Raw genomic sequence first — 55,395 nt, 5'->3', positions numbered from 1 at the left:
GTATAAACCAGCGAGTGGCTGGATGCGTTCATGTTGTTTTGGAATGATGGCGTCGTATGATTCGTCTATCTCATGCAACATTTTTTGAACAAAGTCAGCTGTCATGTAAGGCATATCTGCTGCGATTAAAAAGAACCAATCGACTTCTTTGAATGTTTGAAGCAGTTCATGTAGTACGAAAAGAGGTCCTTGATGTTTTGTTTTTTCAATGAGAAATGTCAGTTGTTCATCTGGTTGAAAGAAGGGGAATAAATCATCATTTGTTGCGATGATATAACATGATAATTGATTTTCTTTCAAGGATTGAAGACTATATTGATAAAGTGGTACATCATGTAAGGGTTCAAACATTTTAGGACGACCAAAGCGAGAGGACTGTCCGCCAGCTAATACGACACCTGCAATATTCATATGCGGTGCAACTCCCCTACGAAGTGTTGTACAGTAGGCAAAATGAGTTTTTGCATGGCTAGATTGACTGCATTTTTTGAACCAGGTATGACATAGATGGCTGTCTGTTTAAAGCAACCAGCAGTAGCTCGGCTGAACATCGCTTTTGGACCAATTTCGTCATAGCTTAATGAACGGAATAACTCACCAAAGCCGATCATCTCTTTTTCAAAAAGAGGTGTAATCGCATCATATGTTTGATCGCGTTGTGAAAATCCAGTGCCACCTGTAATAATAATGGTATTGATGTGTTCTTGAGCAGACCATTGGCGTACATGTTCGAGTATTTGAATGGGTTCGTCGCGTTCGATTACATAGTCGGCAACTTCAAATTTTGCATCTTGTAACAGTGTATGAATTAATTGTCCGCCGGTATCGGTATCCTTCGTTCGCGTATCACTAACCGTTAAGATGGCTGCGTGAATCGCTACTTCTTGATGTGTAGGGTGCAAAGACAGCGACCTCCTTGTGCGTATTTTGAGTCTTATTATAAAGCTATAAATAAAAACGTCAAACAAAAATTGTAAGAGAAAGGTGGCGAGTCGTCATGAATGACCGTTACTCAAGACAAGAATTATTTCGCCCAATTGGTGAAAAAGGACAACAATTATTAAGTGAAAAACATGTGTTAATTGTAGGTGTTGGCGCATTAGGAAGTGCGAGTGCAGAGGCATTGACGCGTGCTGGTGTAGGGAAATTAACGTTAATTGACCGCGACTATGTCGAGTGGAGTAATTTACAAAGACAACAACTTTATACAGAAGCAGATGCAGCTGAAAAACTTCCGAAAGTGATTGCAGCTAAATCACGTTTACAAGCGATTAATTCGGATGTAGAAATCGAAGCGCATATTGCAGATGCCTCGAGCGAATTACTGCCAACACTCGTTGAAACAGTAGATGTCTTAATTGATGCGACTGACAATTTTGATATTCGTTTTATCTTAAATGATATTAGTGCTAAATATAAAATTCCGTGGGTGTATGGTTCATGTGTGAGTAGCTACGGTGCAACTTATACGGTTATTCCAGACGAAACTCCTTGTTTTTACTGTTTAGTTGACGTCATTCCTAAAACGACGATGACCTGTGATACGGCAGGAATTATTAGTCCAGCAGTGCAAATTGTAGCAGCATACCAAGTAGCTGAAACACTGAAAATATTAACGGGGAATATAGAAGCAGTGAACCGTAAATATAAAACATTTGATGTCTGGCAAAATCAACATTTTGAAATTAATGTGGAGAAGATGCAAAATACTGCGTGTCCATGCTGTGGCGAACAAGCGACACATCCTTATTTAGCGTACGAAAATCAAACGAAATTAGATGTTTTATGTGGGCGCGATGCAGTTCAAATTCGTCCGCCAAAAGCGATTCAATATGATTTTCAAGCACTACAGTCTAAACTTGAAAAACAAGGGAATGTGCAGTGTAATCCGTATTTATTATCGTATCAAACGGATACATATCGCTTTGTTTTATTCCAAGATGGTCGCGTCGTCATTCATGGTGTACAAGACCCGCAACAAGCAAAAAAAATCTATTATCAATTACTAGGATGAGGAGTGTTCAATATGGTAGAGAAAAGAAATCCGATTGCTGTTTCAGAAGCAGTTAAACGTGTGATGGACTACGCTTATACAGAAAAAGTAGAATGGGTTCCACTCATAGAGGCGAATGAACGCTTCTTGGCAGAAAATCTTGCTGCAGATCAAGATGTCCCTTCTTTTGACCGTTCTCCTTATGATGGTTTTGCGATTCGTGCAGTGGATAGTCAAAAAGCGACAAAAGAGACACCAGTATCATTCAAAGTCGTTGGTGAGATTGGTGCGGGCTTTGTGTATGAACAGGAAGTACAAGCTTTTGAAGCAGTACGTATTATGACTGGCGCTCCGATTCCAAAAGGCTGTGATGCTGTTGTGATGTTGGAACTAACAAAAGATGAAGTACGAGATGGACAAACGTATATGTCGATTAACCGTTCGTATGAAGCAGGCACGAATATTTCATATCAAGGTGAAGATGTTCGAAAAGGCGAAGTGCTCATTCAAAAAGGACAATTTATTAACCCAGGTGTAATCGCATTACTCGCGACATTTGGTTATGCGGAAGTACCTGTTTTTAAAAAGCCTGTGGTCGGTGTAATTGCAACAGGTAGCGAATTACTTGAACCGAATGAACCGCTTCAAGCAGGTAAAATTCGTAATAGTAATGCGTACATGATCATGGCGCAAATTGAGCGAGCAGGTGCAACTGCGAAATACTTGGGGCAGTTTAGTGATGATTTAGATGTATGCATTGAAGAAGTGAAAAAAGCTTTAACACAAGTGGATATCTTAATTACAACAGGTGGCGTATCAGTGGGAGATTACGATTATTTACCAGCGATTTATGAAGCGATTGGTGCAACTGTTCTATTCAATAAAGTGGCGATGCGACCAGGGAGTGTAACAACTGTTGCCGCTTTAGATGGTCAGCTGCTCTATGGTTTATCAGGTAATCCATCGGCTTGTTATGTTGGATTTGAATTATTCACTCGTCCGATTATTCGAAAAAGCTTTGGCAGTCCAACACCACATTTACGCAGAGAAAAAGCGATATTGGGTGAAGATTTTACGAAAGCGAATCCATTTACGCGCTTTATTCGAGCGACGCTGCATTATAATGATGGTCAATTAGTAGCGACACCATCTGGCTTTAATAAATCAAGTGCGGTATCTTCTTTAGCAACTGCGAATGCGTTCATCGTATTGCCGGGTGGTTCGAGAGGTTATGAAAAAGATATGCCAGTAGATGTTTTACTGTTAGAAGATGTACAGGGAAGTGAATGGCCATGGGACAATATCAAAAAATACTCCAAGTTGTAGGATATCAAAATAGCGGTAAGACAACATTGATGGAACAATTCATTCGAGAAGCCACCGCGACTGGATTACGTGTAGCAACAATCAAACATCATGGGCATGGCGGTATTCCTGATGTAGAAAGTTCAAAAGATAGCATGCGCCATGAACGAGCAGGTGCAGCAGTGGCAGCAGTAGAAGGTGGTGGAGTTCTGCGGTTAAGTGCCAAACGAGACCACTGGAATTTAGAAGAGATCCTTGCTTTATATCAGCATTTTCCGATTGATTTAATTTTAATTGAAGGGTATAAACATGCTTCTTACCCGAAAATCGTCATCTTACAAATGGAAGAAGACTATGAGTTATTGACGGAGTTACATGAGATTATGTGTGTTCTGTATTGGCCGACTTATACAGGTGAGTTACCAACGAATTATCCTACTTTTTCAATTGATGCAAAAGAGGATTATCTAGCATTTTTATGTAAGGAAAAGAGGTTTGAACATGCAGGAGAATAAGTTTGAGATTGTAGACCAACCAATTGATGTAGAAGCGATGCGCGCGAAGGTGATGGATCGTAACGCAGGAGCAGTTACATTATTTATCGGGACGGTTCGAGAGATGACAAAAGGGAAAAAAACATTGTCACTGCAATACGAAGCCTATGCACCAATGGCGATTAAAATGTTCGAACAAATCGAACATGAAATTTTAGAACAGTGGCCAGATGTACGATTAGCGATTACGCATCGTGTCGGGTTATTAGCGATTTCAGATATTGCAGTAGTGATCGCAGTATCTTCGCCACATCGTAAAGTTGCCTATGAAGCGAATGAATTTGCGATTGAACGTATTAAACAAATTGTTCCGATTTGGAAAAAAGAACATTGGGAAGACGGGACTGCTTGGATTGGCGACCAACTAGAAAATGTACCGTATCCAAACGGACGACCAGAGGAGGCGGAATAAGATGATTTCGATTTTATTCTTTGCACAATTACAAGAAAGTATGGGGCAAGCACAGATGGAAGTGCCATTAGCAGGGAAAACAGTGGCAGAAGTGAAAGCTTGGTTAGAGAAAGAGTATCCATTACTCTCGTTAGGACAGGTAATGACAGCTGTGAATGAAGAATTTGCGCGCGACCAAACAATTGTCAATGAAGGAGACCAAGTAGCATTTATTCCACCGATTAGTGGCGGCTAAATAAAATAGTCTGGACATGCATGCATATAAACATAAGAAAAACTGGAATCGCGCTTTGGCGCGGTTCCAGTTTTTTGTTTCAAACGCTAAAAAAGTGACATGTTTTGTCTATGCATCAACTCGAATGAGATGAACACAGAGTAACATGATGAATGAGATGACTACCATACAAATGACGAGTGTCCATGCAACACTCATATTCCCTGAGTCAATTGCAGTATAGATGGCAAGTGGTGCAGTCTGTGTTTTACCAGGAATATTCCCTGCAAACATTAATGTAGCACCAAATTCACCTAATGCACGCGCAAAGCTTAAAATACCACCCGATATAATGGCTTTGGCAGCAAGTGGAATGGAGATGAATAGCAAGACTTTCCATTCACTTGCACCGTCTACACGCGCAGCATTTTCAATATCACGACTGACACCTTCAAAACCTGTTTTTGTCGATTGATACATTAATGGAAATGCGACGACAATCGAGGACAGAACAGCTGCCCAAAACGTGAAAATAATGGGTGCGTGAAAGAGCCATTCAATTGCGTCACCGACAAAACTATTTTTTCCGAAGATGACAATGAGTAAAAAGCCGACAACAGTAGGCGGTAACACAAGTGGGAGTAGAAGGAGTGTCTCAAAGAGTACCTTCCCGCGAAACTGCCGATGTGCCATCCATTTGCCCAGCAAAATACCGACAATAAGGACGACAATACTCGCGATGCATGCAACTTGTAGCGACAGCTTGAGTGGCGTCCAAATGTCCGTATTCATACACTATTTCGCTCCTTTGAACCCGTATTTTTCGAATGTTTTCATCGCTTCATCACTTTGTAAGAAATCATAAAAAGCTTGTGCTTCTTTTGGATGTTTACTGTCTTTAATGATTCCAACAGGATAGATAATGGGCTGGTGTGTATCACTTTTAGCAGTCGCAACTAATTGAGCTTTGTCGGAAGTACGCGCATCTGTTTCATAAACAAGACCAGCATCTACATTACCCGATTCTACATAGGTTAAGACTTGGCGTACATCTTTTGTGTAGACGATTTTGTCTTTTACGCTTGTCCAAAGCTTTAAAGCTTCAAGCGTTTCGCGACCGTATTGCCCAGCAGGTACAGATTCAGGTGTACCAAGTGCAATTTTTTTTGCTGTTGTTAAGTCTTTAAAAGACTGAATATTGTTGTTTGTATCTTTTGGTGTAATTAAAACTAATTCATTGGCTAATAAGTTCACTTGCTTGGATTTTTCAATATCACCACTCTGTACTAATGCATCGAATGGTTCTGAAGCTGCTGAAAAGAATACATCAACAGGTGCTCCTTGCGCAATTTGTTGTTTTAAAGCACCAGACCCACCAAAGTTGAACTGTACGTTGACATCTGTGTGTTCCTTCTCATATGTTTTTTGAAGTTCCACTAAAGCATCCTGCAAACTAGCGGCAGCTGACACAGTAAGGTCGACTGGCTGCTTAGATGAAGATTCTTTCGAAGTCTCTGTATTCGAACAAGCGGTCAGTAGTGCGAGTAACAATAAGGTTGTAACTAAACTATAAATCTTTTTCATTATGAATGAACTCCTTTTATAGCTCGTTATAACAAGACACCCTCATTATAATCATTTATAACTAAAATTGGAAGGTGGTTTATTCTTCTTGTTTTGGTTCTTTAAAATGAAACAGATTGGCATTTTGAACGATTTCTGTAATGTAATTCATCGTAATATCAACAGCTGTTTGAGCATCATAGCTTTTACGATTGTTTAAAATATTTGTAAACATACCTTGCCATACTAGAATCGTCAATTCATTAATTGCATCAACATTTTCTTCTTTGATATACCCTTCTTTTAAAGCAATCTCAAGGAATGAACGTCCACGTTTTGAAACATTACGTTCGAATAAAATGCTTTGTAATTCTTCAGGAATATTAATTAAATCAGCAGGATAAATTTTATAATAATCTTCTAATAGCTTTTCAGGTGGATCTGTTAAGTCCATGATAAATACTGCATGGAAGATTTGTGGTTGTTTGAAAGAATGACGACAGAAGCATTCCCAAGCAAGTAGGTATTGTTCAATAGGATCTTTTCCCTTTTGAATATATTGTGCAACTTCCTCTGTATAGTCTTTTAAAAATTTCATTGATGCAAAGAAGATCAGGTGAGACATTTCAGAGAAGTAATTATAAATCGTTGCGCTATTGTAGCCAGCGCGATCAGCTACTTTTCGAATCGTTACGTGCTCTAAACCTTCTTCTTGAATAATGTCAGCCGTTGCATCTACAAAGTATTTCCACATACGACTCATTTGAATCTCTTTTTTATTCATTACGTGTCACCTTTCCGTATATGTATTAGGTAAATTATAACAAACTATTGGAATGAAGGTGTGAATGGAAAAAGAAATCCGTCTTTACATAGAAAAGAACAAGTGACGCATACAATGTACGTTCACTTGTTCAAGAGATTTAATTTGTTACGATAGTTGCTTTTTTCACAGCTGCGATTTCTTTACGTTTTACACGCGTCATACGTTGCCATACAATAGCTGTTAATAAACCTAAAATCGTTAAGCCAAGTAGAATACCAAAGAGTACTTTATATCCTTCGATTCCACCGAAGTGGTCTAAACACGCACCTGCAACGATTGGCATGAAGACTTCACCACTATAACCAACAATCATTAGTGGCATAGCGACAGCACCGGTTGTTTCTACAGGATAGTCACCCTCTACAAGAATTGCAAAGTGTGTTGCTTGTAGTGCGTACATCGAGATGTAAATGACTGCGATAAAAATGAGTAATAATAAAATTAACGACGGTTTACCTGGTAATAAAATAAGTGCAACTAAGCCAGCTGCCAATACACAGTAACCGATAATGACCATGTTCGAAATACCGATGCGGTCACCGATAATCCCTGAACTAAAGCTACCGATTGGTCGGCAATATTGTGAGAAATAGCCAAGCGCAGCAGCGATAACAGTTGATGCACCGAATGCCGCTGTTGCATATGGTGTAATGTAATAGAAACTATTAATCATTGAGTAAGACGTTAAGATTAAAATTGCTGCTAACCATGTTGTTGGCATTTTTAAGATTTTGAATAGAACAGGCCATTTGAATTTAGTTTGGTCAGCTGCTTCACCAGCTTCAACTGCCGCATTACTGACAGGTTCGCGGTAGATAAATAGAATGATTAATCCTAAACTGATACACATAACAGAGTAGAAGATGATAACAGAAGTTAGTGCCATACTATCTGTTAATTTTTTTGCGACAAAAGCGAACATCGCAAGGACTAACGCAGATTCGATTACTTTGGCAAGACCACGACCACCTTCGAAGAATCCGAAAGCTTTACCTTGTTCATTTGAAGCAGCTAATGAACGAACCGCTTTGATTAAAGCTACCCAGAAAGTCATAATTGACGTAATACCCCAAGCGCCGTAAATCACAAGAAGAACAGGATATGGTGGATATAATAAGAGCGTAAAACCAAGTGCACCTGTCATAATGAGTGACAATGATAATAGATGTTTCGTCTTAAATCGGTCAGCTACATAACCACCAAAAATATACGAGATGATACAACAAATACCGTAGGCACTCCCCAGTGACCCCATTTGTGTATTTGTTAGATTAAATGCCTCTAAAAAGACATCATAGTAATAGTTTCTGAAGTAGGGAAGTGTATAAATCATTTCCCCTGCAATAATTAAAATCAGTAAAGTCGGTAAGTTTCTTTTTAATTTTCCTTCCATCCCAACACCCCATTGTTTCTATTGGTTATAAACCAATACGTTTCGTTTTTGTATCCCATATTTTTGTAAATGCATGTGCATCATTTTCATGGACAATCATTTCCCCTGTAATATAGAAATATTCTGCATCTGCTGTTTGTGTCACACGAATATCCCCGTTAATCCACCAGCCTTCACGACCAAGTTTCATTTTTTGTGTGATGGTATAAGCAGCAGACAGTGGATCTTGATTTGATAATGTTAGTTCACGTTTTAAATTGTGTTCTACTGTCACATCAATATCGTCAAAGCGATAAATTCCTTCTCCAAATACACCGCCTACACCGTCAGTAATACAAGTCCATGTATCCGTTAAGATGTTGTAAGCTATCGAACGATCAACACGTCCTTCTTGTAAAATCGTTGTCGGTGTTAATGATGCGCTTTGCGGCTGCATATTTGGTCCATTTGTTGTTTTTCCTTTGAATAAAGGAAGTGTAAGTTGTGCTGTGTGTAAATCGACTGTCAATGTTGCATCTTTCGGCATTGGCCAGAACATCGGCCAGAATGATGTCGCAATCGATAGACGCACTTTATGACCTGCTTTAAATGTATGTGCACAACAATCGAGTGTTACCTGTGCTTCGAATTTTTCCCCTGGTGTTAACAGTTGAACTTCTTCATGATTTTTAGTGTGCGTTAAGTTCATGACACCATACGATACTCTTGTGACAGAACCATCTGGTGCAACATCCGATAGCTGAGCGAATAGCATCGCATGTGTTTGGTCACTTGAGAGTGTTACTTTAAATGTCGGATCGCCTAGAATTTCAAAAGCTTCTTCTAGTGAGTCACCTTCAAATACCATTGCCATTCCATCATCAAGACGTTGGTCAGAATGTGTCTCTCCTAATACACCAGCACCCATCCATTCACCAGATAATAAACCATGATTTAGTGGGGTTTTTAGCTGAACTGTTTCGTGATTAGTTGAAGCAGTTGTTGTTAATTGCTTTTGTGTCAGATGATAAATTTGTTCTTCAACATCTTGAGAAGGCCATGCTTCTAGCCCAACCCAGCGACCTTTACTGATTGGTTTTAAAGCAGAAGGTGGCATGCTTTCTTCCATCCAAACTTCAACCATTGGACCGTCTAATGTATCGGTCTCTTTACCTTTTAACCAATGATCCCACCATTTTACAGCCTCTTGTAAGAAGCCCATTGCTGGTCCTGGAACACCATCATGTGGATAGACGTGCGCCCAAGGTCCGATGACACCTTTACGCGGAACTGAAAGCCCTTTCATAAGACGCAATACGGTATTCGTGTAAGAGTCTTCAAAGCCATCAAGTGCAAATACAGGAACTTGAATCGCATCATAATTTTCACTAACAGAGCCATGTTTCCAATAGTCATCTTTTGTTTGATGTTGCAGCCATTGATCCATCCATAAAGGCATATTTTCTAAACGTTCTAACCATTTTTCACGCCATTCATCACCGACGATATTCGGGTCAAGTGGACGCATTTGATAAGCAAGCATGATTGCTCCCCACCAGAAGTTATCGTTTAGTAAGCAGCCACCTTTATAGTGAATATCATCGTTATAGCGATCATCTGTAAATCCTAATGTAATAATTGCTTTTAAATGTTTTGGTTGTCGTGCTGCTACTTGTAATGAGTTGAAGCCACCCCAAGACTTACCCATCATGCCGATATTGCCGTCACACCAAGGCTGATTTGCAATCCATTCGATGACTTCAAGCGCATCATCTTGTTCAAGTTTTAAGTACTCATCTTTTAGTAAGCCATCCGATTCACCAGAACCACGAATATCTACACGAACAACTGCGTAACCGTTACCAGCAAAATAGCCATGCATTGGCTCATCACGTGCGCGTGTTCCATCTGTTTTACGGTAAGGAATGTATTCTAAAATGGCAGGTACTTTTTCACCTACAGGTACATTCGGTAACCAGATGCGGCTTGATAAGTTTGTTCCATCTTGTAGTGGAATCCACGTATTTTCGATTGTTTCAAACGTATAAGGAAAGTTAGTAATGATTTCTTTTGTCATGTTCAGCCTCCTAGATTATGTAATTTATAACCACAGTTATTTTATAATCATGATTATATTTGTTGGTTCAGTATAGCACCGCTCAAAATAATGAACAATACTATATTTGAAATTTTCTATCAAAAAAGAATTTTTTGTTATTTTATAAAAGTTGTTTTAAATAGTAGATGCGTAACATAACCTAGCTTTTTATAAAAAGTTTATGGTATGGATTTTCAAAAAATATGGAAAATTGAGTCGATTAAAAATGGTTAAAGTTGTGAAATAGGGGGAACGAATTGTGGTAGAGTGGTTAGATTTTGAATGATAAAATTTAGCCCGATTGTTCGTCACCCGAAGAGGCAGTTGGTAGACTGTTTTTTTAACAAAAGACTACACATGTAATTTGGGAGGAATCAACTATGTATAGAAGTAATGGTAACTATGAAGCATTTGCACGACCGAGAAAACCAGAAAGAGCCGATCGCGTATCCGCTTATTTAGTTGGTTCAGGGTTAGCATCTTTAGCAGCCGCAGCATTTTTGGTGCGCGACGGTCAAGTACCAGGAGAGCGTATTCATATTTTAGAGGAACTCTCGATACCAGGAGGTTCATTGGATGGCATTGATCGTCCTGACGCTGGATTTGTTATTCGTGGTGGTCGTGAAATGGAATCGCATTTTGAATGTTTATGGGATTTATTTCGCTCTGTCCCTTCACTTGAAGTAGAGAATGCTTCTGTACTTGATGAATTCTACTGGTTGAATAAAGATGATCCAAACTCATCTCATTGCCGTATTATTCATAAAAAAGGTGAACGCTATCCAACAGACGGTCAACTCACGCTAAGCGAAAAATCCGTTAAAGAGATTTTACATTTATGCCTTCAAAAAGAAGAAAACTTACAAAATAAAAAAATTACAGATGTTTTTTCTAAAGAGTTTTTTGAATCAAACTTCTGGACGTATTGGTGCACAATGTTTGCCTTTGAAGAATGGCACTCTGCAATGGAAATGCGTCGCTACCTCATGCGCTTTATTCACCATATTGATGCCCTCGCAGATTTCTCCTCATTAAAATTCACTAAATATAATCAATATGAATCGCTAGTTTTACCGCTAATGAATTATTTAAAAGAACAAGGTGTTCATTTCCAATATGACACAGTAGTAAAAAATGTGATGATGAGTAAAGGTGGTCTAGAGAAGGTTGCAAAAGAACTTCATCTTACAGTAAAAGGTGAAGAGCAAGTCGTTCAATTAAGTGAAGACGACCTTGTATTTGTAACGAATGGTTCAATCACAGATAGTTCAACATATGGAACACAAGACGAACCCGCACCGCCAACATATAAAACAAGCGGTGGATGGGACTTGTGGAAAAATTTAGCTGCACAGGATGCGGACTTTGGATATCCTGAAAAATTCTACAAAAATATCCCTAAGGCAAGTTGGTTTGTATCAGCAACCGTTACAACATTAGATGATAAAGTAGCACCATATATTGAGAGAATTAGTAAACGCGATCCCTATGCAGGTAAAGTTGTAACAGGCGGTATTGTTCATGCTAGAGACTCTAATTGGAAAATGAGTTATACATTAAATCGACAGCCACATTTTAAAGCACAGCCAAAAGACGAATTAGTTGTTTGGGTATATGCACTAATTTCAGACCAACCTGGTAATTATATTAAAAAACCAATTACAGAATGTACAGGAATGGAAATTGCATGTGAATGGTTATACCACATGGGTGTACCGGTGAATGAAATTGAAGATTTAGCACGTAACTCATGTAATACAGTCCCATGTTACATGCCGTATATTACGGCTTACTTCATGCCACGTGCATTAGGTGATCGTCCACTCGTTGTTCCCAAAGGATCTAAAAACTTAGCGTTCATCGGTAACTTTGCAGAAACAGAACGCGATACGGTATTTACAACAGAATATTCTGTTCGTACAGCGATGGAAGCAGTTTACACATTCCTAGATATTGAACGTGGCGTACCAGAAGTATTCGCTTCTTCATATGACATTCGTATGTTGCTGCGCGCCTCTTATTATTTAAATGATAAAAAAGGTATTCGCGATATGAAAGTTCCAATTTTAGAAGGCATGTTGGCAAAGCATGAATTAAAGAAAATTAAAGATACGTTCATTGAAGAACTTTTAGAAGATTCGGGACTTCTATAGATTTTCTTATATTTAAACAGACGGGAGTAATGGAATGACACAAAAACGCAGTATATCAAAGTTTGGGTTCTTTGCGATGACCGCATCGTTATTTATAACGGTGTACGAATATCCAACATTCGCTGAGTCAGGTGTCATGCTTGTCTTTTATTTACTCCTTTGCGGTATTTTTTGGTTTTTACCAGTAGCGCTCTGCTCAGCAGAGCTAGCTACGGTAAAAGGAAATCAGGACGGTGGTTTATTCAGTTGGGTTAGTCGTATGATGGGCGAACGTTTTGGATTTGCGGCTATTTTCTTTCAGTGGTTTCAAATTACGGTTGGATTTGTAACGATGATTTACTTCATTATTGGTGCATTAGCATATGCATTAGATTTTAATGCTATAAATCAAAATCCGGTTTATAAATTTATCGCAGTTTTACTTATTTTCTGGGCTTGTACATTTTTACAATTTAGAGGAACGCAACTAACAGCACGTCTTGCAAAAGTAGGTTTTTTCGTAGGGATTATTATTCCAGTAGTTCTTTTACTCGTTTTATCGATTCAATATTTTAATAATGGACACGAAATTGCGAGTTCCTTTACAAAGAATGGATTCTTCCCAAAAAACCAAACAGACTTTGCGGCACTTGTATCTTTCATGTTGGCATATATGGGTGTAGAGGCATCTGCACCGCATATCAAACAACTTGATGATCCGAAGAAGAATTACCCGAAAATTATGATTTATCTCGTTATTGCAGGAGTTGTTCTAAGCACCATTGGTGGTAGTGTTGTATCAATGGTTGTACCAAGTGACAAGTTATCTTTGAATTCAGGAGTTGTACAGGCTTTTGAAACGCTTGTTTTAACAGGACATCCTGAGCTAGGCATCTTCGTAAAAGTAGCAGCCATTCTTTTAACAATTGGTGTACTCGCACAAGTAAGTTCATGGATTGTTAGTCCTACTGAAGGACTTCATTTTGTAGCACAAAAGGGTTTGTTGCCAGCTTATTTTAAGAAGACGAATAAAAATGAAGTTCCTGTACCCCTTATTTATTTGCAAGGTTTCTTAGTAAGTGTATGGGCAGCTGTTTTGACCTTTGGTGGTGGTGGCAATAATGTATCATTTTTAACCGCAATCTCTTTAACGGTTATTATCTATTTAGTTGCCTATGTCATGTTGTTTATTAGTTACTTCTTATTAGTTTTAAAAGCAAAAAACAAAGGATTAGAACGTTCTTATAATGTTCCTGGAGGTCATATCTCAAAAATAATTGTCGCTTCAAGTGGTTTGATTTTGTCGATTTTAGCTATTGTCTCAGCCTTCATCATACCCAGTGAATTGAAGGGTACTCAAGGGTCCACTTATATTTTGACATTGACTGCAGGCTTTATCATAACTGTTGCAATTCCATTTGTTTTTTACCATTTCTATATGAAACATAAACAAGTAAAGGATGTGTAAATATGTGTACAAGTATTTTTACTGTAACAAAAGATGGTAAGTATCTATTATCACGCACGATGGACTTTTCGTTTGAACTCGATACACAACCTGTTTATTTACCAAGAGAACATTCATTTGAGTCAGTAGTGGATGGAACAGAGTATGTTGGTAAGTATGGCGTACTAGGTGCAGGAACAGAGATTGAAGGTCTCTATACTGTTGCCGATGGTGTAAATGAAAAAGGCTTATCAATGGCTGAACTTTATTTACCAGGTGAAGCTTATTATGCAGAAGATAGTAAGGAAGGAGCAATTAATTTAGCACCACATGAATTTATTACATGGGCAATTGAACGTTTTGCAACGATTGATGAGTTAGAAAAAGAATTACATCAAGTACATCTTGTAGCAAAATCGGCACCGCTTATTAACATTATTACACCACTGCATTGGATTGTGACAGATCGTACAGGAAGATGCGTTGTTATTGAACCGCTAACAGAAAATCTAACAATTACAGAGAATCCTGTAGGTGTTATGACAAATACGCCGAATATTCAATGGCATTTTTCGAATTTGCATAACTATTTACATGTGCGTCCGAAACAATATCCTCCTGTGAAATTTGGTGAATATGAAGCAAGAGCTTTCTCACAGGGAACGGGAACGATGGGGTTACCAGGTGGTTATACACCTCCTGAGCGATTCGTTCGAGCGGCATTCTTTAAAGAACATATTAAACAAGCTGAGAACGAAACAGAGGGCGTATCGAATGCCTATCATATCCTTTCAACAGTTCGTATTCCAAAAGGAATTGTTGTTACAGCAGATGACCGAGAAGATTTTTCTCAATATGTCGGAACGATGTGTAACACGTCACTTACGTATTACTACACATCGTATGAGAATTATCAGATTGCTAAAGTACAAATGACCGATGAGCTTTTACAATCAACAGAACCTAGAATGTTTAAAGTTCAAAAAGAAGAAGCATTTAAAGAGTTGAATTAGAAAGGAGGTTCTTTTATGAAGAAAAAACACTTACCAGATGATGCAAGCCCTTTGTATGGTTCGTTAGCATCAGGTAAAGACGTTGTTTTGAAAAAGTTACGTAAAAAACCAATTAGTGCCCATATTGCCTATCAATTAATTAAGGATCAGTTAATTGATGAAGGAAATGCAAGACAAAACTTAGCGACTTTTTGTCAAACATATATGGAACCAGAAGTCACAAAATTAATGTCTGAAACAATGGAGAAAAATGCAATTGATAAATCAGAATATCCAGAAGTAGCACGCTTAGAAACGAGTTGTGTGAATGTACTAGCTGATTTATGGAATGCACCGGATACCGAGGAAGTGATGGGAACGTCTACTGTTGGTTCAAGTGAAGCTTGTATGCTTGGCGGTATGGCAATGAAGTTTCGTTGGCGAAATCTTGCACGTGAACGCGGACTCGATTTAAATGCACAAAAACCAAATCTTGTGATTTCTTCAGGTTATCAAGTATGTTGGGAAAAATTCTGTGTCTATTGGGATATTGAGATGCGTGAAGTACCAATGGATGAAGAACATTTAAGTATTAATTTAGATAAGGTAATGGATTATGTAGATGAGTACACAATTGGAATTGTGGGTATCTTAGGTATTACGTATACAGGTAAGTTTGATGATATTGAGGCGCTCGATCAACTTGTTGAAAAGTACAACGAAACACATGAACATCAGCTTGTTATCCATGTAGACGGTGCGAGTGGTGCAATGTTTGTACCATTCGTTGATCCTGATCTTGCATGGGATTTCAGATTGAAAAATGTTGTATCAATTAATACATCGGGGCATAAATATGGGCTTGTATATCCAGGTGTTGGCTGGATTTTATGGCGAAATCAAGAATATCTACCAAAAGAATTAATTTTTGATGTGAGCTATCTAGGAGGGAATATGCCAACAATGGCGATTAACTTCTCTCGTAGTGCGAGTCAAGTTGTGGGCCAATTCTATAATTTCTACCGTTTAGGATATGAAGGGTATCGTGAGATTCATAAACATTCACAGAAAGCAGCCATGAATATCTCAAAAGCAATTGAAGAGACAGGACTCTTTAAATTGTATAATGATGGCGAAAATCTGCCCATTGTTTGTTATACGTTGAAAGAAGATGCCGATGTATCTTGGAATTTATATGAATTAGCTGACCGTCTTCAAATGAAGGGGTGGCAAGTTCCAGCATATCCATTACCAGCCGATTTAGATGATATTGTCATTCAACGTTTTGTATGTCGAGCCGATTTAGGTCAAAACCTAGCGGACTCTTTAATAGAAGATTTCTTACAGTGTATCGAAGATTTAAATCATGCACGTGTCTTATTCCACGATGATGATGAACCACATGTACATGGGTTTACACACTAAATTAGAAGGAGTGTTTTATATATGACAAACTATGAAGAGAAAAAGGACAAAATGATTGATAAAATGGCGGAAACGTTAATGAAATTGGATGAAGTACTTGAAAAGTTAAAAGCGAATAAAGAAGATGATAAGTCACATCGCATGAAGGAATGGTATGAAGAGAAGAAAGTCATTCATGAATTTAAGCGTTTATTACATGAAATTCAAAAATATGATCATTATGATGAAAAAGAAGAAGCTAAAATTGACAAGCAATTTGAAGAATACAAATAGTTAAGTGAAGCAGGTGCATATTCTTTTGCACCTGCTTTTTGTTATACTATCTCTAAAAAAGGAAGATTTTATGCGAAAAAAAGAAGGACGAATTCGACATTTTTTTCGAGATGTAAAAAATCTAATTCGTGAAGTGATTTGGGAAGGTATTATTCAAGGTTTTTTGAGTTTTCTCTTGAATCTAATTCTAGCGATTTTTCGATTCATTTTACACCTATTTAAATAAAAGGGGAGGTAAGTTTAGCAAAAGTAGAAGCAATCTATTCATTACTCAAATTTCAATATGCACTATCTCATCTCAAAAATAAGCAAGAAAAGATATTTTTAAAAAGTAATTTAAAATAAGGCTTTTTATATAAAAAAACAATCAGTTTAAGTCTTTTAGCATCGATTCTAGAATGCTTTCTATTACATATTTTCTTTTAGGAATAAAAATGAAATAAAAGTATTTTTATATAGCGTGAATTTATTGAAGTGGGGTTAATTTATACCATGTTACAAACTTTGTTAAAATGGTAGTGTTATATACATGTTTATTTTTTTATAAGTAATAATAAAGTGATAGTTAAAATACATTATAGAAAACGTATTCGTTTAAATTAAGGAGAAAGAGATGCTGAACATCAGTGGTAGATTCTACTTTTATATTGCATTAGAAATTGTTTTAGTTAGCATTGTACTTGGGTGTACATACTATAATATAGATATGGTATCTTTGTTTATCTTAGTAATGAGTCCATTCTTTTTACTATTTAGTGCCATTTGGCTAGAAGTGAACGAACGAAAAAATCCTCTACTCATCTTGGGGAGTATTACTTTATACGTATTGATTGTGTTAACTAGTTATTTAATGACTTTACATATCGGAACAGAAAAATATTTACCAAAGGCGTCACATTTTAATGAAGGAAGTATGGTCACATTTATTATTTCAATTGTGACAAAGGAAATGCTAATAGGTGTAAGTGTTTATTTGGTGCTCCTCTATTTTTTTAAGGAAAATAACAATAAAACAACAACAGAATAGGATGTATGACCTCTTTACATAAAAGTTACAATCGATAAGAATAAGACTATAAAAGTTTACATAAATCGCCAAACTTGTGTACACTTAATAAGTGAATGTAAAAATCAAGTTATTTATATTAGAACTTCAAAGAAAAATACTGTAAAATAAGCTAAGTGTTCTTTTATGAAACATTTCACAAACAAAAACGTTATAGCTTATGATTTATTGAAAATGAACTTAATTTTTATGAAGTAGGTGTAAAAAATATGTTGAAAGATAAAAAATTCTCGTCTATGAATCGTTTTACGGGGATTTATTTAGTAGCCGTACTTGTGCTATGGATTAAAACATATATTGTACAAGTCACACAATTTAACTTGGAAGTTAAAGGTGTGTTGCAACAATTTTTACTTGTTATTAATCCACTAGGCGCTGTTGTGTTACTACTCGGTCTGTCTTTCTTCTTTAAGAAAGACAAACGAAAACTAACTGCACTTGTTGTGATCTACACATTGATGACGATTTTATTATTTGCCAATGCTGTATATTATCGCTTCTTCAGTGATTTTATTACGTTGCCAACTGTAACGCAAACACAAAACTTTGGTGATTTAGGTGGTAGTGTACTATCGTTATTAAAATGGTATGACATTCTATTCTTTATTGATGTATTTGCATTAATGTATTTACGTTTCTCAAAGAAAACGCATAAGTTAGTGAATGAAAAACGTGGAACGCTAAAAAATGCTACATTAATTTTAGCTGTATCAGTCGGTTTCTCAGTTGTAAACTTAGCATTAGCTGAAATTGATCGTCCACAATTATTATCACGTGGTTTCGACCGCACGTACATCGTAAAATACTTGGGTATGTATAACTACACAGCGTATGACACATATGAAACGGTTCAAGCTTCTTCAGAACGTGTACTAGCTGATAGTAGTGATATTACGGATGTATTGAACTATACACGTTCAAACTATGCAAAACCGAATAAAGAATACTTTGGCGCTGCCAAAGATATGAACGTCATCTATTTACATTTGGAGTCGTTCCAAACATTCTTATTAAATTACAAAGTGGATGGTGAGGAAGTAACACCATTCTTAAACAAGTTAATGAAAGACCAAGAGACATTGTATTTCGATAACTTCTTCCACCAAACAGGGCAAGGAAAGACATCAGATGCAGAGTTCATGTTAGAAAACTCATTATTTGGCTTACCACAAGGTTCAGCTTACATTACAAAAGGTCAAAATACGTACCAAGCTGCACCGAATATTCTAAAAGGTGAAGGTTACACATCAGCAGTATTCCACGGGAATAACGGAAGCTTCTGGAACCGTAATGTGATTTATAAGCAATTCGGTTTCGATCATTTCTATGATGCAAGCTTCTATGATACAAGCTCACCAAAAGATATGGCTGAGTATGGTTTATTAGATAAGCCATTCTTTAAACAATCTGAACCATATCTAAAAGAATTACCTGAACCATTCTATACAAAATTGATTACAGTAGGGAACCACTTCCCATATAAAATGGATCAAGATCTTGTGACGATTGGCAAAGAAAAAACAGGTGACCAAAGTGTAGACGATTACTTCCAAACGGCACGTTATTTAGATGAGTCAGTGAAACAATTCTTCCAACAAATGAAGAAAGATGGCTTAGATGATAACACGATGGTTGTTCTATATGGTGACCACTATGGTATTTCAAGCAACCATAACAAAGCGATGGCTCAAATTATGGATAAAGAGATTACACCATATGAAAATACGAATTTACAACGTGTACCATTATTCATTCATGTACCAGGTATGAAAGGTGGCGTTGATCACACATACGGTGGTCAAATTGACCTTTTACCAACGTTATTACATCTTTTAGGTGTTGATACACAGAAATATGTACAATTGGGTACAGACTTATTATCAAAAGATCATAAAGAAATTGTAGCTTTCCGTAACGGTGGTTTCGCTACTCCTAACTATTTCTTTGTAGATGATAAATATTATGATAATAAAACGGGGGAATTATTAAGCGAAGATCAAATTCCAGAAGCTGAAAAAATTAAAGCTGAAGTGTCAGAGAAATTAAGTATCTCAGATAAGATTGTAAATGGAGATTTACTACGTTTCTACACACCAGAAGGCTTTAAAGCAACGGAACCCTCTACGATAGACTATACAAATAAAGATGCAAAATAAGAAAAAGGTTTCGACATTTGTCGAAACCTTTTTTGTGTTTTAGAAGTTTTCAGCATGTACATCATCTGCTTGTACTTTGTGTAACATTCTTTCAAAGGCGAAGCTAGCTTTAGCTGATGCACAGATGAAGCATTGAGCTTGTTCTAAATAAAGATTTTGTTCTAACTCTTTATATGTTAATCGCTCACATACCCCTTCTTGTGTTACGTATGGTGTGTAGTAAAATTTTGGAATTGTTTGTTGTAATTGACGGAAATAACGGTCATATACTAACTCGTCACTTTTACGAACAGACCAGTAAAGATGGAATGGTTGTGTTGGATTTTTAGACCAAGCTTTAATATAACTCATCGCTACAGCAATACCACTACCACCAGCAATATAAATGGTTGGTTTTTCAAATTTCGGTAGCTTTCCGTAACCCTTCGTCATGTATAGACGATCTCCGGATTGTAATTGTGCCATTTTCTTTGTAAATGGTCCAACCTTTTTAAAGATGATGGTTACTTCATCGTCATTCACATCTGCAATCGTGAATGGATGTTCCATACCATTGATGCGAATCCATGCTGCTTGTCCAAGTTGTGCATGTTTTTTACTGTTCATGTGTAGTTTTAATTCATACATTACAGAGCTTAAAGCTGTAACAGATGCTACGGTTGCATTGCGTCTTGCGAATTTTTTTAGTAGGAATGGGATATAGAATACAAGTGCCACTCCGAAGTACACAATATAAGGGACAGCTGTCATCGGTGTATTGTAAGCGATATTCACTAGAATTACGTGAATAGCCATAAAGATAATCCCGAAGATTTGTAAGTGATGTACCCACTTCATCCAGTCATAATGGATAAAGGAGAACATCTTCATGAATTTCTGTACAATAGAAGGTGTATAACGTAACCATTTTGTTGCTAAGAATAAGATACTCAATCCACCCATGATTAGAAATACATTTTGTGATAGTTCACCATAGCCACCAGCACCATGTAAACCATGTGGATTATTTACAAAGTCTTCTGTTTGGCTATGAAGAAGAATCGCTGCGATTGCAAGAATTGGTAAAACACGATGGAATTTTTGTGCTACTTCATATTTAATCCATCTTGGACGTGTACCTAAGAATAAGATGAAGCACAGGTAACTATATGCGATTGCACCGAATGATACGGTGACAACGTTCCAAAAAGCGAATCCATGATCTTGTGTTGTAATTTGCCAAAAGATTAATGGAAGTGGTAAAAGAAATATAAGAAATGATAGCCATTTAGCATTCATACGAATCATCCTTTCTGTTAAACCAAGTATAGAAAAGGATGCTGTATTTCAAATGAAGGGTAGCTGAAAATTAGCTGAAAAAAGGAGAATGGGGATATGACACGAATTTTAGCCATTGATGATGAGGAAAGTATTACACAATTTTTGAAGATGGGGCTTGAAGCTGAAGGATATGAAGTAATCACTGCTTCTGAAGGAGTGACAGGCATTCAATTAGCAGAGAAATGGAAACCAGATGTTGCCATTGTTGATATTATGATGCCTGGTATGGATGGGTATGAAGTATGTCGTAGTTTGAAAAAATATATAAACTGCCAAGTTATTTTACTTTCTGCAAAAGGAGAAGTGACCGACCGTGTAACGGGGTTAAATGCAGGTGCAGATGATTATATGGTAAAACCATTTAGCTTTGAAGAACTGATTGCGCGTGTACAAGCACGACTGCGCAATACACCACAATATGAAGAACAACCAACAGGTATTTTTTCAATTGATGATGAACAAAAACAAATCACGTATCAAGGAGAGATACTCACATTAACGCGTACCGAGTACAAATTATTACGCTATTTTATTCAACATAAAAACAAAGTGCTATCAAAAGAAGCGATTTTGAATGCTGTATGGGGGTACGATTATTACGGGAATGAGAACGTCGTTGAAGCGTATATAAAAACGCTTCGTCAAAAGCTACAAGACCCTGAACATCAAGTGATTCAAACATTGAGGGGCTTCGGTTATAAATTGGATGTGACCGAATGAAAAAACAATTACTTGTTCGAACATCGATTATTTTTGCTATTTTATATGTGATACTCGGTATTTTACAAATTGGGATTTTTAAATATTCTGTAGAATACCAACAACAAGATAATGTGAAAATGGCGAGTAAACAATTAGACATAAGAAATGGTGAATTAACACCCGAATCACGTGAGTTACTCGAAAAGCAATTTTTAAATGCTCGCATTGAATGGGATGGAGAAGTAATTCGTTCATTTCGTGGAGATGACGATGATAAAGTCACATCACGTACAATCGAAAGAGAAGTAGCAGGTCAAACACTCAAAGTTTCTTTCCCAACACATGAAGAAAATGAAATTATGTTCACACAATTAATTATTTATACAGTAGTTGTTGCGATTATTTTTACGATTGTTTTTTGGCTATATCAGAAAATCTTACGTCGTACATTGCGCCCATTAGATGAATTATCTGAGCAAGTGCGTGAATTAACCATCGATCAAATGGGAAAAGCAGTATCAGTTAAACAGGCACCAATTGAGGTAGAGCAATTAGAAAAGGCGATTCAAAAGATGCAACAACGTGTACAACAAGCCTTTGAAAAAGAGAAGGAGACGAAGAAAGTATTAGAGCAGTTCGTGTCCGATGCGTCACATGAATTAAAAACGCCACTTACATCGATTCGTGGTTTTACAGAGGTACTTCTTCGTTCGAATTTTGAAAATGTACAACAAGTAGAAGATTCTGTTACGCAAATTCATCTTCAAACAGAAAGAATGAGTGCTTTGATTGAGAGACTACTACAATTATCACGTTTAGATCGCCAAGAACCCTTACAGTTAGAAATGATTAGTTTTAATGAGTTAGTAGAAGATTTAATGCCTGTTTTAGAAGTGCTAGGGGAAAAACGTGAGATGAATTATGTACTACAGTCAGCACAATCACAACAGATGGATGTTATGAAGATGCAACAAGTTGTCATGAATCTCGTACAAAATGCCATTCGTTATAGTGACGATAGTTCGAAGATTACGATTAAAGCATATGGCACAAAGCTTGAAGTGATTGATGAAGGTAGAGGAATTGAACAGGAGAAGTTACCTTATATCTTTAGACGATTTTATCGTGTTGATACAGACCGCGCGCGTTCTACTGGTGGTGAAGGTCTTGGGTTAGCGATTGCAAAAGAGATTGTTGAGCAACATGGTGGAACGATTCAAGTAACGAGTACAGTGAATGTGGGAAGCTGCTTTACGATTACATTACCAAAGGAATGAAGCATATGAATACATGGAAACAGAATGCCGCTAACAAAAAGAGTATCGTGTCTTATAGTGGTGGTAAGGATAGTACACTCGCACTTGAATGGGCGATGAAGCAAGGAGAAGTAATAGGCTTACTCGTTATGATGGAGGAACAAGGAGAGCGTTCACGTTCACATGCGACAGGTTCAGAGCTTGTACGCGCGCAGGCAAAAGCAATAGGTCTTCCTGTTTTTGAAGTATCAGCAAGTTGGACAACTTACGAAGAAGCTTTTGTAGAAGCGTTAAAAACAGCAAAAGAAGCAGGAGCAGAAGTACTTGTGACAGGAGATATAGATTTACTAGAGCATGGTCTCTGGCATGAACAAGTGGCAGCGCGAGCAGGATTACAGCTCGCTATGCCATTATGGCAAGAAGAACGTAAATCCATTGTAAAAGAAGTTGTAGAAAGAGGATATCGTGCCATTATTGTCACGATAAATGAGTCACTCGGAATGAAGGCATCGGATTTAGGGCGTGAGTTGTCGATTGAGTTCATGAATGAATTGATTGAGCGAGGAATTGACCCATGTGGTGAACAAGGTGAATTTCATACGACAGTTATCGATGGACCCTGTTTTCAACAGGCATTAGATGTGAAATTTGGTCGAGTAGTTCGACAAGACCCTTATGTGTTTTTGGAATTAACGCTGTAGCCATTCATAATCCCAACTAAAATGATAAGCATATTTTTTGAAATTTCGATGTAACACGTTCATAATTTTCTCATAGATATGAGGAGGGAATTTTTGTATGAATGCTTTTGAACCAATTACTTTAAATAATGGTGTGAGATTAAAAAATCGCCTAGTTATGGCCCCTATGACAACATATTCTGGTAATCCAGATGGTACTGTTTCAGATGAGGAGATTGCTTACTATAAAGAACGTTCTGGTGGCGTAAGTGCTGTTATTACAGCTGTTGCCTATGTATCAGAGCATGGTAAGGGATTCCCAGGACAATTCTCAGCGCATGAAGATCGTTATATTGAAAGTTTACGTCGTTTAGCGAAAACAATTCAAAGTGGAGGCGCAAAAGCAATTTTGCAAATTTTCCACGCAGGTCGTCAAAGTCCGGCGAATGAAGTACCAGAAGTGGTAGGCGCAACGGATATTACAAGTGACGGACAACCAACACCACGTGCTTTAACGACAGAAGAAGTACAACAAATTGTACGTGACTTCCATGAAGCGACAAGACGTGCGATTGAAGCAGGCTTTGATGGTGTCGAAATTCATGGTGCAAACACATACCTATTACAACAATTCTTCAGTGGCTTCACGAATAAGCGTACAGATGTGTATGGTGAAGACCGTATGAAATTTATTTTAGAAGTCGTACAAGCTGTACAACAAGCAAAAGAAAAATATGCAAATGACGCATTTATCGTTGGTTACCGCTTCTCTCCAGAAGAGCCTGAAGAAGATGGTATTACAATGGATCAGACACTAGAATTAGTAGATGTTCTAGCAGACCAACCACTTAACTACTTACATGTCTCACAAATGCAGTTTGATTCAGAGCCACGTCGCTATAGTGGTACAGCGACTACACGTGTAGAAGCACTTCAAGAAACAATCGCAGGCAGACTACCGCTAATTGCAGTAGGTTCAATTTACAGTAAAAAAGATTTAGAGAATGCATCACATATCGGTGCAGACTTACTCGCAATTGGTCGTGAATTATTAATTGAACCACATTGGGTAGAGAAAATTCAACGTGGTGAACAAGTGGAAACAGCACTTGATACGAAAAATCCACCTGTTTTACCAACGACGATGTTTGAAATTATTAAAAGTCGCCCGGGTTGGGTTCCGATGAAATAAGAAGAGGGAGTCATGTGATGTTTTTAAAAAGCTGTCGTTTAAAGAGAGAAGAAGTACAAGATTTTTCTGTATATCCGTTCTCGATTCCGACGATTCACCATTTAGATACTTTATCGCTTAATCAAACTGTTACGTTTTTTGTAGGTGAGAATGGTTCAGGTAAATCAACTTTACTTGAAGCTATTGCCGATCAAATTGGCTTTCATACAGCTGGAGGAAGTCGACAAAATGTAAGAGCTTATAATGTACATGCGAGTGAATCACATTTAGGTGATTACTTACGTCTATCTTGGATGCCCAAAGTGATAGATGGTTTCTTTTTAAGAGCGGAAACATTTTATCAATTTGCATCTCACATTGACGAAGTGGATGAGGATGGTTTTAAATCTTACGGGGGAAAGTCATTGCATCACCAATCGCATGGCGAATCTTTTTTGTCTCTCTTTCAACATCGTTTTCGTGAAAAGGCAATCTATTTATTGGACGAGCCTGAAGCTGCATTGTCTCCAGCAAAGCAGCTGACATTACTGCGGATTTTACATGATCTAGAGAAAGAACAGAATGTACAATTTATTATAGCGACACATTCACCAATTTTACTGGGATACCCCAACGCAAAAATTTATGAATTTGATGAAACGATTCATGAAGTAGCTTATGAAGAAACATCACATGTACAAATCTCCACATACTTTTTGAGAAATCGTGAAAAGATGTTAGAAGAATTATTTAAAGAGGAATAATAGAAAAACGATTTAGTCAGCTTCGACTAAATCGTTTTTCTATTGGTTATTTTTGTAGTTTCTTTCTAATTGATAGATGATGACAAACAAACTACCAAGGCCTAACCCAGCAAGCATTAGTAAGCCGATATCCTCTAAAAATGTGACTAAAAATAAGCTTAATAGTATACCTAGTATTAAAAGACCGATGATTTTCAATTTATTGTCTCCTTATTCTTACTCAGCCGATTCTAAAAGAATACGGTCTGTATCACTGTTTTTATAATAGTAATATTTTTTAGGATCATTTTTGATTTTTACATAAACTAGCCAATTTTTATCTCCGTCTAAGTTAGCTACGAATGGATCTAATACTTCAATGTCAGCTTCTTTTATATTTTTTTCCTTTAATAGATATGTATGAACATCATTTTTAACCAGATACTTTTTAGTTTCGATGTATCCAAAAATAGATAGCCCAATTAAAATCACAATGCCTAAAAATATAACGAATTTTTTCATGTTAAAAAGTCCTTTCTATAATTACTAGTTCAATTATATATGTTTTTTTATCCAATTTCATCCATATATTATTTTTTACTGTAAAAGAGAATAGAACTGTAATGGTATGAAATGTATGTGTTTTACGTTTTACTTCTATGCATTCAAACGAAAAAAAGACCTTCTATCTAATTGTGCGAGATAGAAGGTAAGGGTTCATAAAGCATTTGATTCATTTTTTTAACCTCATGATTTTATTTTGTATAAGATAAAATAGCGTTGTTGCATCCTTTTAGCTTTTCTGTAGCAGCATTCTTATTTGTGTACTCAAACATACGAATATCATGAATATTATTGAAAATTGTTACAACCCACATGGTCATTCTCCATTCTTTGTTATATTACAAGTTGTTGTTGTTGTATAACAAAACTTGTTATAAGTTATTCTACATGATTTTTAGAAAAATGGAAGTGTTTTTTACGGTTGTCACAATTTATTCTTATTCGAAGCGTTTTCATAAAAAAGAGCCACTTTAGATTGTTTGAAGTGGCTTGTGATTGGTTAGCGTAATGTTTCGCGGTATTGTTCAAGAAGTGCATAACAGCGTTCTCTTGTTGAAGCAGCTAAAGATTCTGTATAGGCAATCTCTGGTGCATATTCGCTATAAGCAGATGCGCTACCAGCATTATAATCACGTTCTTTAATCCAATTACGCTGTATATCACGTAGCACAGTGAATTCGGATGAAGATAGACATGATTTTAATGTGCCATAAATTTCATTTAATAGAGCATCCCACTGCTTATAACTTGTATCAAACGCTTTTAACATAGGGTCAAAGCTATCTTGACGTTCACCGTCTATTGCGTATGCTGCTTCATCGAAATTCTGCCCGATGAGAGTTGCCTTATTCATGTAACTCGCATATAGATTCTCTTTTTGAGGTGTCGTTTGTGTTGTGGTTGTTTGGGTTTTAGGTGTTGTATTTGTTTTGGTCGTTTCTTTTTTTATTTCCTTTTGTTTTGATTCAGCTGTTTTCTTTAAATCAGATAATTCTTTTTGGACAAGGGAAAATAGCGTATATTTCTCCATCGTTTGATTGGCTTTTTTGACATTCATATTCTTTTTCCTCTATTAAGTCATCCACATGGTTCACTTGTTGTAGCTGTTCTACATATTTTTTCGTATTGGCATCTTGTGGATTTTCATTTTCTGCGAGTTCAAATGATGCCAAAGCATCTTCCACATCACCTTTTGCTAAAGCGAGCTTTCCTTGTTCCACGGCTTTTTTAAAGGTAGTATTTTCTGAAGATTTCTCGCTCTCTTTTTCACTACTACAAGCTGTTAAAAATAGGCTTGTACAAATAATTGTTGTCATCATTCTTTTCACAAAAAAATCCCCCTCATTTAAATACATTGTTTCATTGTTATTTCACATTTTCTTGGTATATTAAACAAATCGAAAAAAGGAAGGAAGATTACATGAATGAAAAAGAAGACAACAGAACTGTATAAAACAATTTGGCGATGGCATTTTTACGCAGGAATTTTTGTTGCGCCTTTCTTAATTGTTTTAGCGATTACAGGCGGTACATATTTATTTAAACCACAGATTGAACAAGCACTTTATCATTCGTATTATGAAGTGAAAGAAGAAAGTACAAAGATGGATGCAGATGCACAGGTAGCTGTCGTCCAAAAACAATACCCAGAAGGAACAGTCACATCTTTCAAACCAAGTAGTTCGCCTACACGTTCAAGCGAAGTCGGTTTGGCAGAAGGTGATGCCACGTATACAGTCTTTTTAAATCCTTACAATGGTGAAGTGATTAAAAAATTAGATAACCATGATCGTATTATGGATCGAATTGAAGAATTACATGGTGAATTAATGGTGGGAACATGGGGTGACCGTCTGGTTGAACTCGTAACTTGTTGGGTCATTGTTTTAATCATTACAGGGGTTTATTTATGGTTCCCTCGTAAATCAAAAAAAGAAAAAGGCGGTACATTCCTTATTCGTTTTAATAAAGGTGGACGTGCATTGCGTCGCGACTTGCATGCAGTTCCAGCCGTTTGGTTAACAGTGGGTATTGCCTTTTTAATCGCAACAGGGTTACCGTGGTCGGGCTTTTGGGGTACAAACTTCCAATCCATCGTAACGAACACAGGACAGGGGTATCCACCAAGTATTTGGACAGGTAATCCCCCTGGTTCTGTGACACAGACGAAAGATTTAACAAAAGTACCGTGGGCAGCAGAAACATTAGAAGTTCCTAAGTCAACCGTAATTCCAAATTATGAACGTGTATCACTTACAACAATTGAAGAAAATGCTGAAAAACGTGGTGTACCAGAAGGCTATAAAATTGTCATACCGCAAACAGCAGAAGGTGTGTACACAATCTCTGCTTTCCCGAATAAAGCACAAGATGAAGTAACAATGCATTTAGATCAGTATACAGGTGCGGTATTAACTGATTATCGTTATGACAACTATGGTTGGATGGGTAAGGCGATTGCACTCGGTATTACACTTCATAAAGGAACACAGTTTGGACTTATCAATCAATTAATTAGTGTGCTTATCTGTATTGGCATTGTGTTAGTAGTATGTAGCGGTATTTATTTATGGTGGAAACGAAAACCGAGCCATCAATTAGGTGCACCAAAATCAGGTAGCGCACGTCATGCCTATGGTTTTTACATCCTATTAGTCGTATTAGGAATCATCTTCCCATTAGTTGGTTTATCACTTATTGTGATTTTCTTACTCGACTTTTTAGTAATTCGTCGCGTAGCAAAACTGAAAAAATTCTTTAATGCATAGGAGGCACGAAATGATAAAATCAAAACTCATGTATGTAGTCGTTTTCGCATTGATTTTCGTGCTAGCAGGCTGTGAAACACGTTCCGATGCAAATACACTATATAAAAAAGAACAACCGTTAGAAGTTCAATTTTTATCGAAAGAAGCGTATGAAAAAGAGGGAGAGCATACGATTCACTTTAAACTATTACAAGATGGTCAATCTGCGAAAGATCTTCAGTTTACACATATCTCGATTTGGAATGTAGATCGCTCGGTGACATTAGATATGACAGCTGCTTTAGAGGAGAAAGACGGGACATTTACGTTCCCATTCGACTTTAAAAAACCAGGACTATACTATGTACAGATTCACGCAGGAACAAAAACAGAAACCATCTCACCAACACAACGTTTATTAGTTGGGAAACTATCGAAAAAAGATACAGATGCATTACAATCGAATACACCATCTTCAAATGGCGGTGGAGGACACCATCATTAGAAAAATAAGAAGAGATCTCTTTTTAGCGTTCGAAACGAAAAACTGGAACTGCGCTACAGCGCGATTCCAGTTTTTCTTATGCTCATGTGGGATGTGTTTTTTTGCACTTATGCTCCAGACTCTCTTCATATTAGTAATGATATTTAACTTGTACAATTTGAATTTTATCAATCGTCACAATATAGACGAGTCGATTCGTATCATCTATTCGACGTGACCATGCACCTGAGAGACCGAATTTTAAGGGTTCAGGCTTTCCAATCCCTTCGAATGGTTCGCGTAAAATAGCATCGATTAATTTGTTAATACGTTTTAATGTTTTTTTATCTTCGCTTTGCCAAGATACATATTCTTGCCAAGCCTGCTGCGAAAATTCTAGATTTAATTTTTTCATTCGTCTGTGTCATCATCTTGCAATTTCAGGTTTGCCCAATCTTCAGGTGTTAGTATATGCGTATTTTGATGATCTAGTTGTTTTAAAGAAGTAGTAAGAGCTTCTTGATTGGCAGTTGTTCCTAATAAATGAAGTGTTTCTTGCCACGAGTTATACTCAGCTTCAGAAATCATTACGACATTTCTTTTTTTAGGGCGTGTAATAATAACCGTTTCATTATAATCAAACACATCATCGGTAATCGCTTTTAGATTTTCGCGAAAATCACTTACTGTATATGCATGGATTGCCATTTTTATTGCCTCCTTTTGCGAATCAGATGGTACTTTTATTATAGGTGATAATATATTTTTGTACAATATTCTGTACAAAAATATTTGTGGCATAGGAGATTATATGAAATCGTCAATACAAATAAATATTAGATGAGTAGAAAAAGTTTTTCTTTTGTGAATGGAAATATATTTGAAAAGTACGTTACTATATAAATAGGACGTACTTTTTATTTTATACAAAGGGGATGAGAAAGTATGGATGAACGTTATCCGATTGGTCGCTTTGATGTACCAGAAGAAGTGGACGGTGCGAAATTAACAGCTTGGCTATACGAAATGGAAGCACTACCACGTTTATTAAATCAAACGGTTATGCATTTAGAAGAGGATCAATTACAAAAAACATATCGTGAGGGTAGTTGGACGGTAAAGCAAGTGGTGCATCATATTGCGGATAGTCATATGAATAGTTATATTCGTATGAAGCTAGCAGTGACAGAAAATAATCCGACGATTTCAACATATGAAGAACAGTTATGGGCTGAGTTAGCAGACTATACATTACCTGTGGAAGTATCATTACAATTAATTGCTTCGCTTCATCAACGCTGGTTACACTTTTTACGCTCATTGACGGAAGAACAATTGCAAAAGAAATTCGTCTATCCAAATGGAGAAGCGATTCAAGTAAAGCAAGCTATTGGTTTATATGCATGGCATGGCAATCACCATTTAGCGCATATTAAACAAGCCATTTCATAAATCCAAAAGGGAGTGATGAACGTGCGTGATGAAGATTTAATGCAGTTACATTTAGATGTACTGTACCAACAAAATGAAGCAGGCGCATTAACGGTAATGAATGAACCACCATTTGAACCAGCACCGACAGTTCATATTGGTGTAACAAGAGATGGGAAGCAGATGCGCTTTTCGTCGCGAGTAGATGAAGTATTTAAAAAGCGTTTAGAAAATACGATTCAAGATGCAGATGAAGATTTACTCGTTGATTTAATTCATCAATTAATGAATCGTGCAGATTTACATGAATTCCGTATGGGACCAACCTATGTGTTTCCTACAATTGAAGAAATCTCGCCTAAGGTTTTACACGTAACAGAGCAACATAAAGAGCTATTAAAAGACGATTTCCTATTCACTTATATGAATTTTGATATGAAGCAACCTTGTTATGTAGTCATGGAATTAGATCGTATTGCATCAATTTGTTGTACAGCTAGACAAAGTGCAGTAGCAGCTGAAGCAAGCGTCTACACACACCCTAAATCAAGAGGAAAAGGATACGGTGCAGCAGTGGCACAAGCGTGGGCAAGAGATGTGCAACGCCAAGGACGCGTCGCACTCTATAGTACAACATGGGATAACTTTGCTTCACAAGGCATCGCTCGCACATTAAACATGCGCCAATACGGTGTGGACGTGTCGATTGAATAAGTAAAGAACAACACTTTCAATTTTAGAAAGGGGTTATTCAAAGATGAAAATGCGAGAATATCGTCGGGGAGAAAAACCAAATGATCGAGATCATCATGGTGGAGAAGAACAACGTACGCAAACATTTCGTCGTAAACGCGCACTTGGCTTTTTGGAGATGCTCTATGTGAAACAAGAGACATTAAAGGGTCAGCTACAGCGAGAAGAATTTGCGAACAGTCGACCAGTGATTGAGGGCGAATTGAAAGCAGTTGAAATGATTATTGAGGAGTTTAAAAATGTCTTTCAAGTGGAACGCTCTGAAATAGAGAAGGGGGAAAGCGAATGATGGAACAAGTAAATAAATACGCAGATAGGTACTTTGGAAATGAAGATGAGCATTTACAACATATTTTAAAAACAATTGAAGATCATGGGATGAGAAATATCTCGGTTTCAAATGCGACAGGAAAATGGCTAACGCTTCTTGCGACATTAAAGCAATCTAAAAAAGCATTAGAAATAGGTGCTCTAGGTGGCTATAGTGGGCTCTGTATTGCGCGAGGTTTAGCAGAAGGTGGCACACTTCTATCATTAGAATTAGAGCCAGAATATGCGAAACTAGCGAAAGAAAACCTCATGCGCGCAGGATATGGTGAAGTTGTAGACTATCGTATTGGAGATGCGTTAACATCTTTGAAGCAGTTAAAAGAAGACCAAGAAACATTTGATTTCTTCCTTATTGACGCGGATAAAGAGCGTTATAAACATTATTTAGATGCTTGCGTAGATATTGCAGAAGATGGTGCAGTTATTGTTATGGATAACGTGTTGGTGCTAGGTGGCGTAGCAGACGAAACGGTTAAAGATTCTTTACCTGAACATTTACAAGAACGTACACGTATTATGCGTGAATATAATGAATATGTATCACAGCACCCACATCTATTTTCAGTACTACTACCAATCGGTGATGGGTTAATTTGTTCTATCGTTAAAAAGTGATTCGAAGTAAACATATAGCGATTGTCTAAATAAATGTTTTTTTCATATAATATGAGAGCGAAATAGGCAAATTCGGAGGTACACAGATGACAAAAGAACAGTAGATGCAAAAAACAATTGAACTAGCATATGAGAATACAGTGAATGGTGGAAAGCCTTTCGGTGCCATCATTGTCAAAGGTGATGATATTGTAGCAGTTGGTGTGAATGAAGTGTTAGAAACACATGACCCAACAGCACACGTTGAACGTCAAGCAGAAACGAATGATGCGTTTGCATTATGGATTGAAAAACAACAATAAGTTTAAAAACAGAAAGAATCGTGCATATACGGTTCTTTTTTTGACAAAGGAGGTTTTTGTATGACAGCGTCCATTATTTTTGTCGCCTTTACAGCAGGTCTCGTTTTAGCAGTACGTTCAATCTTAAAAGCAACACGAAAGTCTACGAATTAAGAAGTTGAAAGGGAATCGCATATTGCGGTTCTTTTTTTATTTTAAAAAAGCTGCATTTTGGTACAATAAGGAAAAGGGGTGGATGATGTGGAAATTCAATATGCAACGAAAGCGGATCTAGAAAAGGTTGTGCCATTATTTCAAGGATACTTACAGTTTTATGGTCGCCAATTTGAAGAACAAGAAGTGGTGACTTTTATTAAAAAGCGTTTAACAAACGAGGATGCCATCATTTTATATGCAGAACATGAAGGAAAAGCAATTGGATTTACGCAACTCTATCCAAGTTTTTCATCACTTGCATTAAAACGCGCATATATTTTAAACGATTTATTCGTTGAGGAGTCTCACCGAAAGTTAGGTGCGGCGAGGGCCTTGATGGAGGAAGCATTTGTATTTTGTGAACAAATGGGTGCAGCGTACATCACGCTTGAGACACATCCAGATAATGTAGCTGCTCAAAAACTATATGAAGATATCGGTATGCAACGAGATGATGAATATTGGCATTATACGAAAGAATTTAAATAGAACGTGAAAACAGGCTGGGACATAAGGGCAAAAAACACATCCTATATGAGCATAAGAAAAACTGGAATCGCGCTGTAGCACGGTTCCGGTTTTTCGTTGCGAACGCTAAAAAAGAAAAATGCCATGTTTTGTCCCACCCTGTTTTCTTTTCTTGTATAATAAAGTCAAACGGAATAATAGAAGTTGGTACAAGTGTATGGCACTTGTTTAAAAGGGAAGAACGGTGAAAGTCCGTCGCTGTCCCGCAACTGTAAGTAGGAGTGCTTTTCGATAAACCACTGTCTTATGAGATGGGAAGGTGAAAAGTGCATTGAATACGAGCCAGGAGACCTGCCAATCTTCGAGTACAACCAAAAACCTACGCGGATAGGAGGTGTTTGAGTATGAGAACACAATATGGATTACATACTCACAGTACGACGAAAAACCGATGGAGATGTCTAAATCATCCCACTGTTTTTTTGTGCTGTACTACGAACAATACGTAATTCTGCCACTATGAATAAATGATTCAATAGAGGAGGAATTACGTATGGAATCTTATGTAGAACAATTTAAACAACAAGTCATGATGAAGCTTGCAGGACATGATACACAATCTTTACAAGAAACAGCTGAACAACTTGCTTCACAATCTACGACAGATGCCACAATGATTTGGCAAGCATATGAACAAGTGAAAAATGAGTTAGTTGGTTAATCGAATATAAAACGAAAAGTGTCGCTCATACAAAAAAGCGACACTTTTTCATACTCAAAAATACAAAATAGTCTAAAAATTATACAAAATTATCTATTTTTCGTTTATTCTTTCTCTTTATTCTCTGTTCATCTTGTATTGTCTGTAGTAAATTGTTAATATACTCTAATTACAATATTAAATAGACGATTTAAGTCATAAGGAGGAAAAATATGCAAACAAAAGTACCATTTTCAACATACGCCATCATCGGTACGATGTTATTCGGTATGTTCTTCGGAGCAGGGAACTTAATTTTCCCAATCGAACTTGGACAGATGGCTGGTACGCAATTCTGGTGGGCTTTAATTGGTTTCCTAGTTACAGCAATCGGTTTGCCGTTCATGGGAATTCTAGCAATTGGTTTATCAGGAAGTGATGGTTTACGAGACTTAGGGAATCGAGTGCATCCACTATTCGGTCTTGTATTCTCAGTTGTACTATATTTAACGATTGGACCATTCTTTGCGATTCCGCGTACAGCGACTGTATCGTTCACAGTAGGGTTAGAACCATTCTTAAATCCAGATCAAGTATCATTATTTTTAGGAATTTTTAGTTTTGTATTCTTTTTAGTTGTATATTACTTCTCACTAAATCCAGCGAAAGTAATGGATTATATCGGTAAATATTTAACACCTGCATTCTTAGTGTTCTTATTCATCTTAATTATTGTCAGTGTCGTTAATCCGATGGGGAGTTTTGAAAAGCCAGTAGGTGACTATGTGAATCAAGCCTTTATGACAGGTTTTAAAGGCGGATACAATACGATGGATGCATTAGCATCACTTGCGTTTGGTATCGTCGTAATTAATGCGATTAAGAGTCGTGGTATTACAAGTACGAAAGATATTGCGATGGCAACTTGGAAATCAGGAATTTTCGCAATGGCTTTAATGATGATTATTTATGGCTTTATCACATACATGGGCGGTACAAGTGTTGGCGCTGTTGGAACATTTGAAAATGGCGGCTTAATTTTTGCGGCTGTTGCGAAACACTTCTTCGGTTCATTCGGTGGGATTTTACTAGCGATTATCATTATCTTAGCTTGTTTAAAAACAAGTATTGGCTTAATTACATCATGTAGTGAATTCTTCCATGAAGTTATTCCAGCCATCAGCTATAAGTGGTTTGTATTCATTTTAACGTTTGTATCATTCTTAATTGCGAACTTTGGTTTAAGTAATATCATTACATATGCTGTTCCGGTATTAATGTTCTTATATCCATTAGCGATTGTTTTAATTCTATTAACGATGTTCTCGCCGCTATTCAAAGCACGTCAAAGTGTATATGCGATGTCGATGTTCCTAACATTCTTCGTGAGTGTGATTGATGGTTACAAAGCATTGGTTGAAAGTGTACCTGGTGCGAAATTACAAGTGTTAGAATCAATTGAGACATTCTACTCGCATTACTTACCGTTATATGATATCGGTTTAGGGTGGGCTGCTCCTGCTGTGGTAGGTGCTATCATCGGACTCATTTATGCGGTAATTGTAAAAAAATAATGGCATGAAGACAAGGTGTGTTTAATCAGACATACCTTGTTTTTTTATAATAAGTTTTTAAAACTTATTGCTTTTCATTGCGCCGATTGGCTGCCTATGTATAGAATTGTTATAAGTGTTTATTTAACAAAGATAAAGGTGGACAAATAAGTGAGAGCTTTATACATTTTGCATAAACGTAATCGTAAATGGAATTTAATCCTTATGGCAGCCGCACTGCTATGTTTTTCAATTGTCTATTTTACGATTTTGCATACAGCATATAAAAGTGAACCTGCAAAAGGTGGAACCACATTTGTAGGGCAAAACAATTACAATCTTACACTCATTGGAGAAGAACCAACAATTGAGCAATTGGAACGCTTCAATCAAGCATTACAAAATAATAAGCAACTAACCGTTTATACAGCTTCACCGATTCCTGTATTCATCCAGAAATTTTCCGGTGATGAAGCATTTACACCTGAAAATGCAAAAGCAGATGGACAGTATATACCTGTTTATGGACTTCAAGTGAATGCAGCTGCACAAAAGTTAAATAAGTTAGAGATGGATGCAGGGACATTTTTTAAACAAGAAGATTTTAAGGATTATGATGACAAAGAAGTTATGCCCGTTGTGTTAGGAAGTGACTATTATCAGTTGTATGATATTGGTGATTCACTTCGCATGCGTATTCATGGTCAAGATATTCAAGCGAAAATCATCGGCTTTTTAAAGAGTGAACAAACGATTGTGACAACAGCATTACCTCAAATGTCAGCAGGGCATCAAGTGTTAGTTCCGTCACAGCAATATCGTCAAACACCAAGCGAAGACAATGTATTCGCAAAAGAATCATTGATCGCATCTGCAAATACAATGCTCGTAACGAATGCATCTAAGATTGGTATTCGCGATATCATGCTTGAAGTATCACAGCAATCAGATTTCTGGTCATTTACAATTGGTGGCGCAGGTGGAATAACAGTTAATATCTATAATAAGATTTTAAAAGCAAACCCTGTACTCGTTTATGGATTATTTTTGATTGCTTTAGTGGGTATGTTTATAGCTGTACAGCGTATTCAAAAGCGTAGAAATGAAGGGACGAAGCAGTTGTTCCGTATTCTGATGACGAGTGGTATGGCAGAACGTGAAATTCGAAAGTATATTCGAATTGAAGTGGGGATTTTACTAGGGATTGCACTCATTCTTCCAGCCATACCGTTTATGGTGATTTCACAATTCGCCATTATTCCACTCGTGTTATATCTCGTTCTAGGTGCCATGATTGGTGGCGGTATTTTATGGCGTGTATTACGGAAAACAACGATAGAAATGGAGCAAGAGCATGTCTAAAATTCAATTAAAATATGCAGCGGTAGAACCGTATTTTCAAAAAGTGAATTTAGTCGTTGAAAAGGGAGCTTCACTAGCGATTACAGGCGCTTATCGAAATGAATTACTACAGACAATTGGTTGTTTCCGCCTCTTGACGAACGGGACATATCGCTTAGAGTACCACCAAAATGAAACAAAAGATGTGGGCGACTTAGCTGTGTTGAGACAAACGAAGATGGGCTATCTACCTGCGCAAGACGAATTTTTAAAAGATGAAACCGTACTTGAGAATATTCAGCTACCGTTCTTTTTTCAAACAGGTACTAATAAGTTGCCAGGAGCGAGAAAGCAGCGTTTAGATCAGCTAAGCAAGCTTATTGGTATTCATGAATTACTAGGGAAGAAAGCAGTACATCTAGATGCTTTTCAAATTAAATGTATGGCGCTTATTCGCGCATGCTTACATGCACCGTCTATTTTGTTAATAGAAGAACCTGAAAAAGCATTAACAGAAGCGCAGCTAGAAAAATTCATACAGTGTCTGCGTTCTGTAAAAGCAGAAGGTGTCACGCTCATTATTAGTTCTGAAAATCCTACGGTATGTGCGAGTTGTCAGGATGTATTTGAATTAACAGGGGAACAAATTCTATCAAATTAGAATGAAACATTTAATAAAGGGTACTAATAGTTTAGAGGTGATCCAAATGCCAGAAAAGCTATTAAGAAAAGCAGTTTTAAACCAGATTGCTTGGTGGAAAGCTGTTTGCGCAACACATGATATTACAACAGCCTGTATGGATAACGTATGGATTGCGGATCAATATGTACCGAGTTATTATCCAGAGATGATTACAGAGACGAGAGAAGCGACTGTGGAAAAAATTCTAGACCGCGTATCGACGATTATGGATAGTTATGCAACCTTACAAATTCCAGGATTCACGAAACTCTTTAAAGCACAGTGGATGACGTCATCTTCTGTTGTACCATATTGTAGTGAGTGGAAGTGGGTTCGAAATGAAGAAGCATTTCAAAATTGGCTTGTGGCGGCTAATTTAGAAGGTATGTTACAGCCATCAATTATTGATGATCCTCATGTTTTAGTATTTCATAAAGAAGGATATGGCGGTTTTTCAGCTTATCAAAGCCATGGGATTATCGGGATTTTTAATGTATTTGGCGTAGACCATGTATTTCAAGATATTCCTGCTGTCTTGGCTAACTTTTTTCCGAAACAACCCATTGTGGGGTATGAAGCAGATGAACGATTGGCTGCTGCTATGCGTGGTGGTTGGTCAGCGATCGGGCCTTTAACGATTTGGACAAGGGAAGTAGCTGTTCTATAAATTTGTATTTGATTTATAGAACAGCTTTATTTTATATAAAAATAAAAAATTATCATTTTTGAGAAATTTAATATTCTAAAAATTCAGATATGTGTTATAATCAACTTTATTTCGTAGATAGGACAGGTGATGACAATGAACTCAAATCAAGTGAAAATTTTAGACTGTACAATTCGTGACGGTGGTCTCGTAAACAATTGGGATTTTAGTGTAGACTTCGTGCGTGATACATACGAAGCATTAAATAATGCAGGTGTCGATTATATGGAGATTGGTTATAAAAACTCACCTAAGTTATTAGATGCAGATGGTTGTGGCCCTTGGCGTTTCTGTGATGATGATTTCATTCGTGAGGTAATCCCAGAAAAGAAAAATACGAAGCTATCAGCAATCGTTGATATCGGTCGCGTAGATCCAAGCGAATGTGCACCACGCTCTGAAAGTCCATTCGATATGATTCGTGTCGCTTGTTACTTAAAAGACATTGATAAAGGACTTGATTTAATTAATCAATTCCATAACCTAGGTTATGAAACATCATTAAATATTATGGCTGTATCGAATTCAATTAATTCACATTTAGTTGAAGCACTAGAGAAAATTGAACATAGTGTTGTCGATGTACTATATGTTGTCGACTCATTCGGGAGCCTTTTCCCGAAAGACATTGCTTACTTAGTGAAGCTTTTCAAAGAGCATGCACCGTCAAAACGTTTAGGAATTCATACGCATAATAACTTACAGATGGCTTTTGCTAATACATTAGAAGGCATTGAGCTAGGTGTTGAATTTTTAGATACATCGGTTTACGGTATGGGACGCGGCGCAGGGAACTGTCAAACAGAATTAGTAGTGGGTCACTTAACCGCTTCACGTTATGATATGAAACCACTTTTAAAATTAATTGATGATCGTTTTGTACCGCTTAGTAAGGAAGTAGAGTGGGGATATAATACAGCCTACGCTTTGACTGGATTATTCAATGAACATCCACGCAGTGCGATTGCGATGCGTAAAACACCTGAAAAAGATCAATTCTACCCGTTTTTCAATAAACTAACGAGCGTAGAAACACATAGTGATATTTAAATAAAAACAGGAAATGCGCTTTATATGCGTGTTTCCTGTTTTTTTGAGAAGTGTTCCGTAATAAAGTCGATGAAATAGCGACTTGCGATTGGGAGCACTTTTTTATTTTTATAAGCGAGACTAATTGTACGGACAACAGGTGGCGAGATGCGTTTCGTCAAAATATGATAAGGGCAGCGGCTTAATACGAGTTTCGGTAACATGGAAATACCGAGTTGTTGTTCGACCATCGCCATGATTGTGTAGTCGTCATACACTTTAAATTGTGTGTTCGGTGTAAGATTTGCCTTCTCAAAATAGTGTTGTGGTTCACTAAAATCTCCTTCGTCAATTTGAATAAAAGGGTCTTTTGTTAAGTCATGAATATGTACTTCATCATGGTCAGCAAGTTCATGTCCGTAAGGTAGCACAGCTAAGACCTCATCCTGTGCTAATGGAATAGTCGTTAAATTCGATACAGCAGCAGGATTCACAAAACCAAAATCGACGGTCCCTTCATAGATCCATTTTGAAATACTTGTATATTCACCTTGTTGTAACTCGAAGTGAACACCTGGATACAGTTGTTTAAAGTCATGTAATAGGGTTGGAATCCAATTCGTCGAAACACTTGAAAATGTACCGATCCGTATGAGACCACGTTCCAAACCTTGCATTTCTTGATGTTTTTCTTTTAATTCACTATGTGCATGACAAATATTTTTAATAAAAGGTAGCATTTCCTCACCATCTGGTGTGAGAGAAATTCCTTTGCGAGAACGAATGATCAGCGTTGTATCGAGTTCTTTTTCAAGATTATTCACCATCTGACTAATTGCTGATTGTGTGTAACCAAGCGCTTCAGCAGCTTTTGTAAAACTACCGAGCTCAACAATTTTAACGAAGGACTCATAAATATTCATTTCATCATCTCCTATACATTAGTAAAACTAATATTACTATTATAAATATTCGTTTTATTAATGTAAACAACGGTGATAATCTAAGAAAAAGAAAAAATAAGGAAGTGATGGAATGACACAGAAACAAGCAAACTTATTATTAATTACAGTTTCGATGGCGTGGGGAACGTCTTATTTATTTATGAAAGTAGCCGCAGATGATGGAATGCCTTCTTTTACAATCGTCGCAATGCGTAGTATCATCGCATTCATCTTCATGTGGTTATTATTCGCGAAGAAGATGGTTCGCGTATCATGGCAAACGATTAAGTACAGTGCGATTGTTGGTGCATTATTATACGGTGTATTTTTAGGATTATTATTAGGAACGAAATATACAGATGCTTCGACAGCAGGATTTTTAACGAGTACAACGGTTGTACTTGTACCAATCTTGCAAATCTTTTTAACGAAGCGACTACCAGCGAAGCAAATTATGATCGGTGTTGTGGTGGTCATGATGGGACTAGCATTTTTAACATTAAAAGATGGCTTCTCTATTCAGCTTGGTGCTATTTATTGTTTAATTGGTGCGTTGTGTTATGCCATTCATATTCTTGTGACGAATCAGTTTGCGCGTAAGGTCGATGTACTGCAATTAGGAATTTATCAATTAGGCTTTTGTTCGTTATATGCCATTATTATTGCGTTCACATTTGAAACACCCGCTCTACCGACGACATCGGGTTCTTGGATTTCGATTTTGGGTTTAGCGTTCATCTGTTCAGCATATGGTTTTGTTATGCAGCCCATTGCACAGAAATATACAACACCTGAAAATACAGGCTTTTTCTTTTCACTTGAACCGATCTTCTCTGCTTTCTTTGCCTTCTTATTCTTACAAGAAGTAATGGGCATGACGGGTTATATTGGTGCAGTATTTATCATGCTCGGTGTAACAATTGCCAACTATCAAAAGAAAGTGAAAGAACCGCGAGTCGCATATCGAAAAATCGCGCTAAAAGAAAAAATAGTCAAATAAAAAATATTCTAGCGTCCATGTGACGTTAGAATATTTTTTAATGGAGTGAATTCCGTATTGTTGATGGAATACTTTCTGCGGTAGTTTCTTGTATGAGTTTGATATAATTGCCTTTTACGTAGAGTTTCACATATGTACCTTCTGGAAGTGGACGTTCTGTTTGGAATGCAAGGAATTGTTTTTTACCTGCTGTATTTACAGCGTAGGTTTCATATACGTAATGACCACTGACGCGCTGTTGTTCTTCTGCTGTATGTGCTACTGCATAGAAGTGTTCAGATGGAATGAAGGGCATGAATCGGTCACCTGTGAGTAAGTATGTAATTCCGAACATCATCGATACAGCAAAAGAGAAAATACCTAACTGCTTCAAAACGGTTTTCATGTTAAGCCTCCTTTTTCTTTCTATATTTATTATTATAAAAAGAAAGAAAGGAAAACAAAAAGGTCTCAGACTGTAACTTTGTCTAAGACCAGAGACTTAGATTGCTTGAAGCTCCACGCAAATGCTTTGGATGGCTTGCTGCTCATCTAATGTATAAAGTATATCGTATTGTGCTGAGAGTTCTAAAAAAGATTGTTCAAGTTCGTCGTAAGATACAGATTGCGAGCAGACTGTACCTTTAATAATTTGAGCAGCTCTTTCGGCTTCGATTTCAGAACAAAAAGCTTGTGCTTCTTCAATATCTGCTACAAATCCAGATTGTGCATAGTAGCCTGCGGTTGTAGAAATGACGAAATAATGCAACGCGTCTTCCACAAAATCACCTTCTTTTCTAAAAAACTGACGTATTCTAGTCTATTAAAAAAATAGAAGATATGCAAATTATTTTTAATATTTAAACCTAACAGGAGGGACTTATGAAATATAAAGCACCGGAATCATTTTATTTTCAAGGCGGTAGTAAAGCGATTTTACTACTTCATTCATTTACGGGATCGACGATTGATATGCGACAACTTGGGAAGTTTTTAAATAGAGAAGGATATACGGTTCATGCACCGATGTATACGGGGCATGGCCAAAAGGCAGATACATTACTACAGTATGGTCCATCTACTTGGTGGGAGGATGTTCAATCAGCGTATGAGTTTCTAGAAGATGAGGGATATGAGGAGATTGTTGTGATGGGGCTATCTTTAGGAGCTGTACTCACATTAAAAGTAGCACATGAATTAAACCCACTTGCAATTGTTACAATGTCACTACCGATGACGCGTGATGAAGTGACCTTGCGAAAAAGAGTGGTCTATTATGCAAAACAACATCAACAATATGAAGAAGGTACAGATGAAGAAAAAGAAGCGGCACGACAAGCTTTAAAAGCACATCCGATGGAGATTATACCAGCCTTTATTGAGATGATTGAACAACAAATGCAATATATAGCGCAAATCGAAGTACCCATCTATTTAGCATATGGTGGACAAGATGATGCGTTATATGAAGAGACAGCTAATTATGTAGCCGAGCAGATCGGTTCAACACAAAAAGTTGTAAAATGTTATGAACAAGCAGGACATTTAATGACATATGGAAAAGATGCTAAAACAATGTATGAAGACTTTTTACACTTTTTACAACAACTTCACTGGAAGAAATAAATCATAGTTCTTGCATTTTTATAGAATTTTTATGTATAATAATGAATAAAAATTCGTTAAAGGATGTGTAGAGATGATTATTGTGCATACAGAAAATGAGGAATTAATCGTAGAGCTCATGCATGAAGCATTTAAAGAGTATATGAATCCGCCATCAAGCGCCATCATGGAAACAGAGCGTGATGTTAAAAAAGCGTTAGCTCGTGGTCAAAAAGCAATTGTTGGATTGAATAATGAAGGTCCTGTGGCGATGGCACGCTATGAGATAAAAGAAGGTACACTCACTTTTTCTCGTGTGAGTGTTTTACCAACTCAACGTGGAAAAGGATATGCGAAAAAGCTAGTTGCCCATTTAGAAAATATCGCAAAACAACAATCTGTACAATGGATTGCTTGCGACGTTCGCGCGAATGAATCACGTAATGTTCATCTCTATGAATCTTATGGTATGCACATTGAATCTACATTTGAAACGACGAATTTATTAGGACACCAAATGCCTGTTGTTCATATGAAGAAAAAAGTTCAAGCACAGGTTGAAAGCTATGCAGTACAATCTTAAATATTAAAAGAAGAATCGCCCCTTCACGTGAGGAACGATTCTTCTTTTTGATTAGGCTTGTAAACCTTTTAGTTGTTGGTCAGAGAATTCTTTATAGAGTGCATGTGTTGCATAAAGTTCTTGATGTGTACCAATCCCTGTAATCTCACCTTGTTCTAGGAAGACAATTTGATCGGAATGAATAACGGTTGAGAGGCGATGAGCGATCACAATTGTTGTACGCCCCTTCATGAGCTCCTCTAACGCACGTTGTACAACTTGTTCGGATTTACTATCTAAACTCGATGTTGCTTCATCTAACATTAGAATTTGCGGGTTACGCAAGAACGCACGTGCAATGGCGATACGTTGGCGCTGTCCACCAGACAACTTCATGCCACGTTCACCTACTTCGGTTAAAATGCCACCTTCTAAGTTTTCAATAAACTGATCGGCATAGGCCATTTTAATAACGCGATTGATTTCTTCGTCTGATACTTCTCGTTCTAATCCATATATGATATTGTCGCGAATGGTCCCTGCGATAATCGGACTTTCTTGTGACACATAGCCAATCTGCTTACGCCAAGATAGTAGAGAGAAGTTTTGAATATCTTGATTACCAAGAAGAATCGCTCCCTCTTGTGGTTGGTAAAAACGTTCAATAAGAGAGAAGAAGGTCGTTTTACCACTACCACTCGGACCGACAATTGCGGTTACTTGATTCGGCGGAATCGTAAAGTTTAGGTTTTTTAATACAGGTTCTTTATCTGGATAGTTATAAGATAAACGCTCAATCTGAATCGCTTCATCAACTTTTTGAACTTCTTCATAACCATCTTTTTCATCTTCAACTTCTAAAATTTCAATAATACGTTCGGTTGCACCTGAAGCTTTTTGGAATTGCGTAAAGAACTCTGCAATTTGTGCCATTGGCATAATGATTTGGAAGAGGTACATGATGAAAGCTACTAATGCACCTGCTGATAGCGCCCCAGAAGATACACGCATACCACCATAACCGAGTAATACAACTAATAAAATCATCATAACTAAGTTAATAATCGGTCCAATAAAAGCATATACTTTTGCTTCTTTTAAACCGTAATTGAATAAGTTACGAATACCTGTTGCTCCGTTATTGTATTCAATTTTCTCAGAGTTTGAAGATTTCACAAGACGAATCTCAGAGAGTACCTGTGTTAAAAGTGCTGTGAATTTACTTGTTTCAAGCTGCGTATTCTTTGAGATTTTGTACATTTTACGACCAAGCGGAATTAGAATGGCGGCAGCTAACGGAATGGCGATAAACATCGCAGTTGTCATGCGCCAATCTAAAATGAACAGGACAATCATTGCACCAATAATCGAGATGATACCTGATAAGAAGTTGGCAAGATGTTCTGAGATAAGTGTTTTAACGACGGTCGTATCATTCGTCATGCGACTTACTGTTTCACCAGAAGGATTTTCGTCAAAATAATTAATGGGTAGAACCAATAACTTCTTCCATAGACGGTCACGCATGCCAGCGACAACACTTTGTCCAATGCGATTTAAAATGTAGATGGAGAACCCACCTGATAATGCTTGTACAAGAATTGCAACGACTAATAAGGCGATGGTTGTCTTATTCAAATCGTCAATCGTAAAGTCATTTACGAGGTTCTTCGTGAATAGCGGAACCATCAACGATACAGCAGTTGTGGAGAGTGTTAATATAAGCGCAATCACGATTAGAAGTTTTGGCGGATTGGTACTTTTAACGAGTTGAACGAACTTTTTAAAATTTTTCTTTGAGATTTTTTCTTTTTCAGCCATTTATTTAACCCTTTCTACATATATGAATACTCTAAGTATGCGTAATCAAATGAAATTATACAAATTAAAAAGGAGAAATCTCGTCATAGCGAAATTTCTCCTTTGTTGAGCGAATTATTTTAAGAAGTTTGGATCGGCATAAGCAGGGTTTGGGTATTTATAGAACCCTTCGCCTGTCGCAACACCCATCTTTCCTTTATCAATAAAGTCATGTTTTAAAATGTCAGCAATTTTTCCAGCAATCGGATTTTTATCTGCACTTGCAGATACGATGTTGTAAGCGGTTTGCAAGCCAACTACATCTAAAATAGCAAATGGCCCTCTTGGTGAACCAGTCGCAATCATCCACGTTTTATCAATGGTCTGTGGTTCAGCAATACCGTTTGCGTACAATGCCTGTGCAGCATTAAGTAATGGTATAAGTAATGAATTTAAAATATAGCCATGCTGTTCTTTTAAAATATGCAGTGGAACCATGCCAATCGCACGAGCAAAATCAATTACTTCTGTTACGTATTTTGAATCTGTTCCATCATGTTCCATGATTTCAGCCGTATTATTTTTCCAAATTTCGTTTGCGAAGTGCAGTGCTAGGAATTTTTCAGGTCGTCCTGTTGCATCGCGGAATTGACTTGGAATCATTGTAGAAGAGTTCGTTGCAAAGATGGTTTTTTCAGGTGCTACTTTTGCTAATTGTTCATAAAAACTTGTTTTAATATCAATTCGTTCTGGAACAGCTTCAATAACTAAATCAGCATCTTTTACAGCCTCACCTAAATCTGTATAGAAAGAAAGTCGAGCGAGGGCATCGTCTACCTCTGAAGGATGTCTTGCAACTTCGTGTTTATATGTCTCAGCAAGCTTTTGAGCGCGTTCCTGTGCGGATTTAATCGCTCCTTCATTAATATCATAAACACTTACGTTAAAGCCTTTAAAAGCAGTTTGGAAAGCAATTTGACTTCCTAAAACACCACTACCAGCAACCGTAACATTTTTAAAATTCATTTAAAACGCTCCTTTAAAGTGATTTTTCATCCCTATTCTACATTCCCTGTTACTGTATAAATTAATCAAATACAAATGACAATTTTAATTCATGGATAAAGGGGTATAAGTAAAGTGTATTGTGAAGTATAGGGGAGATGCTTATGATGCAAATATATGACTTAGAGATGAGATTGCAAGATTATGTGTATGATGAGTTTGATCAAATGATGGATGAAGACTTTATCGAATTTGGCACAATCGGCACACAATACACAAAACAAGATCAGCTAAATGCCATCGGTAAGGAATCACCACCAACAGAACGTTTTTTCCGTGTAGAAGATTATGAAGAACGTTTTGTAGATGAAAGTGTCATTCTAGTAACATATAAAACAACAAATATTTTAACAAAACAGCAAGCTTTAAGAAGTTCGATTTGGCGTAAAAAAGAGAAAGATTGGAAATTGTTTTTCCATCAAGGAACCTTGATTAAGTAAAGATTTTTGTATAAAAAAGCAGAAAATTTTTAATGATTGGATAGTCTTTTTTAGACAAATCGGACAAAATAGGTTATACTGTTATTAATAATGAAATTGGCTCAGCGTATACAATACATTCACCTGTTTGGAAGACTGTATAATGCGGTCACTCTAGCAGGTGTATTTTTATTCTCGGTTGAACAATCTATTATTGAATTCATTAATAGGAGGTCATTCATAATGACACAAGGTACAGTTAAATGGTTTAATGCAGAAAAAGGTTTCGGTTTCATCGAAGTTGAAGGTGGAAACGACGTATTCGTACATTTCTCAGCTATCCAAGGCGACGGTTTCAAAACTTTAGACGAAGGTCAAAAAGTTGAATTCGAAGTTGAAGAAGGTAACCGCGGACCACAAGCTACTAACGTAACTAAACTTTAATTTTTAAAGTTTGTCCGTAAAAAGCAACTCTCTTAGGAGAGTTGCTTTTTTTATATCTTGTAAGTATAAATATTCTTATTTATGTATTGATATTCACACTTATTCTCCTTATAATCAAGTAAGGAGTTGGTAAAGTTATGGAAACATATATTTCTTATTTAATTGTTGGATTTACAATTGCTTTACCTATCGGAGCCATGACTGTTGAAATGACAAAACAAGGTTTGAAAAATGGTTTTATTCATGGATGGGCAGTTGGACTTGGCGGCATGACGATTGATGCCGCATTAATTATTGCACTGTATTTTGGATTAGCTTCATTTTTAGCACTTCCATTTGTTCAATTACCACTATGGATTGTTGGCGCCGCTTTTTTATTTTATTTAGCGTATGATTCGATTAAAAATGCAGATCAAGGAATTAGTTTAGCAGGAGAAAAACCGAATCAGTCTTTTTGGCGTACATATAAAAACGGAATTTTAGTAGCTGTATCGCCAGGAAACTTAGTCTTTTGGGTATCTGTATTTGGTGCAGTGCTCGCAAAGTCATATAGTGTCCATGAATTCGGTTTTGCAGGGCTCGGTATTTTAACAGGTATTCTTTTACATGATGTCGGTCTATTAGCGATTGTATCGATTTCAAGACGGGCAATGAGTCGCAAAGTGATTCGAAACGTCTCTATTGTTGCAGGTATTCTTCTAATTGGTTTCGCATTGTATTTCCTTTATGAATTCATATTAGGTATTCGTAATCTACTTTAATCGCATTTTCTAATGATTTTTACTATACTATAGAAAATGAATGAAGGAAGTTTTCTATGCAGTTATGGGTTAATAAATTAAAGTGTATGTGGAAAAGCATTGTTTTATATAGTTTAGGATTTTTACTACCGCTGTATATTATATGGTGGCTTTTTATACGCTAAGATGTGTGTCCGAATGAAAGGTTATAACTATTCATTCGGGCACACTTTTTGTATAATGAGACAATCAATTAGAAAGAAGGAGATTCTATGGAAAAAATCTACCTAGTACGTCATTGTAAAGCGGATGGTCAACAGCCTAAAGCACAATTAACAGAAGAAGGACGTCAACAAGCACAAGACTTAATTCCATTTTTTGAAGAGTATCCCATCGATTTAATTATGGCGAGTACATATGACCGAGCAGTTCAGACAGCTGAACCAATTGCTGCATCACGTGATTTACCTATTCATGAAGAAAAGCGTTTAACAGAGCGTGTATTTAGCACATTAAAAGTGGATGATTGGCTGACATGGATGCAAAGAGGCTTTGTAGAGATGGATTTAGAATTTGAGGGTGGCGAATCAGGTCGTGCAGCACAAGCGCGCATTGTAGAAGTGATGAACGAGTTAATTGAACGACCTGAAGAAGCAGCAGTCGTTGTCAGTCATGGTAATTTAATCTCGATGTTCTTACAAACAATTAATGATCAGTTTAGCTTTGAAGATTGGCAGAAGATGACGAATCCAGATGTCTTCTTAATTACACGAGATGAAGCAACAAAAGAATTCCAATATGAGCGTATTTTTACAAAGTAAATCCAATCAAGCAATAGTGAATAATTCTAAAATAGTAGCTTTAGAAGAAAATGCTTTAAATCGAGGATAAAGGGTTACATCCTATACAAAGTTATATCTAGTTTTTATTGCATATGTTTAGTAAAATAGATATTGGAAACAAAAAGGTAAGCCACTTTTCTCCAAAAAAATCGCTTACACTTTTTGAATCTAAATGAGCTATAACGAGTTACCCGACTCGTTATAGCTCATTTTTCATTTTGGGTCATAATGGCTTGTAATTGCTAAAATGTGGTATAATATCAAAAAATAAAGGAGGGTCTTTTGTGCGTATTCGCGTGTTAACGAAAGAAGATACACAGATCTATCGAGAATTACGATTACAAGCACTTGAACACTCTCCAACCGCGTTTGCCGCATCTTATGAAGAAGAAGTAACATATGAACCTCATTATTTTGAAAATTTTCTAAATAATCAAAACCATATTGTGTTTGGCGCATTTGAGAAAGAACAACTTGTAGGAATGGTCACGTTAAAGACAAATACAAGGCTGAAATTGCGTCATATCGCTTCTTTAAAAGGAATTTATGTGCATCAAGATTATCAAGGAGAGGGCATTAGTAAGCCAATTATTGCCGCAGCGATTATGCGTGCAAAAGAATTACGTTGTGAGCAAATTCATCTCAAAGTTAATGTGAAAAATCAAATTGCAAAAGGTGTGTATACATCTTTTGGTTTTGAAATTATCGGTATGGAAAAAGATATTTTAAAGATGCCAAATCATCAATATATTGATGAGTACCATATGGCATTGTATTTTGATGAATGGGATGAAGCTTAAATAAAAAAAGAAAAAATGAAGGAGTGTTGGACATGATTAAATCAATGAAAACAATTACAGCAAATAAGGAGGGTTTACACATGTAAATTCTCCGGAATAATCTGGAGGAGTTCTACATTGATGTTGGATAATAAAGGTTTTGATTTATGGGCTTCAAGCTATGATCAAACAGTTAAATTAAGTGATGAACAAGAGGCATATCCTTTTGCGGGGTATGAACCAATGATGGAAGCTTTATACGAAAAAGTTTGTGCAAAAGGTGTACAAAATATTGTCGATTTAGGCGTTGGAACAGGTAAACTAACGAAACGTTTATATGATGCAGGACATCATATTACAGGTATTGATTTTTCGGAAGAGATGTTGAACATTGCACGCGATAAAATGCCAAAAGCGACTTTTATCGAAGGCGATTTACACCATACATCGAAGTTGATTACGAATCAAAAATTCGATGTTATTATCAGTACCTATGCGATGCATCACTTAACAGATGACGACAAAGTTAGGCTGTTGCGTGAATTATTGACACATCTAAATGAAGGTGGTGTCGTCTATATTGGCGACATTAGCTTTGAAACACACTTTTTACAGAGTAAATGTCGTAAACAGCATATTGATGAGTGGGATGATAGCGAATATTATTTTATCGTGACAAAGCTTTTACCTATCATTTCGACATTTGCCAAGGTACAATTTAAGAAATATGCTCATTGTTGTGGGCTATGGACAATTCAACCGAGGTAAGGAATGAAGAATATGAAGGCGATGGACTTTGTGCCAACAACCGTTATTGGAACGGCACTTATTTTATTAGCTATTTATTTATGGCGCACTAAAAATTTGCAAATGCTTATTGGTATGCAAGTAACTCAAATAAAAAAATCACTATTACAAGTCGCAACGAATAGTGCCTATTTTTTATTAGGTATCGGTATTTTAACGGTATTGTTACCAATATCAGAACAAACAAGCGGACTTTTATTAGCACTACATTTAATCATTATTTTAATTAGTGTGTTAAGTTTAGTTATCTATATTCAAAAACAAAAAAAGTAATCTTAAAATCTCGAGTACATTAGTGTATTCGAGGTTTTTTTATAACATAATTTGGGTAAATCATATTATTAGTATAATAATAAAAATATTGATTTCTAACAAATACATAGTGGAAAGACAGATTCAATAACGTTTTGTTTATATTTTTAATAGAGATGTTATGCTTACATTTCAATAATATCCATTTTTTTATATAATTAAAGACCTTTTATACTATATAATGAAATAAATATGACGATATAACTAGCATACTAAGATTGTATAAAAATAAAGGATAGGAGGTTTTAAATAGATGTTTTCTAATGCAGAAGGTCAAATGACATGTGTCGATTTATCTGAACAACAATTAACTTGTTTTCCAAATGAATTATTTTTACAAACTGAATTGGAAGAATTGAATCTATCCCATAATCAAATTGAAGAGATGCCAGCAGAGGTAGGGTTATTACAAAATTTATCGGGAGCATTACACGTTGAATACAATCAAATGAAAGAATTGCCAAGTACGATTGGGAATTTACATAAACTAAAATCTTTAAATATTTCACACAACCAATTTGTTCAAATCCCTGAAGAGATTGGTATGCTTATTCAATTAACACATTTATCAATCGACCATAATCAAATTATGACAATTCCACGTTCATTTTATACACTTGTTCATCTAAAAGAATTTTATGCAGGATATAATCAAATTGCTGAGATACAGGATTTTACGCCAAGTTTTTCAAGCTTAGAAGTACTCGATTTACAAGCGAATCAATTAAAAAGATTCCCTGGTAAGATGTTTAAATGTCAGGCTTTGAAAGTATTAAATATGCGAGGCAATCAAGTAACAGAGGTTCCATCTGAGCTATTACAACTAACGAATTTACAGGAACTTGACTTACGTGATAATCCAATTGAAGATGTTCCACCTTGGCTGGATATATTAGTTGAAAGGGGCTGTAATGTTCAAATTTAATCAAGTGTTTTACATATAAAAAATTTGCGTCGATATGCTACAATTGGTAAGAGAAGTCAATTTGATTAAAAGAAAGGTAGTTGGGTAACATATGGATTCAACTAATACACAATTATTAATTGATGCGGCTAAAAGTATCATCGACAATGCAGTAGCGCTTCAAAAAGGTGAGCCAACAGGCAAAAAAGGCATGGAAAACTATTCACATTTTAGTGCGAGTGTACATTCATTCCAAGTGTATACATTTATGGATCCGGAATTTGAATCATTCCAACCATTAAAAGATTTCCAACAAGCTGTTGCAAAATTTGATGAACATTATTCAAAATTACGTTATGAAATTAATGTGAAGGCGGATCAAAAAGCATCGAAACCAGATTTAGAAGTTCTTCAAGAACAATTTGAAAAGCTAAAACAAGCTTTTAATGGCTAAAATTAATAATGTACTAGCACCTGTTATTGACGAACAGACGAAAGTATTAATTGTTGGTTCGATGCCAGGAAAAATTTCTCTTGAGAAGCAACAGTATTACGGAAATGAACGAAATCATTTTTGGGGAATTATGTCGCGTATTTTACAGCAAGATGTACCATCTACATATGATAAAAAGATTGCATGGTTATTAGACAATCAGATTGGATTATGGGATGCGATTGCTTCTTGTGAGCGTATAGGAAGTCTAGATTCAGCTATTAAACAAGAAGTGCCAAATGATTTTGAACAGTTGCTTGTTCGTTATCCGAATGTTGAACGTATTGTTTTTAATGGCGGGAAAGCAGAACGTGTTTTTTTGAAGTATTTTAAACATACTTTTTCAGAGCAAGTTTCATATATGCTTATGCCTTCAACAAGTCCCGTTCCAGGTAAAAACGTCAAATCTTTTGAAGAAAAAGTGATTTGTTGGCAGCAAATTATACAATAAAAGCTAGGTTGTTCGATTATTCATCGAAAACAACCTAGCTTTTTATTTTACAATCGTTGGTTTTAACGATTTAAATGGTAATGTCCATTTATAAATATATGAAATGATTCTTAAAATCGTGATAACGACAAATAATGTGTAGAGCGCCCAATCGGCTTTTACCCACTCAAGTCCAATAATTAAACCAGCGATTCCAGCCCAGACCGCATATACTTCTTGTTTTAAAACAAGTGGTTTACGCCCTGCTAGTAAATCACGAATAATCCCACCGCCAGAACCTGTTAAAATACCTGCTACGATAGCCGCTGCTACAGGTAGATTTAGGTGGACGGCATATAAGGCACCTTGAATAGCAAATGCAGATAGACCAACCGCATCAAAATAATTCCCCCATCGATTCCAATGCGCGATACTTTTATGGGGAAATAAAAAGACGAGTGTTATAGATACAAGCGCAATTTGGAATAATGAAGTTTGTTCCCAAAGTGCAGAAACAGGAATATCAAGTAATGCGTTACGGATTGCACCACCACCAAAAGCTGTGACGATTCCTAGTAAGTAAACGCCGAAAATATCATATTCTTCTTCCATAGCGATAATTGCACCAGATATTGCAAAAGCAATCGTTCCGACGACACTAAAAATCTCCCAAGTCAATGGCTGACACCCCTTTCAAATGACCATTCGTATTTTATCAGATTTATTGAAAAATACAACTAAATTTACGTTTGAAATAGACAATATATGTCCTTTCCTAGAGGAGTGTTGTGAACCAAGCGATATATTTTGCCCCAGGAATAAATAATAATTGAGCTACTAGAGTACCGATTAATCTTGATGTAATCATAAAAATGCTTGCTGTTTTCAGTTGATTATAACGACCTTTTCCTCGGATTACACTGTCCGCCATGACAGAAATCTTTGGGTCAATAAAAATAATTAAAAGGATTGTTGCTACACCATTAATCAGTCCAGATGCCATTGTAGCAGTTGCACTATGACTGGGCATTAAGAGCGCCGCATATAAAGCAGATAAGACACCAATCGTATAGATGGCTGTAATAAAAATATTAATAAAGAATAGGCGATACGGTGCATCCTTCCATTCAATCTCTTGCCAGTCTTTTCGTTTGGGTAAGCGAATATAGTTTAAACTGCGGCGAAAGTAACCTTCTGTAAATCCTTTTTTAAACAAAGAGCCAACTGAACCATTAACCTCTGTTAAATGGATGATTGCTCGTGAGAATACCGCGATAAATGTTGGAAGTAGAAGAATACCTACAAGTGTGCCAACTGTTGAAGCGCCGATAATGAAGCGAAATTGTGTCTCTAAAAAAGAACCGTCATCTTGAGGTGCTTCATCGAGTAAGTTTCCTGTGAATGGTTGTTGCGCCATATTTGCCATACGTGACACCATCACAAGAATATTAAATAATGAGAGTGCCGAGGCAAGTAAGCCAACTCGCGCGCCAGATAAGCGAACTGCATAAGCGAGTGTTTCAATTGAGTGAATCATCAAAATGAAAATCGCGATGAAGATTAATTGAGTTGTGATGATTTCCATAAATGTAGTACCTCTTTTTATAGTTTAAAATTTACGAACAAGCGTTCTTTCTGTAAAATGAAGAAAAGGGGATGAATGTATGTATTTTAAAAAATTTACGGTTGAAGATGAGCCACGTATTCAAAACTATTTACTAACAGAAGATCAACTGCTTTACACTGCCTCACCACGTGAAGTTATAAAAATAGAAGACTGCGAGAGGCACTCTATTTTGGCGATGGATGAGGATTTATTTGTAACATTTTTTGTTTTGCATGAGGGGAAAGGCCCTCTCGATTTTTTTAGGTATCGAACATGATATTTTATTACGTTCTTTTTCAACAGATGTTCGTTATGAAGGACATGGCTATGCGACAAAAATTCTTGAAAAAATTCCAAGCTATGTGCAAAAGAATTTTACACATATTAAACGTATTATTTTAACACTGGATGAAGGAAATGAACGTGCGCGTACTTTGTATATAAAACAAGGCTATACCGATACTGAACTTCGCATGGTAGGTCGCACATTAAATTTGCATATTTTACAGTATTCATTCGTATAGAACGCTATTTTTTGATAATCTTACTATATCACTTACTATGGGAGATTCTACATGAAAAAGAAATATTATTTTATCTTACTCTTTATTATTTTGGTTACAGCTTCTCTATACATTTTGACTGGAAAAGGCGGTATGGATCCGAAAGTTGTTGTAGATGCATATAAACAAGAATGGGGCGTGACGATTCCACCACCAACTGCGGAATCACCCATTCTAGCGCATGAATTAGCCCAAGCAGGAAGTGGGCAATGGGTTACATTATATGAATACGATAAAATACCCTCTATGACGAATACAGAGATGGAAGAAGTTACGACAGAGAACCAAGCTTATTATCAAAAGCTATTAAATAAGTTTAAAGAGGATGCAATTGATACAGGTTTGACGAGTGATATGAAAAAATCTTTACAAGATCATGAACCAACAATTGAAGTAGGAGATTATGCATATTATCGTGCGAAAAACGATGGTAAGGACTATTTCTTAGCAATCCAAGAGAAAAAACAACTCTATACGTACACATGGCATGAATAAGCCCTG

Annotated in this window: 68 protein-coding genes and 1 riboswitch (1 of these 69 cut by a window edge); of the genes, 47 read left to right on the top strand and 21 right to left on the bottom strand. The window is 36.7% G+C overall.

Features of this window, described 5'->3' with window-relative positions:
* Positions 1-411 carry the 5' portion of a molybdenum cofactor guanylyltransferase gene (locus ACKVQX_RS12085; RefSeq protein WP_409136367.1) on the bottom strand. The gene continues 162 nt to the left of window position 1, outside the view, so only the first 411 of its 573 coding nucleotides appear in the window; the start codon lies at positions 409-411; its stop codon lies off the left edge, out of view.
* Complete coding sequence (locus tag ACKVQX_RS12080) at positions 408-902, bottom strand: molybdenum cofactor biosynthesis protein B (RefSeq protein ID WP_087681018.1); 495 nt, start codon at positions 900-902, stop codon at positions 408-410. Before ACKVQX_RS12080 ends, ACKVQX_RS12085 begins: the two co-directional genes overlap by 4 nt.
* Positions 903-997: 95 nt before the next feature.
* Here ACKVQX_RS12080 and ACKVQX_RS12075 point away from each other — a divergent pair, with 95 nt between their 5' ends.
* The 5 genes from ACKVQX_RS12075 to moaD are packed head-to-tail and all read left to right on the top strand — an operon-like array spanning position 998 to position 4,499.
* Positions 998-2,014, top strand: a complete 1,017-nt coding sequence (locus ACKVQX_RS12075) for a MoeB/ThiF family adenylyltransferase (protein ID WP_087681019.1) — start codon at positions 998-1,000, stop codon at positions 2,012-2,014.
* A gap of 12 nt (positions 2,015-2,026) precedes the next feature.
* Positions 2,027-3,319 carry a gephyrin-like molybdotransferase Glp gene (gene glp / locus ACKVQX_RS12070; RefSeq protein ID WP_409136366.1) on the top strand — a complete coding sequence of 431 codons (1,293 nt, stop codon included), beginning with the start codon at positions 2,027-2,029 and terminating at the stop codon, positions 3,317-3,319.
* On the top strand, positions 3,286-3,813 hold the full coding sequence (gene mobB / locus ACKVQX_RS12065; RefSeq protein WP_409136365.1) for a molybdopterin-guanine dinucleotide biosynthesis protein B: 528 nt from the start codon (positions 3,286-3,288) through the stop codon (positions 3,811-3,813). The genes glp and mobB overlap by 34 nt, the downstream gene beginning before the upstream one ends.
* Entirely contained in the window at positions 3,800-4,264 is a 465-nt protein-coding gene (locus tag ACKVQX_RS12060; RefSeq protein WP_325943648.1) for a molybdenum cofactor biosynthesis protein MoaE, read from the top strand. The genes mobB and ACKVQX_RS12060 overlap by 14 nt, the downstream gene beginning before the upstream one ends.
* Before the next feature lies 1 nt (position 4,265).
* Complete coding sequence (gene moaD, locus ACKVQX_RS12055; protein WP_068450281.1) at positions 4,266-4,499, top strand: molybdopterin converting factor subunit 1; 234 nt, start codon at positions 4,266-4,268, stop codon at positions 4,497-4,499.
* Between the two features lie 108 nt (positions 4,500-4,607).
* On the opposite strand, the gene modB is transcribed toward moaD, so the two are convergent.
* The 5 genes from modB to ACKVQX_RS12030 form a co-directional block, all read right to left on the bottom strand.
* Positions 4,608-5,270 carry a molybdate ABC transporter permease subunit gene (gene modB / locus ACKVQX_RS12050; protein ID WP_068450283.1) on the bottom strand — a complete coding sequence of 221 codons (663 nt, stop codon included), beginning with the start codon at positions 5,268-5,270 and terminating at the stop codon, positions 4,608-4,610.
* Positions 5,271-5,273: 3 nt separating this feature from the next.
* On the bottom strand, positions 5,274-6,062 hold the full coding sequence (gene modA / locus ACKVQX_RS12045) for a molybdate ABC transporter substrate-binding protein (protein ID WP_068450284.1): 789 nt from the start codon (positions 6,060-6,062) through the stop codon (positions 5,274-5,276).
* A gap of 79 nt (positions 6,063-6,141) precedes the next feature.
* Positions 6,142-6,825: a TetR/AcrR family transcriptional regulator gene (locus ACKVQX_RS12040; protein ID WP_068450286.1), complete on the bottom strand. Its 684-nt coding sequence runs from the start codon at positions 6,823-6,825 to the stop codon at positions 6,142-6,144.
* 139 nt (positions 6,826-6,964) lie between these two features.
* Positions 6,965-8,260, bottom strand: coding sequence for a nitrate/nitrite transporter (locus tag ACKVQX_RS12035; RefSeq protein ID WP_068450287.1), 1,296 nt, complete (start codon positions 8,258-8,260; stop codon positions 6,965-6,967).
* A gap of 25 nt (positions 8,261-8,285) precedes the next feature.
* Positions 8,286-10,316 carry a CocE/NonD family hydrolase gene (locus ACKVQX_RS12030; protein WP_068450288.1) on the bottom strand — a complete coding sequence of 677 codons (2,031 nt, stop codon included), beginning with the start codon at positions 10,314-10,316 and terminating at the stop codon, positions 8,286-8,288.
* A 401-nt stretch (positions 10,317-10,717) separates the two neighbouring features.
* Between ACKVQX_RS12030 and ACKVQX_RS12025 the strand changes: the two genes are divergently transcribed.
* The 7 genes from ACKVQX_RS12025 to ACKVQX_RS11995 all read left to right on the top strand — a co-directional run bounded on the left by ACKVQX_RS12025 (position 10,718) and on the right by ACKVQX_RS11995 (position 19,828).
* Complete coding sequence (locus ACKVQX_RS12025) at positions 10,718-12,490, top strand: oleate hydratase (RefSeq protein WP_409136364.1); 1,773 nt, start codon at positions 10,718-10,720, stop codon at positions 12,488-12,490.
* Positions 12,491-12,524: 34 nt separating this feature from the next.
* Positions 12,525-13,937 (top strand): amino acid permease, encoded by a 1,413-nt coding sequence (locus ACKVQX_RS12020; RefSeq protein ID WP_409136363.1) that lies wholly within the window; start codon positions 12,525-12,527, stop codon positions 13,935-13,937.
* Positions 13,938-13,939: 2 nt separating this feature from the next.
* Positions 13,940-14,929: a choloylglycine hydrolase family protein gene (locus tag ACKVQX_RS12015; RefSeq protein WP_068450291.1), complete on the top strand. Its 990-nt coding sequence runs from the start codon at positions 13,940-13,942 to the stop codon at positions 14,927-14,929.
* Positions 14,930-14,944: 15 nt separating this feature from the next.
* Positions 14,945-16,333, top strand: a complete 1,389-nt coding sequence (locus tag ACKVQX_RS12010; protein WP_409136362.1) for a glutamate decarboxylase — start codon at positions 14,945-14,947, stop codon at positions 16,331-16,333.
* A 21-nt stretch (positions 16,334-16,354) separates the two neighbouring features.
* Complete coding sequence (locus tag ACKVQX_RS12005) at positions 16,355-16,606, top strand: hypothetical protein (protein ID WP_409136361.1); 252 nt, start codon at positions 16,355-16,357, stop codon at positions 16,604-16,606.
* Between the two features lie 613 nt (positions 16,607-17,219).
* Positions 17,220-17,633: a hypothetical protein gene (locus tag ACKVQX_RS12000; protein WP_068450294.1), complete on the top strand. Its 414-nt coding sequence runs from the start codon at positions 17,220-17,222 to the stop codon at positions 17,631-17,633.
* Between the two features lie 248 nt (positions 17,634-17,881).
* A complete protein-coding gene (locus tag ACKVQX_RS11995) occupies positions 17,882-19,828 on the top strand; it encodes an LTA synthase family protein (RefSeq protein WP_068450296.1) in 1,947 nt (648 codons plus the stop codon).
* Between the two features lie 39 nt (positions 19,829-19,867).
* Here ACKVQX_RS11995 and ACKVQX_RS11990 read toward each other — a convergent pair whose 3' ends face one another.
* Positions 19,868-21,106: an FAD-dependent oxidoreductase gene (locus tag ACKVQX_RS11990; protein WP_068450298.1), complete on the bottom strand. Its 1,239-nt coding sequence runs from the start codon at positions 21,104-21,106 to the stop codon at positions 19,868-19,870.
* A 96-nt stretch (positions 21,107-21,202) separates the two neighbouring features.
* Here ACKVQX_RS11990 and ACKVQX_RS11985 point away from each other — a divergent pair, with 96 nt between their 5' ends.
* The 5 genes from ACKVQX_RS11985 (at position 21,203) to ACKVQX_RS11965 (ending at position 25,721) form a co-directional block, all read left to right on the top strand.
* Positions 21,203-21,868 (top strand): response regulator transcription factor, encoded by a 666-nt coding sequence (locus ACKVQX_RS11985; RefSeq protein WP_068450300.1) that lies wholly within the window; start codon positions 21,203-21,205, stop codon positions 21,866-21,868.
* Entirely contained in the window at positions 21,865-23,127 is a 1,263-nt protein-coding gene (locus tag ACKVQX_RS11980) for a sensor histidine kinase (protein ID WP_409136360.1), read from the top strand. The genes ACKVQX_RS11985 and ACKVQX_RS11980 overlap by 4 nt, the downstream gene beginning before the upstream one ends.
* A 5-nt stretch (positions 23,128-23,132) precedes the next feature.
* Entirely contained in the window at positions 23,133-23,807 is a 675-nt protein-coding gene (locus ACKVQX_RS11975) for a diphthine--ammonia ligase (protein WP_409136359.1), read from the top strand.
* Positions 23,808-23,904: 97 nt separating this feature from the next.
* Positions 23,905-24,978: an NADH-dependent flavin oxidoreductase gene (locus ACKVQX_RS11970; protein ID WP_409136358.1), complete on the top strand. Its 1,074-nt coding sequence runs from the start codon at positions 23,905-23,907 to the stop codon at positions 24,976-24,978.
* A gap of 17 nt (positions 24,979-24,995) precedes the next feature.
* Complete coding sequence (locus ACKVQX_RS11965) at positions 24,996-25,721, top strand: AAA family ATPase (protein WP_068450308.1); 726 nt, start codon at positions 24,996-24,998, stop codon at positions 25,719-25,721.
* A 39-nt stretch (positions 25,722-25,760) separates the two neighbouring features.
* On the opposite strand, the gene ACKVQX_RS11960 is transcribed toward ACKVQX_RS11965, so the two are convergent.
* From ACKVQX_RS11960 to ACKVQX_RS11945, 4 genes are all read right to left on the bottom strand, one after another.
* The gene (locus ACKVQX_RS11960; protein ID WP_156422317.1) at positions 25,761-25,919 is read right to left on the bottom strand and encodes a hypothetical protein; all 159 of its coding nucleotides are present in this window, start codon (positions 25,917-25,919) and stop codon (positions 25,761-25,763) included.
* A gap of 18 nt (positions 25,920-25,937) precedes the next feature.
* Positions 25,938-26,222, bottom strand: a complete 285-nt coding sequence (locus ACKVQX_RS11955; RefSeq protein ID WP_068450310.1) for a DUF3139 domain-containing protein — start codon at positions 26,220-26,222, stop codon at positions 25,938-25,940.
* A 541-nt stretch (positions 26,223-26,763) separates the two neighbouring features.
* On the bottom strand, positions 26,764-27,321 hold the full coding sequence (locus tag ACKVQX_RS11950) for a lysozyme inhibitor LprI family protein (protein WP_409136357.1): 558 nt from the start codon (positions 27,319-27,321) through the stop codon (positions 26,764-26,766).
* Positions 27,248-27,592: a hypothetical protein gene (locus ACKVQX_RS11945; RefSeq protein ID WP_068450313.1), complete on the bottom strand. Its 345-nt coding sequence runs from the start codon at positions 27,590-27,592 to the stop codon at positions 27,248-27,250. The genes ACKVQX_RS11950 and ACKVQX_RS11945 overlap by 74 nt, the downstream gene beginning before the upstream one ends.
* Positions 27,593-27,688: 96 nt before the next feature.
* On the opposite strand from ACKVQX_RS11945, the gene ACKVQX_RS11940 reads away from it, so the two are divergent.
* Both ACKVQX_RS11940 and ACKVQX_RS11935 read left to right on the top strand, forming a co-directional pair.
* On the top strand, positions 27,689-29,032 hold the full coding sequence (locus tag ACKVQX_RS11940; RefSeq protein ID WP_409136356.1) for a PepSY-associated TM helix domain-containing protein: 1,344 nt from the start codon (positions 27,689-27,691) through the stop codon (positions 29,030-29,032).
* Between the two features lie 10 nt (positions 29,033-29,042).
* The gene (locus tag ACKVQX_RS11935) at positions 29,043-29,516 is read left to right on the top strand and encodes a FixH family protein (RefSeq protein ID WP_068450317.1); all 474 of its coding nucleotides are present in this window, start codon (positions 29,043-29,045) and stop codon (positions 29,514-29,516) included.
* A 130-nt stretch (positions 29,517-29,646) separates the two neighbouring features.
* Here ACKVQX_RS11935 and ACKVQX_RS11930 read toward each other — a convergent pair whose 3' ends face one another.
* Both ACKVQX_RS11930 and ACKVQX_RS11925 read right to left on the bottom strand, forming a co-directional pair.
* Positions 29,647-29,910, bottom strand: coding sequence for a Txe/YoeB family addiction module toxin (locus tag ACKVQX_RS11930; protein WP_285215575.1), 264 nt, complete (start codon positions 29,908-29,910; stop codon positions 29,647-29,649).
* Entirely contained in the window at positions 29,907-30,203 is a 297-nt protein-coding gene (locus ACKVQX_RS11925) for a type II toxin-antitoxin system Phd/YefM family antitoxin (RefSeq protein WP_285215574.1), read from the bottom strand. Before ACKVQX_RS11925 ends, ACKVQX_RS11930 begins: the two co-directional genes overlap by 4 nt.
* A 237-nt stretch (positions 30,204-30,440) precedes the next feature.
* Here ACKVQX_RS11925 and ACKVQX_RS11920 point away from each other — a divergent pair, with 237 nt between their 5' ends.
* From ACKVQX_RS11920 to ACKVQX_RS11865, 12 genes are all read left to right on the top strand, one after another.
* Positions 30,441-30,947, top strand: coding sequence for a YfiT family bacillithiol transferase (locus ACKVQX_RS11920; protein ID WP_087681042.1), 507 nt, complete (start codon positions 30,441-30,443; stop codon positions 30,945-30,947).
* A 21-nt stretch (positions 30,948-30,968) separates the two neighbouring features.
* Positions 30,969-31,640, top strand: a complete 672-nt coding sequence (locus ACKVQX_RS11915; RefSeq protein ID WP_068450321.1) for a GNAT family N-acetyltransferase — start codon at positions 30,969-30,971, stop codon at positions 31,638-31,640.
* Between the two features lie 43 nt (positions 31,641-31,683).
* Positions 31,684-31,968 (top strand): hypothetical protein, encoded by a 285-nt coding sequence (locus tag ACKVQX_RS11910; protein WP_409136355.1) that lies wholly within the window; start codon positions 31,684-31,686, stop codon positions 31,966-31,968.
* Positions 31,968-32,624, top strand: a complete 657-nt coding sequence (locus tag ACKVQX_RS11905) for an O-methyltransferase (RefSeq protein ID WP_368634446.1) — start codon at positions 31,968-31,970, stop codon at positions 32,622-32,624. Before ACKVQX_RS11910 ends, ACKVQX_RS11905 begins: the two co-directional genes overlap by 1 nt.
* 104 nt (positions 32,625-32,728) lie before the next feature.
* Entirely contained in the window at positions 32,729-32,926 is a 198-nt protein-coding gene (locus tag ACKVQX_RS11900; protein WP_409136354.1) for a hypothetical protein, read from the top strand.
* A 240-nt stretch (positions 32,927-33,166) separates the two neighbouring features.
* Positions 33,167-33,610 carry a GNAT family N-acetyltransferase gene (locus ACKVQX_RS11895; RefSeq protein WP_068450326.1) on the top strand — a complete coding sequence of 148 codons (444 nt, stop codon included), beginning with the start codon at positions 33,167-33,169 and terminating at the stop codon, positions 33,608-33,610.
* A gap of 167 nt (positions 33,611-33,777) precedes the next feature.
* Positions 33,778-33,963, top strand: a riboswitch (cobalamin riboswitch).
* Between the two features lie 179 nt (positions 33,964-34,142).
* Positions 34,143-34,310 carry a hypothetical protein gene (locus ACKVQX_RS11890; protein WP_170214782.1) on the top strand — a complete coding sequence of 56 codons (168 nt, stop codon included), beginning with the start codon at positions 34,143-34,145 and terminating at the stop codon, positions 34,308-34,310.
* Between the two features lie 212 nt (positions 34,311-34,522).
* A complete protein-coding gene (brnQ, locus tag ACKVQX_RS11885) occupies positions 34,523-35,863 on the top strand; it encodes a branched-chain amino acid transport system II carrier protein (RefSeq protein ID WP_068450332.1) in 1,341 nt (446 codons plus the stop codon).
* A gap of 150 nt (positions 35,864-36,013) precedes the next feature.
* Positions 36,014-37,204 carry a hypothetical protein gene (locus tag ACKVQX_RS11880; RefSeq protein ID WP_068450334.1) on the top strand — a complete coding sequence of 397 codons (1,191 nt, stop codon included), beginning with the start codon at positions 36,014-36,016 and terminating at the stop codon, positions 37,202-37,204.
* Positions 37,197-37,844 carry a hypothetical protein gene (locus tag ACKVQX_RS11875; protein ID WP_068450336.1) on the top strand — a complete coding sequence of 216 codons (648 nt, stop codon included), beginning with the start codon at positions 37,197-37,199 and terminating at the stop codon, positions 37,842-37,844. The genes ACKVQX_RS11880 and ACKVQX_RS11875 overlap by 8 nt, the downstream gene beginning before the upstream one ends.
* A gap of 46 nt (positions 37,845-37,890) precedes the next feature.
* On the top strand, positions 37,891-38,532 hold the full coding sequence (locus tag ACKVQX_RS11870; protein ID WP_068450338.1) for a hypothetical protein: 642 nt from the start codon (positions 37,891-37,893) through the stop codon (positions 38,530-38,532).
* Between the two features lie 135 nt (positions 38,533-38,667).
* Positions 38,668-39,621, top strand: a complete 954-nt coding sequence (locus ACKVQX_RS11865; RefSeq protein ID WP_068450340.1) for an aldolase catalytic domain-containing protein — start codon at positions 38,668-38,670, stop codon at positions 39,619-39,621.
* Between the two features lie 20 nt (positions 39,622-39,641).
* On the opposite strand, the gene ACKVQX_RS11860 is transcribed toward ACKVQX_RS11865, so the two are convergent.
* Positions 39,642-40,523, bottom strand: coding sequence for a LysR family transcriptional regulator (locus ACKVQX_RS11860; protein ID WP_068450342.1), 882 nt, complete (start codon positions 40,521-40,523; stop codon positions 39,642-39,644).
* A 112-nt stretch (positions 40,524-40,635) separates the two neighbouring features.
* Between ACKVQX_RS11860 and ACKVQX_RS11855 the strand changes: the two genes are divergently transcribed.
* Entirely contained in the window at positions 40,636-41,544 is a 909-nt protein-coding gene (locus ACKVQX_RS11855; protein WP_141274183.1) for a DMT family transporter, read from the top strand.
* Between the two features lie 37 nt (positions 41,545-41,581).
* On the opposite strand, the gene ACKVQX_RS11850 is transcribed toward ACKVQX_RS11855, so the two are convergent.
* Together ACKVQX_RS11850 and ACKVQX_RS11845 are read right to left on the bottom strand one after the other, a co-directional pair.
* Positions 41,582-41,929, bottom strand: a complete 348-nt coding sequence (locus ACKVQX_RS11850; RefSeq protein WP_409136353.1) for a YxeA family protein — start codon at positions 41,927-41,929, stop codon at positions 41,582-41,584.
* A gap of 96 nt (positions 41,930-42,025) precedes the next feature.
* On the bottom strand, positions 42,026-42,304 hold the full coding sequence (locus tag ACKVQX_RS11845; protein ID WP_068450348.1) for a hypothetical protein: 279 nt from the start codon (positions 42,302-42,304) through the stop codon (positions 42,026-42,028).
* Between the two features lie 101 nt (positions 42,305-42,405).
* Here ACKVQX_RS11845 and ACKVQX_RS11840 point away from each other — a divergent pair, with 101 nt between their 5' ends.
* Positions 42,406-43,149, top strand: coding sequence for a carboxylesterase (locus tag ACKVQX_RS11840; RefSeq protein WP_068450350.1), 744 nt, complete (start codon positions 42,406-42,408; stop codon positions 43,147-43,149).
* A 73-nt stretch (positions 43,150-43,222) separates the two neighbouring features.
* Positions 43,223-43,711, top strand: a complete 489-nt coding sequence (locus ACKVQX_RS11835) for an N-acetyltransferase (RefSeq protein WP_068450351.1) — start codon at positions 43,223-43,225, stop codon at positions 43,709-43,711.
* Between the two features lie 51 nt (positions 43,712-43,762).
* Here ACKVQX_RS11835 and ACKVQX_RS11830 read toward each other — a convergent pair whose 3' ends face one another.
* Positions 43,763-45,511, bottom strand: a complete 1,749-nt coding sequence (locus ACKVQX_RS11830) for an ABC transporter ATP-binding protein (protein ID WP_342302962.1) — start codon at positions 45,509-45,511, stop codon at positions 43,763-43,765.
* Between the two features lie 114 nt (positions 45,512-45,625).
* A complete protein-coding gene (locus tag ACKVQX_RS11825) occupies positions 45,626-46,516 on the bottom strand; it encodes a 3-hydroxyacyl-CoA dehydrogenase (RefSeq protein WP_409136352.1) in 891 nt (296 codons plus the stop codon).
* Positions 46,517-46,659: 143 nt separating this feature from the next.
* On the opposite strand from ACKVQX_RS11825, the gene ACKVQX_RS11820 reads away from it, so the two are divergent.
* The 10 genes from ACKVQX_RS11820 (at position 46,660) to ACKVQX_RS11775 (ending at position 52,746) form a co-directional block, all read left to right on the top strand.
* Positions 46,660-46,995, top strand: a complete 336-nt coding sequence (locus tag ACKVQX_RS11820) for a DUF4440 domain-containing protein (protein ID WP_068450356.1) — start codon at positions 46,660-46,662, stop codon at positions 46,993-46,995.
* A gap of 222 nt (positions 46,996-47,217) precedes the next feature.
* Positions 47,218-47,418, top strand: a complete 201-nt coding sequence (locus tag ACKVQX_RS11815; RefSeq protein ID WP_068450358.1) for a cold-shock protein — start codon at positions 47,218-47,220, stop codon at positions 47,416-47,418.
* Between the two features lie 137 nt (positions 47,419-47,555).
* Entirely contained in the window at positions 47,556-48,179 is a 624-nt protein-coding gene (locus ACKVQX_RS11810; protein WP_409136351.1) for a LysE family translocator, read from the top strand.
* A gap of 251 nt (positions 48,180-48,430) precedes the next feature.
* Positions 48,431-48,979 (top strand): histidine phosphatase family protein, encoded by a 549-nt coding sequence (locus ACKVQX_RS11805; protein ID WP_068450363.1) that lies wholly within the window; start codon positions 48,431-48,433, stop codon positions 48,977-48,979.
* A gap of 305 nt (positions 48,980-49,284) precedes the next feature.
* On the top strand, positions 49,285-49,800 hold the full coding sequence (locus tag ACKVQX_RS11800) for a GNAT family N-acetyltransferase (protein WP_068450365.1): 516 nt from the start codon (positions 49,285-49,287) through the stop codon (positions 49,798-49,800).
* Between the two features lie 120 nt (positions 49,801-49,920).
* Positions 49,921-50,547, top strand: a complete 627-nt coding sequence (locus tag ACKVQX_RS11795) for a class I SAM-dependent methyltransferase (RefSeq protein ID WP_087681056.1) — start codon at positions 49,921-49,923, stop codon at positions 50,545-50,547.
* A gap of 3 nt (positions 50,548-50,550) precedes the next feature.
* Positions 50,551-50,859, top strand: a complete 309-nt coding sequence (locus tag ACKVQX_RS11790; protein ID WP_156422320.1) for a hypothetical protein — start codon at positions 50,551-50,553, stop codon at positions 50,857-50,859.
* Positions 50,860-51,151: 292 nt separating this feature from the next.
* Positions 51,152-51,823 (top strand): leucine-rich repeat domain-containing protein, encoded by a 672-nt coding sequence (locus tag ACKVQX_RS11785; protein ID WP_068450370.1) that lies wholly within the window; start codon positions 51,152-51,154, stop codon positions 51,821-51,823.
* Positions 51,824-51,914: 91 nt separating this feature from the next.
* On the top strand, positions 51,915-52,256 hold the full coding sequence (locus ACKVQX_RS11780; protein ID WP_087681059.1) for a hypothetical protein: 342 nt from the start codon (positions 51,915-51,917) through the stop codon (positions 52,254-52,256).
* Positions 52,249-52,746 (top strand): DNA-deoxyinosine glycosylase, encoded by a 498-nt coding sequence (locus ACKVQX_RS11775; RefSeq protein ID WP_087681060.1) that lies wholly within the window; start codon positions 52,249-52,251, stop codon positions 52,744-52,746. Before ACKVQX_RS11780 ends, ACKVQX_RS11775 begins: the two co-directional genes overlap by 8 nt.
* Before the next feature lie 42 nt (positions 52,747-52,788).
* Here the strand turns inward: ACKVQX_RS11775 and ACKVQX_RS11770 are convergent, their stop codons facing one another.
* Both ACKVQX_RS11770 and ACKVQX_RS11765 read right to left on the bottom strand, forming a co-directional pair.
* Positions 52,789-53,403: a trimeric intracellular cation channel family protein gene (locus tag ACKVQX_RS11770; RefSeq protein WP_068450378.1), complete on the bottom strand. Its 615-nt coding sequence runs from the start codon at positions 53,401-53,403 to the stop codon at positions 52,789-52,791.
* Between the two features lie 97 nt (positions 53,404-53,500).
* The gene (locus tag ACKVQX_RS11765) at positions 53,501-54,310 is read right to left on the bottom strand and encodes a lipid II flippase Amj family protein (protein WP_409136350.1); all 810 of its coding nucleotides are present in this window, start codon (positions 54,308-54,310) and stop codon (positions 53,501-53,503) included.
* 79 nt (positions 54,311-54,389) lie between these two features.
* Between ACKVQX_RS11765 and ACKVQX_RS11760 the strand changes: the two genes are divergently transcribed.
* From ACKVQX_RS11760 to ACKVQX_RS11750, 3 genes are read left to right on the top strand one after another with little or no spacing between them, the layout of a single operon-like run.
* Entirely contained in the window at positions 54,390-54,608 is a 219-nt protein-coding gene (locus tag ACKVQX_RS11760) for a hypothetical protein (RefSeq protein WP_156422321.1), read from the top strand.
* Complete coding sequence (locus ACKVQX_RS11755; protein ID WP_068450382.1) at positions 54,565-54,855, top strand: GNAT family N-acetyltransferase; 291 nt, start codon at positions 54,565-54,567, stop codon at positions 54,853-54,855. The genes ACKVQX_RS11760 and ACKVQX_RS11755 overlap by 44 nt, the downstream gene beginning before the upstream one ends.
* A gap of 51 nt (positions 54,856-54,906) precedes the next feature.
* Positions 54,907-55,389 carry a hypothetical protein gene (locus ACKVQX_RS11750; RefSeq protein WP_409136349.1) on the top strand — a complete coding sequence of 161 codons (483 nt, stop codon included), beginning with the start codon at positions 54,907-54,909 and terminating at the stop codon, positions 55,387-55,389.
* Positions 55,390-55,395 lie beyond the last annotated feature (6 nt).

This window comes from Kurthia sp. ISK08 (assembly GCF_046159805.1).
In the GTDB taxonomy this organism is placed as follows: domain Bacteria; phylum Bacillota; class Bacilli; order Bacillales_A; family Planococcaceae; genus Kurthia; species Kurthia gibsonii.
This window is presented reverse-complemented; position numbering and strand designations above follow the sequence as displayed.

Bases quoted from the DNA above. Each gene is read 5' to 3' on its own strand.
- ACKVQX_RS11835 (WP_068450351.1), top strand. From the start codon at position 43,223: ATGATTATTGTGCATACAGAAAATGAGGAATTAATCGTAGAGCTCATG.
- ACKVQX_RS11890 (WP_170214782.1), top strand. From the start codon at position 34,143: ATGGAATCTTATGTAGAACAATTTAAACAACAAGTCATGATGAAGCTT.
- ACKVQX_RS11825 (WP_409136352.1), bottom strand. From the start codon at position 46,516: ATGAATTTTAAAAATGTTACGGTTGCTGGTAGTGGTGTTTTAGGAAGT.
- ACKVQX_RS11950 (WP_409136357.1), bottom strand. From the start codon at position 27,321: ATGAATGTCAAAAAAGCCAATCAAACGATGGAGAAATATACGCTATTT.
- ACKVQX_RS11860 (WP_068450342.1), bottom strand. From the start codon at position 40,523: ATGAATATTTATGAGTCCTTCGTTAAAATTGTTGAGCTCGGTAGTTTT.
- ACKVQX_RS11775 (WP_087681060.1), top strand. From the start codon at position 52,249: ATGGCTAAAATTAATAATGTACTAGCACCTGTTATTGACGAACAGACG.
- ACKVQX_RS11990 (WP_068450298.1), bottom strand. From the start codon at position 21,106: ATGAATGCTAAATGGCTATCATTTCTTATATTTCTTTTACCACTTCCA.
- ACKVQX_RS12000 (WP_068450294.1), top strand. From the start codon at position 17,220: ATGCTGAACATCAGTGGTAGATTCTACTTTTATATTGCATTAGAAATT.
- ACKVQX_RS11985 (WP_068450300.1), top strand. From the start codon at position 21,203: ATGACACGAATTTTAGCCATTGATGATGAGGAAAGTATTACACAATTT.
- moaD (WP_068450281.1), top strand. From the start codon at position 4,266: ATGATTTCGATTTTATTCTTTGCACAATTACAAGAAAGTATGGGGCAA.
- ACKVQX_RS11750 (WP_409136349.1), top strand. From the start codon at position 54,907: ATGAAAAAGAAATATTATTTTATCTTACTCTTTATTATTTTGGTTACA.
- glp (WP_409136366.1), top strand. From the start codon at position 2,027: ATGGTAGAGAAAAGAAATCCGATTGCTGTTTCAGAAGCAGTTAAACGT.
- ACKVQX_RS11785 (WP_068450370.1), top strand. From the start codon at position 51,152: ATGTTTTCTAATGCAGAAGGTCAAATGACATGTGTCGATTTATCTGAA.
- ACKVQX_RS12015 (WP_068450291.1), top strand. From the start codon at position 13,940: ATGTGTACAAGTATTTTTACTGTAACAAAAGATGGTAAGTATCTATTA.
- ACKVQX_RS11955 (WP_068450310.1), bottom strand. From the start codon at position 26,222: ATGAAAAAATTCGTTATATTTTTAGGCATTGTGATTTTAATTGGGCTA.
- ACKVQX_RS11870 (WP_068450338.1), top strand. From the start codon at position 37,891: ATGCCAGAAAAGCTATTAAGAAAAGCAGTTTTAAACCAGATTGCTTGG.
- ACKVQX_RS12010 (WP_409136362.1), top strand. From the start codon at position 14,945: ATGAAGAAAAAACACTTACCAGATGATGCAAGCCCTTTGTATGGTTCG.
- ACKVQX_RS11780 (WP_087681059.1), top strand. From the start codon at position 51,915: ATGGATTCAACTAATACACAATTATTAATTGATGCGGCTAAAAGTATC.
- ACKVQX_RS11865 (WP_068450340.1), top strand. From the start codon at position 38,668: ATGAACTCAAATCAAGTGAAAATTTTAGACTGTACAATTCGTGACGGT.
- ACKVQX_RS11925 (WP_285215574.1), bottom strand. From the start codon at position 30,203: ATGGCAATCCATGCATATACAGTAAGTGATTTTCGCGAAAATCTAAAA.
- ACKVQX_RS11830 (WP_342302962.1), bottom strand. From the start codon at position 45,511: ATGGCTGAAAAAGAAAAAATCTCAAAGAAAAATTTTAAAAAGTTCGTT.
- ACKVQX_RS12075 (WP_087681019.1), top strand. From the start codon at position 998: ATGAATGACCGTTACTCAAGACAAGAATTATTTCGCCCAATTGGTGAA.
- ACKVQX_RS11755 (WP_068450382.1), top strand. From the start codon at position 54,565: ATGAGGGGAAAGGCCCTCTCGATTTTTTTAGGTATCGAACATGATATT.
- ACKVQX_RS11790 (WP_156422320.1), top strand. From the start codon at position 50,551: ATGAAGAATATGAAGGCGATGGACTTTGTGCCAACAACCGTTATTGGA.
- ACKVQX_RS11930 (WP_285215575.1), bottom strand. From the start codon at position 29,910: ATGAAAAAATTAAATCTAGAATTTTCGCAGCAGGCTTGGCAAGAATAT.
- ACKVQX_RS11795 (WP_087681056.1), top strand. From the start codon at position 49,921: ATGTTGGATAATAAAGGTTTTGATTTATGGGCTTCAAGCTATGATCAA.
- ACKVQX_RS11760 (WP_156422321.1), top strand. From the start codon at position 54,390: ATGTATTTTAAAAAATTTACGGTTGAAGATGAGCCACGTATTCAAAAC.
- ACKVQX_RS11905 (WP_368634446.1), top strand. From the start codon at position 31,968: ATGGAACAAGTAAATAAATACGCAGATAGGTACTTTGGAAATGAAGAT.
- ACKVQX_RS12020 (WP_409136363.1), top strand. From the start codon at position 12,525: ATGACACAAAAACGCAGTATATCAAAGTTTGGGTTCTTTGCGATGACC.
- ACKVQX_RS12035 (WP_068450287.1), bottom strand. From the start codon at position 8,260: ATGGAAGGAAAATTAAAAAGAAACTTACCGACTTTACTGATTTTAATT.
- ACKVQX_RS11965 (WP_068450308.1), top strand. From the start codon at position 24,996: ATGTTTTTAAAAAGCTGTCGTTTAAAGAGAGAAGAAGTACAAGATTTT.
- ACKVQX_RS11805 (WP_068450363.1), top strand. From the start codon at position 48,431: ATGGAAAAAATCTACCTAGTACGTCATTGTAAAGCGGATGGTCAACAG.
- modB (WP_068450283.1), bottom strand. From the start codon at position 5,270: ATGAATACGGACATTTGGACGCCACTCAAGCTGTCGCTACAAGTTGCA.
- ACKVQX_RS11980 (WP_409136360.1), top strand. From the start codon at position 21,865: ATGAAAAAACAATTACTTGTTCGAACATCGATTATTTTTGCTATTTTA.
- ACKVQX_RS11935 (WP_068450317.1), top strand. From the start codon at position 29,043: ATGATAAAATCAAAACTCATGTATGTAGTCGTTTTCGCATTGATTTTC.
- brnQ (WP_068450332.1), top strand. From the start codon at position 34,523: ATGCAAACAAAAGTACCATTTTCAACATACGCCATCATCGGTACGATG.
- ACKVQX_RS12025 (WP_409136364.1), top strand. From the start codon at position 10,718: ATGTATAGAAGTAATGGTAACTATGAAGCATTTGCACGACCGAGAAAA.
- modA (WP_068450284.1), bottom strand. From the start codon at position 6,062: ATGAAAAAGATTTATAGTTTAGTTACAACCTTATTGTTACTCGCACTA.
- ACKVQX_RS11855 (WP_141274183.1), top strand. From the start codon at position 40,636: ATGACACAGAAACAAGCAAACTTATTATTAATTACAGTTTCGATGGCG.
- ACKVQX_RS11920 (WP_087681042.1), top strand. From the start codon at position 30,441: ATGGATGAACGTTATCCGATTGGTCGCTTTGATGTACCAGAAGAAGTG.
- ACKVQX_RS11995 (WP_068450296.1), top strand. From the start codon at position 17,882: ATGTTGAAAGATAAAAAATTCTCGTCTATGAATCGTTTTACGGGGATT.
- ACKVQX_RS11875 (WP_068450336.1), top strand. From the start codon at position 37,197: ATGTCTAAAATTCAATTAAAATATGCAGCGGTAGAACCGTATTTTCAA.
- ACKVQX_RS11850 (WP_409136353.1), bottom strand. From the start codon at position 41,929: ATGAAAACCGTTTTGAAGCAGTTAGGTATTTTCTCTTTTGCTGTATCG.
- ACKVQX_RS11940 (WP_409136356.1), top strand. From the start codon at position 27,689: ATGAAAAAGAAGACAACAGAACTGTATAAAACAATTTGGCGATGGCAT.
- ACKVQX_RS11840 (WP_068450350.1), top strand. From the start codon at position 42,406: ATGAAATATAAAGCACCGGAATCATTTTATTTTCAAGGCGGTAGTAAA.
- ACKVQX_RS11910 (WP_409136355.1), top strand. From the start codon at position 31,684: ATGAAAATGCGAGAATATCGTCGGGGAGAAAAACCAAATGATCGAGAT.
- ACKVQX_RS11765 (WP_409136350.1), bottom strand. From the start codon at position 54,310: ATGGAAATCATCACAACTCAATTAATCTTCATCGCGATTTTCATTTTG.
- ACKVQX_RS12005 (WP_409136361.1), top strand. From the start codon at position 16,355: ATGACAAACTATGAAGAGAAAAAGGACAAAATGATTGATAAAATGGCG.
- ACKVQX_RS11900 (WP_409136354.1), top strand. From the start codon at position 32,729: ATGCAAAAAACAATTGAACTAGCATATGAGAATACAGTGAATGGTGGA.
- ACKVQX_RS12030 (WP_068450288.1), bottom strand. From the start codon at position 10,316: ATGACAAAAGAAATCATTACTAACTTTCCTTATACGTTTGAAACAATC.
- ACKVQX_RS12040 (WP_068450286.1), bottom strand. From the start codon at position 6,825: ATGAATAAAAAAGAGATTCAAATGAGTCGTATGTGGAAATACTTTGTA.
- ACKVQX_RS11820 (WP_068450356.1), top strand. From the start codon at position 46,660: ATGATGCAAATATATGACTTAGAGATGAGATTGCAAGATTATGTGTAT.
- ACKVQX_RS11810 (WP_409136351.1), top strand. From the start codon at position 47,556: ATGGAAACATATATTTCTTATTTAATTGTTGGATTTACAATTGCTTTA.
- ACKVQX_RS12060 (WP_325943648.1), top strand. From the start codon at position 3,800: ATGCAGGAGAATAAGTTTGAGATTGTAGACCAACCAATTGATGTAGAA.
- ACKVQX_RS11970 (WP_409136358.1), top strand. From the start codon at position 23,905: ATGAATGCTTTTGAACCAATTACTTTAAATAATGGTGTGAGATTAAAA.
- mobB (WP_409136365.1), top strand. From the start codon at position 3,286: ATGGGACAATATCAAAAAATACTCCAAGTTGTAGGATATCAAAATAGC.
- ACKVQX_RS11975 (WP_409136359.1), top strand. From the start codon at position 23,133: ATGAATACATGGAAACAGAATGCCGCTAACAAAAAGAGTATCGTGTCT.
- ACKVQX_RS11815 (WP_068450358.1), top strand. From the start codon at position 47,218: ATGACACAAGGTACAGTTAAATGGTTTAATGCAGAAAAAGGTTTCGGT.